The 57,495-nt window shown below is 61.9% G+C and carries 47 protein-coding genes and 3 pseudogenes (2 of these 50 running past the window's edge); 37 read left to right on the forward strand and 13 right to left on the reverse strand.

The annotated features are described in order from the left end of the window. A protein-coding gene (gene gltA / locus K3F44_RS03400) for a citrate synthase (RefSeq protein WP_101318124.1) crosses the window boundary here: on the reverse strand, nt 1-406 show its start. Its footprint begins 884 nt before the window's first position; 406 of the gene's 1,290 nt are visible here — the first part of the coding sequence; its start codon is at nt 404-406; its stop codon lies beyond the left edge, outside the window. A gap of 350 nt (nt 407-756) precedes the next feature. Here gltA and sdhC point away from each other — a divergent pair, with 350 nt between their 5' ends. The 10 genes from sdhC (at nt 757) to brnQ (ending at nt 13,724) form a co-directional block, all read left to right on the forward strand. After that, on the forward strand, nt 757-1,143 hold the full coding sequence (gene sdhC, locus K3F44_RS03405) for a succinate dehydrogenase, cytochrome b556 subunit (RefSeq protein WP_178080755.1): 387 nt from the start codon (nt 757-759) through the stop codon (nt 1,141-1,143). Then, nucleotides 1,137-1,505, forward strand: a complete 369-nt coding sequence (gene sdhD / locus K3F44_RS03410; protein ID WP_101318128.1) for a succinate dehydrogenase, hydrophobic membrane anchor protein — start codon at nt 1,137-1,139, stop codon at nt 1,503-1,505. The genes sdhC and sdhD overlap by 7 nt, the downstream gene beginning before the upstream one ends. Nucleotides 1,506-1,508: 3 nt before the next feature. Next, complete coding sequence (sdhA, locus tag K3F44_RS03415) at nt 1,509-3,281, forward strand: succinate dehydrogenase flavoprotein subunit (RefSeq protein ID WP_101318131.1); 1,773 nt, start codon at nt 1,509-1,511, stop codon at nt 3,279-3,281. A gap of 12 nt (nt 3,282-3,293) precedes the next feature. Next, nucleotides 3,294-3,998: a succinate dehydrogenase iron-sulfur subunit gene (locus K3F44_RS03420; protein WP_101318133.1), complete on the forward strand. Its 705-nt coding sequence runs from the start codon at nt 3,294-3,296 to the stop codon at nt 3,996-3,998. Nucleotides 3,999-4,243: 245 nt separating this feature from the next. Then, complete coding sequence (locus tag K3F44_RS03425; RefSeq protein ID WP_101318135.1) at nt 4,244-7,075, forward strand: 2-oxoglutarate dehydrogenase E1 component; 2,832 nt, start codon at nt 4,244-4,246, stop codon at nt 7,073-7,075. Between the two features lie 42 nt (nt 7,076-7,117). Further along, on the forward strand, nt 7,118-8,347 hold the full coding sequence (odhB, locus tag K3F44_RS03430; protein ID WP_103436750.1) for a 2-oxoglutarate dehydrogenase complex dihydrolipoyllysine-residue succinyltransferase: 1,230 nt from the start codon (nt 7,118-7,120) through the stop codon (nt 8,345-8,347). 92 nt (nt 8,348-8,439) lie between these two features. Further along, the gene (gene lpdA, locus K3F44_RS03435; RefSeq protein ID WP_101318139.1) at nt 8,440-9,876 is read left to right on the forward strand and encodes a dihydrolipoyl dehydrogenase; all 1,437 of its coding nucleotides are present in this window, start codon (nt 8,440-8,442) and stop codon (nt 9,874-9,876) included. A 173-nt stretch (nt 9,877-10,049) separates the two neighbouring features. Continuing rightward, on the forward strand, nt 10,050-11,216 hold the full coding sequence (gene sucC, locus K3F44_RS03440) for an ADP-forming succinate--CoA ligase subunit beta (RefSeq protein ID WP_008091914.1): 1,167 nt from the start codon (nt 10,050-10,052) through the stop codon (nt 11,214-11,216). Then, entirely contained in the window at nt 11,216-12,100 is an 885-nt protein-coding gene (gene sucD, locus K3F44_RS03445; RefSeq protein WP_101318141.1) for a succinate--CoA ligase subunit alpha, read from the forward strand. The genes sucC and sucD overlap by 1 nt, the downstream gene beginning before the upstream one ends. A gap of 310 nt (nt 12,101-12,410) precedes the next feature. Next, nucleotides 12,411-13,724, forward strand: coding sequence for a branched-chain amino acid transport system II carrier protein (brnQ, locus tag K3F44_RS03450; protein WP_220633337.1), 1,314 nt, complete (start codon nt 12,411-12,413; stop codon nt 13,722-13,724). Nucleotides 13,725-13,846: 122 nt separating this feature from the next. Here brnQ and soxR read toward each other — a convergent pair whose 3' ends face one another. Beyond that, complete coding sequence (gene soxR / locus K3F44_RS03455; RefSeq protein ID WP_220633338.1) at nt 13,847-14,311, reverse strand: redox-sensitive transcriptional activator SoxR; 465 nt, start codon at nt 14,309-14,311, stop codon at nt 13,847-13,849. Nucleotides 14,312-14,478: 167 nt separating this feature from the next. On the opposite strand from soxR, the gene K3F44_RS03460 reads away from it, so the two are divergent. The 5 genes from K3F44_RS03460 (at nt 14,479) to K3F44_RS03480 (ending at nt 21,549) form a co-directional block, all read left to right on the forward strand. Next, nucleotides 14,479-14,964, forward strand: coding sequence for a DUF2165 family protein (locus tag K3F44_RS03460; RefSeq protein ID WP_220633339.1), 486 nt, complete (start codon nt 14,479-14,481; stop codon nt 14,962-14,964). Nucleotides 14,965-14,999: 35 nt separating this feature from the next. Beyond that, a complete protein-coding gene (locus K3F44_RS03465) occupies nt 15,000-16,121 on the forward strand; it encodes an efflux RND transporter periplasmic adaptor subunit (protein ID WP_220633340.1) in 1,122 nt (373 codons plus the stop codon). Continuing rightward, a complete protein-coding gene (locus tag K3F44_RS03470) occupies nt 16,118-19,225 on the forward strand; it encodes a MexW/MexI family multidrug efflux RND transporter permease subunit (protein WP_220633341.1) in 3,108 nt (1,035 codons plus the stop codon). Before K3F44_RS03465 ends, K3F44_RS03470 begins: the two co-directional genes overlap by 4 nt. Next, nucleotides 19,222-20,658: an efflux transporter outer membrane subunit gene (locus tag K3F44_RS03475; protein WP_220633342.1), complete on the forward strand. Its 1,437-nt coding sequence runs from the start codon at nt 19,222-19,224 to the stop codon at nt 20,656-20,658. The genes K3F44_RS03470 and K3F44_RS03475 overlap by 4 nt, the downstream gene beginning before the upstream one ends. Nucleotides 20,659-20,784: 126 nt before the next feature. Beyond that, nucleotides 20,785-21,549, forward strand: coding sequence for a DUF599 domain-containing protein (locus K3F44_RS03480; protein WP_150573387.1), 765 nt, complete (start codon nt 20,785-20,787; stop codon nt 21,547-21,549). 51 nt (nt 21,550-21,600) lie between these two features. Here the strand turns inward: K3F44_RS03480 and K3F44_RS03485 are convergent, their stop codons facing one another. Continuing rightward, the gene (locus K3F44_RS03485; RefSeq protein ID WP_101318157.1) at nt 21,601-21,867 is read right to left on the reverse strand and encodes a hypothetical protein; all 267 of its coding nucleotides are present in this window, start codon (nt 21,865-21,867) and stop codon (nt 21,601-21,603) included. A gap of 149 nt (nt 21,868-22,016) precedes the next feature. Between K3F44_RS03485 and K3F44_RS03490 the strand changes: the two genes are divergently transcribed. From K3F44_RS03490 to K3F44_RS03505, 4 genes are all read left to right on the forward strand, one after another. Beyond that, a complete protein-coding gene (locus K3F44_RS03490) occupies nt 22,017-22,493 on the forward strand; it encodes a PaaI family thioesterase (RefSeq protein ID WP_150569693.1) in 477 nt (158 codons plus the stop codon). Then, nucleotides 22,493-22,951 (forward strand): PaaI family thioesterase, encoded by a 459-nt coding sequence (locus tag K3F44_RS03495; protein WP_101318160.1) that lies wholly within the window; start codon nt 22,493-22,495, stop codon nt 22,949-22,951. The genes K3F44_RS03490 and K3F44_RS03495 overlap by 1 nt, the downstream gene beginning before the upstream one ends. 96 nt (nt 22,952-23,047) lie before the next feature. Further along, nucleotides 23,048-24,955, forward strand: a complete 1,908-nt coding sequence (gene htpG / locus K3F44_RS03500) for a molecular chaperone HtpG (RefSeq protein ID WP_101318162.1) — start codon at nt 23,048-23,050, stop codon at nt 24,953-24,955. A gap of 74 nt (nt 24,956-25,029) precedes the next feature. Continuing rightward, nucleotides 25,030-25,776 (forward strand): dienelactone hydrolase family protein, encoded by a 747-nt coding sequence (locus tag K3F44_RS03505; protein WP_101318164.1) that lies wholly within the window; start codon nt 25,030-25,032, stop codon nt 25,774-25,776. Here K3F44_RS03505 and K3F44_RS03510 read toward each other — a convergent pair. Further along, nucleotides 25,765-26,628: a pirin family protein gene (locus K3F44_RS03510; RefSeq protein ID WP_220633343.1), complete on the reverse strand. Its 864-nt coding sequence runs from the start codon at nt 26,626-26,628 to the stop codon at nt 25,765-25,767. The two genes, K3F44_RS03505 and K3F44_RS03510, sit on opposite strands and share 12 nt — an antisense overlap. Before the next feature lie 114 nt (nt 26,629-26,742). Here K3F44_RS03510 and K3F44_RS03515 point away from each other — a divergent pair, with 114 nt between their 5' ends. Next, nucleotides 26,743-27,747 carry an amidohydrolase family protein gene (locus tag K3F44_RS03515; protein ID WP_101318168.1) on the forward strand — a complete coding sequence of 335 codons (1,005 nt, stop codon included), beginning with the start codon at nt 26,743-26,745 and terminating at the stop codon, nt 27,745-27,747. A gap of 78 nt (nt 27,748-27,825) precedes the next feature. Here K3F44_RS03515 and fabB read toward each other — a convergent pair whose 3' ends face one another. The 5 genes and pseudogenes from fabB to K3F44_RS03540 all read right to left on the reverse strand — a co-directional run bounded on the left by fabB (nt 27,826) and on the right by K3F44_RS03540 (nt 34,310). Next, nucleotides 27,826-29,046, reverse strand: a complete 1,221-nt coding sequence (fabB, locus tag K3F44_RS03520) for a beta-ketoacyl-ACP synthase I (protein ID WP_101318171.1) — start codon at nt 29,044-29,046, stop codon at nt 27,826-27,828. 11 nt (nt 29,047-29,057) lie between these two features. Continuing rightward, a complete protein-coding gene (gene fabA, locus K3F44_RS03525; RefSeq protein ID WP_101318173.1) occupies nt 29,058-29,573 on the reverse strand; it encodes a 3-hydroxyacyl-[acyl-carrier-protein] dehydratase FabA in 516 nt (171 codons plus the stop codon). Between the two features lie 227 nt (nt 29,574-29,800). After that, nucleotides 29,801-31,309, reverse strand: a pseudogene (locus tag K3F44_RS03530) (ATP-binding protein); the annotation flags it as partial. After that, the gene (locus K3F44_RS03535; RefSeq protein WP_188035669.1) at nt 31,306-32,196 is read right to left on the reverse strand and encodes an ABC transporter substrate-binding protein; all 891 of its coding nucleotides are present in this window, start codon (nt 32,194-32,196) and stop codon (nt 31,306-31,308) included. The pseudogene K3F44_RS03530 and the gene K3F44_RS03535, both read right to left, overlap by 4 nt. After that, entirely contained in the window at nt 32,196-34,310 is a 2,115-nt protein-coding gene (locus K3F44_RS03540; protein WP_220633344.1) for a TonB-dependent siderophore receptor, read from the reverse strand. The genes K3F44_RS03535 and K3F44_RS03540 overlap by 1 nt, the downstream gene beginning before the upstream one ends. 186 nt (nt 34,311-34,496) lie before the next feature. On the opposite strand from K3F44_RS03540, the gene K3F44_RS03545 reads away from it, so the two are divergent. From K3F44_RS03545 to K3F44_RS03610, 14 genes are all read left to right on the forward strand, one after another. Beyond that, complete coding sequence (locus K3F44_RS03545; RefSeq protein WP_150569687.1) at nt 34,497-35,522, forward strand: NAD(P)H-dependent glycerol-3-phosphate dehydrogenase; 1,026 nt, start codon at nt 34,497-34,499, stop codon at nt 35,520-35,522. Nucleotides 35,523-35,548: 26 nt separating this feature from the next. Further along, nucleotides 35,549-35,896 carry a DUF4389 domain-containing protein gene (locus K3F44_RS03550; RefSeq protein ID WP_220633345.1) on the forward strand — a complete coding sequence of 116 codons (348 nt, stop codon included), beginning with the start codon at nt 35,549-35,551 and terminating at the stop codon, nt 35,894-35,896. Next, nucleotides 35,893-36,351, forward strand: a complete 459-nt coding sequence (gene sixA / locus K3F44_RS03555; protein WP_220633346.1) for a phosphohistidine phosphatase SixA — start codon at nt 35,893-35,895, stop codon at nt 36,349-36,351. Before K3F44_RS03550 ends, sixA begins: the two co-directional genes overlap by 4 nt. A 96-nt stretch (nt 36,352-36,447) precedes the next feature. After that, on the forward strand, nt 36,448-36,789 hold the full coding sequence (locus K3F44_RS03560) for a hypothetical protein (RefSeq protein WP_101318185.1): 342 nt from the start codon (nt 36,448-36,450) through the stop codon (nt 36,787-36,789). 102 nt (nt 36,790-36,891) lie between these two features. Beyond that, nucleotides 36,892-37,680, forward strand: a complete 789-nt coding sequence (locus tag K3F44_RS03565) for an alpha/beta fold hydrolase (RefSeq protein ID WP_220633347.1) — start codon at nt 36,892-36,894, stop codon at nt 37,678-37,680. Continuing rightward, on the forward strand, nt 37,677-38,531 hold the full coding sequence (locus tag K3F44_RS03570; protein ID WP_220633348.1) for an alpha/beta hydrolase: 855 nt from the start codon (nt 37,677-37,679) through the stop codon (nt 38,529-38,531). The genes K3F44_RS03565 and K3F44_RS03570 overlap by 4 nt, the downstream gene beginning before the upstream one ends. A 109-nt stretch (nt 38,532-38,640) precedes the next feature. Further along, complete coding sequence (locus K3F44_RS03575) at nt 38,641-39,423, forward strand: DUF4892 domain-containing protein (protein ID WP_150573395.1); 783 nt, start codon at nt 38,641-38,643, stop codon at nt 39,421-39,423. A 12-nt stretch (nt 39,424-39,435) separates the two neighbouring features. Beyond that, nucleotides 39,436-40,485: an AI-2E family transporter gene (locus K3F44_RS03580; RefSeq protein ID WP_101322976.1), complete on the forward strand. Its 1,050-nt coding sequence runs from the start codon at nt 39,436-39,438 to the stop codon at nt 40,483-40,485. Between the two features lie 114 nt (nt 40,486-40,599). Further along, nucleotides 40,600-40,689 carry a K(+)-transporting ATPase subunit F gene (gene kdpF / locus K3F44_RS03585; RefSeq protein ID WP_101318193.1) on the forward strand — a complete coding sequence of 30 codons (90 nt, stop codon included), beginning with the start codon at nt 40,600-40,602 and terminating at the stop codon, nt 40,687-40,689. Between the two features lie 9 nt (nt 40,690-40,698). Beyond that, nucleotides 40,699-42,393 carry a potassium-transporting ATPase subunit KdpA gene (gene kdpA / locus K3F44_RS03590; protein WP_220633349.1) on the forward strand — a complete coding sequence of 565 codons (1,695 nt, stop codon included), beginning with the start codon at nt 40,699-40,701 and terminating at the stop codon, nt 42,391-42,393. A 9-nt stretch (nt 42,394-42,402) separates the two neighbouring features. Continuing rightward, on the forward strand, nt 42,403-44,457 hold the full coding sequence (gene kdpB, locus K3F44_RS03595; RefSeq protein ID WP_220633350.1) for a potassium-transporting ATPase subunit KdpB: 2,055 nt from the start codon (nt 42,403-42,405) through the stop codon (nt 44,455-44,457). Nucleotides 44,458-44,467: 10 nt separating this feature from the next. After that, entirely contained in the window at nt 44,468-45,046 is a 579-nt protein-coding gene (kdpC, locus tag K3F44_RS03600; protein ID WP_220633351.1) for a potassium-transporting ATPase subunit KdpC, read from the forward strand. A gap of 3 nt (nt 45,047-45,049) precedes the next feature. Further along, entirely contained in the window at nt 45,050-47,704 is a 2,655-nt protein-coding gene (locus K3F44_RS03605; RefSeq protein WP_220633352.1) for a sensor histidine kinase KdpD, read from the forward strand. After that, nucleotides 47,701-48,390, forward strand: a complete 690-nt coding sequence (locus K3F44_RS03610; protein ID WP_188035676.1) for a response regulator — start codon at nt 47,701-47,703, stop codon at nt 48,388-48,390. The genes K3F44_RS03605 and K3F44_RS03610 overlap by 4 nt, the downstream gene beginning before the upstream one ends. 126 nt (nt 48,391-48,516) lie before the next feature. Here K3F44_RS03610 and K3F44_RS03615 read toward each other — a convergent pair whose 3' ends face one another. From K3F44_RS03615 to K3F44_RS03625, 3 genes are all read right to left on the reverse strand, one after another. Then, nucleotides 48,517-50,577, reverse strand: a complete 2,061-nt coding sequence (locus K3F44_RS03615; protein ID WP_150569678.1) for a TonB-dependent receptor — start codon at nt 50,575-50,577, stop codon at nt 48,517-48,519. Nucleotides 50,578-50,656: 79 nt separating this feature from the next. Further along, nucleotides 50,657-51,061 carry a DUF2946 family protein gene (locus tag K3F44_RS03620; RefSeq protein ID WP_220633353.1) on the reverse strand — a complete coding sequence of 135 codons (405 nt, stop codon included), beginning with the start codon at nt 51,059-51,061 and terminating at the stop codon, nt 50,657-50,659. A 265-nt stretch (nt 51,062-51,326) separates the two neighbouring features. After that, entirely contained in the window at nt 51,327-53,279 is a 1,953-nt protein-coding gene (locus K3F44_RS03625; RefSeq protein ID WP_220633354.1) for an ATP-binding protein, read from the reverse strand. 198 nt (nt 53,280-53,477) lie between these two features. Here K3F44_RS03625 and K3F44_RS03630 point away from each other — a divergent pair, with 198 nt between their 5' ends. From K3F44_RS03630 to K3F44_RS25045, 3 genes and pseudogenes are all read left to right on the forward strand, one after another. Beyond that, nucleotides 53,478-55,262 carry a GGDEF and EAL domain-containing protein gene (locus K3F44_RS03630; RefSeq protein WP_259407025.1) on the forward strand — a complete coding sequence of 595 codons (1,785 nt, stop codon included), beginning with the start codon at nt 53,478-53,480 and terminating at the stop codon, nt 55,260-55,262. A 180-nt stretch (nt 55,263-55,442) separates the two neighbouring features. Then, a pseudogene (locus tag K3F44_RS25040) lies at nt 55,443-56,129 on the forward strand (PAS domain-containing protein); the annotation flags it as partial. A gap of 99 nt (nt 56,130-56,228) precedes the next feature. After that, a pseudogene (locus tag K3F44_RS25045) lies at nt 56,229-56,681 on the forward strand (methyl-accepting chemotaxis protein); the annotation flags it as partial. A 28-nt stretch (nt 56,682-56,709) separates the two neighbouring features. On the opposite strand, the gene K3F44_RS03640 reads toward K3F44_RS25045, so the two are convergent. Then, a protein-coding gene (locus tag K3F44_RS03640) for an ABC transporter ATP-binding protein (protein WP_220633356.1) crosses the window boundary here: on the reverse strand, nt 56,710-57,495 show its 3' end. It continues 825 nt past the right edge of the window; the window shows 786 of its 1,611 coding nt (coding positions 826-1,611); its start codon lies off the right edge, out of view — the gene reads right to left on this strand; it ends in the stop codon at nt 56,710-56,712.

Below are 57,495 nucleotides of genomic sequence, written 5' to 3' on the forward strand. Positions count from 1 at the left end.
ACATCACCGCCATCGGGTGAGCGTCGCGGCGGAAACCGTTGAAGAACGACTTCAGCTGCTCGTGAACCATGGTGTGGTTCTTGACGGTGCTGACGAACTGCGCCTTCTGCTCGGCATTCGGCAGTTCGCCGTTGAGCAGCAGGTAGCAGGTTTCGAGGTAGTCCGATTGCTCGGCGAGCTGCTCGATCGGGTAGCCGCGGTGCAGCAGGATGCCCTTGTCGCCGTCAATGTAGGTGATCTTCGACTCGCACGAGGCAGTCGCCATGAAACCTGGGTCGAAGGTGAAGTGACCAGAAGCCCCCAACCCGCGGACGTCGATTACATCGGGACCAACGGTGCCGGTTAAAATGGGCAGCTCGACGGGGGCTGCGCCCTCGATGACCAACTGCGCTTTTTTGTCAGCCATGTGGCCTCCTATTAATGCTTGAAATCATCAGACAGACCCCCCACGCAGGGCCCGCACCACTATAGAGGGATAAATTCAGATGTCAATTTGCCTAAAGGTGGGTTGAATCACCCCCTAAGGCCTGATTTTTCAAGAAATTGGCGCCCGTTTACGCCTTTTGTTCGCTAAAGGCAATGCGCTATTTGGGCTAGCCCATCACGTTGTCATAAGCAGCCTAACTGTCTATACTCGGCAGCCGACCGCCAAGGGCTTGCAAGCCCGATTGCTGGGGGTCGCCGTTCTCTGGGTGGTGGGTACCTGACCAGTACACTTACCAACAACTTTGCCCTGTTAGCTTGGGGCTCTTCAGTGTGAAAAAAGCCGTGAAAAGCCAACGACCTGTAAACCTAGACCTAAGGACCATCAAACTCCCCATTACCGGTATTACGTCATTCCTGCACCGTGTCTCCGGCATCATTCTCTTCCTGGGCTTGGCGATCATGCTTTACGCATTGAGCAAATCCCTGGGTTCGGAGGAAGGTTTCGGCGAGGTGAAGGCGTGCTTGACCAGTCCGCTGGCCAAGTTCGTGGCGTGGGGTCTCCTCTCTGCCTTGCTGTATCACCTGGTTGCCGGTGTGCGCCATTTGATCATGGACATGGGCGTCGGTGAGACACTGGAAGGCGGAAGACTGGGCTCGAAAATCATCATCGCTGTTTCCGTAGTGGTGATCGTGCTGGCAGGAGTTTGGATATGGTAACTAACGTCACGAACCTCTCGCGTTCGGGCCTCTATGACTGGATGGCGCAGCGCGTATCTGCGGTCGTTCTCGCGGCTTACTTCATCTTCCTGATCGGCTACCTCGTCGCCCACCCGGGTATCGAGTTTGCCCAGTGGCACGCTCTGTTCTCCAACAATGCGATGCGAATCTTCAGTCTGTTGGCCCTGGTGGCCCTTGGCGCTCACGCCTGGGTCGGCATGTGGACCATCGCCACTGACTACCTGACGCCAATGGCGCTGGGCAAGTCGGCGACTGCGATTCGTTTCCTGTTCCAGGCGGTATGCGGCGTTGCGATGTTCGCTTACTTCGTCTGGGGTGTGCAGATTCTCTGGGGTATCTGATTCATGGCTATGATTCCAACGATTTCATTCGACGCCATCATTGTTGGTGGTGGCGGTGCCGGCATGCGCGCTGCGCTGCAGCTGGCCCAGGGCGGTCACAAGACTGCCGTGATCACCAAGGTCTTCCCGACCCGTTCGCACACTGTATCCGCCCAGGGCGGCATCACCTGTGCAATCGCCTCGGCTGACCCGAACGACGATTGGCGCTGGCACATGTACGACACCGTCAAGGGGTCGGACTACATTGGTGACCAGGACGCTATCGAATACATGTGTCAGGAAGGCCCGGCTGCGGTGTTCGAGCTGGACCACATGGGTCTGCCGTTCTCGCGTACCGAAACTGGCCGTATCTACCAGCGTCCGTTCGGTGGCCAGTCCAAGGACTTCGGCAAGGGCGGTCAGGCGGCGCGCACCTGCGCAGCTTCCGACCGTACCGGTCACGCGCTGCTGCACACCCTGTACCAGGGCAACCTGAAAGCCGGCACCACCTTCCTCAACGAGTACTACGCAGTCGATCTGGTGAAAAACCAGGACGGCGCATTCGTTGGTGTGATCGCGATCTGTATCGAAACCGGCGAAACCCTGTACATCAAGGCCAAGGCCACTGTACTGGCGACTGGCGGTGCGGGCCGTATCTACGCGTCGACCACCAATGCCCTGATCAACACCGGTGACGGTATCGGCATGGCCCTGCGTGCAGGCGTTCCGGTACAAGACATCGAAATGTGGCAGTTCCACCCGACCGGCATCGCCGGCGCCGGTGTACTGGTCACCGAAGGTTGCCGCGGTGAAGGCGGTTACCTGATCAACAAGCACGGCGAGCGTTTCATGGAGCGCTATGCGCCTAACGCCAAGGACCTTGCCGGTCGTGACGTTGTGGCCCGCTCGATGGTCAAGGAAATCATCGCCGGTAACGGCTGTGGTCCGAATGGCGACCACGTGATGCTCAAGCTCGACCACCTCGGCGAAGAAGTGCTGCACAGCCGTCTGCCAGGTATCTGCGAGCTGTCCAAGACCTTCGCCCACGTCGACCCAGTGGTCGCGCCGGTGCCGGTCGTACCAACCTGCCACTACATGATGGGCGGCGTTGCCACCAACATTCATGGTCAGGCCATGACCCAGGACGCCGACGGCGTCGACCAGATCATCCCGGGCTTGTTCGCCGTGGGTGAAGTGGCTTGCGTATCGGTTCACGGCGCTAACCGCCTGGGCGGCAACTCGCTGCTCGACCTGGTGGTGTTCGGTCGTGCTGCTGGTCTGCACCTGGAAAAAGCGCTGTCCGACGGCATCACCTACACCGACGCCAGCGATACCGACATCGAAGTCGCCCTGAGCCGCTTGAACAAGCTCAATCAGCGCACCGATGGCGAAGACGTGGCTACCCTGCGTCGCGAGCTGCAAAGCTGCATGCAGAACTACTTCGGCGTGTTCCGCACCGGCGAATACATGCAGAAGGGCATCGAGCAGCTGGCTCAGCTGCGCGAGCGTATTGGCAACGTCAAGATCAACGACAAGTCCCAGGCCTTCAACACCGCGCGGATCGAAGCGCTGGAGCTGCAGAACCTGCTGGAAGTTGCCGAAGCAACTGCGATCGCCGCAGAAGTGCGTAAAGAGTCGCGCGGTGCTCACGCCCGTGAAGACTTCGAAGATCGTGACGACGAAAACTGGCTGTGCCACACCCTGTTCTTCCCAGGTGAGAAGCGGGTTGCCAAGCGCGCAGTCAACTTCGCACCGAAGACCGTACCGGCGTTTGAGCCAAAAATCCGGACTTACTAAGGGGTGGCTGCTATGTTGAAAGTCGAAGTATATCGCTACAACCCGGACACCGACTCGGCGCCGAAAACTCAGATTTTCGAAGTCGACACCGGTGGCAAGGACCTGATGGTGCTGGACGTGCTGGCACTGATCAAGGAGCAGGACGAAGGTTTCTCCTATCGTCGCTCCTGCCGTGAAGGTGTCTGTGGTTCCGACGGCATGAACATCAACGGCAAGAACGGTCTGGCGTGCATCACGCCGCTGTCTGCCGTAGTAAAAGGTAACAAATTGGTCGTGCGTCCGCTGCCGGGCCTGCCAGTTATCCGTGACCTGGTCGTCGATATGAGCATCTTCTACAAGCAGTACGAGAAGGTGAAGCCATTCCTGCAGAACGATTCGCCAGCTCCGGCTATCGAACGCCTGCAATCGCCAGAAGAGCGCGAGAAGCTGGACGGTCTGTACGAGTGCATCCTGTGCGCTTGCTGCTCGACTTCCTGCCCGTCGTTCTGGTGGAACCCGGACAAGTTCCTCGGTCCAGCTGCACTGCTGCAGGCCTATCGCTTCCTGGCCGACAGCCGCGACACGAAAACTCAGGAGCGCCTGGCGTCCCTGGATGACCCGTTCAGCGTATTCCGCTGCCGCGGGATCATGAACTGCGTAAACGTTTGCCCTAAAGGTCTGAATCCGACCAAGGCAATCGGTCACGTACGCAACATGCTGCTGCAAAGCGGCACCTGATACACAGCTGTTGCAAGTGCAAGACACTGAAGCGCGGGTGGTGAGCCCGCGCGGAGGTGAAACCCGGGCAGGGGTCGATAAGGCCCACGCCCATTACCTATGAAGATTTGAGACCAGCAGGGGCTTCCGGGCTGGTACCCGGAAAATCTGCAGGATCCTCGGTGGCGTGATTGGTCGCTGTTCTCGGGCTTTCTCATGCGTATTGAGGTACTTGCCGATTCGTCCCCGAACGAGGGTGACCAAGCATGCAAGAAAGCGTGATGCAGCGCATGTGGGAAAGCGCCCACCTTTCAGGTGGTAACGCTGCATATGTGGAAGAGCTCTACGAACTCTACCTGCACGACCCTAACGCTGTGCCAGAAGAGTGGCGCACCTACTTCCAGAAGTTGCCCGCCGACGGCAGCACCGCTACCGATGTATCGCACTCGACAATCCGCGACCATTTCGTACTGCTGGCAAAGAACCAGCGCCGCGCTCAACCGGTTTCCGCCGGGAGCGTGAGCAGTGAACACGAGAAGAAGCAGGTTGAAGTTCTGCGACTGATCCAGGCCTATCGTATGCGCGGCCATCAGGCTGCCAAGCTCGACCCGTTGGGGTTGTGGCAGCGCCCTGCGCCCGTAGACCTGTCGATCAATCACTACGGCTTGACCAATGCCGATCTTGATACGACCTTCCGTGCCGGCGACCTGTTCATCGGCAAAGAGGAAGCGAGCCTACGCGAAATTCACGATGCGCTGGAGAAGACATATTGTCGCACCATCGGCGCCGAGTTCACCCATATCGTCGATTCCGAGCAGCGCAGCTGGTTCCAGCAGCGTCTCGAAAGCGTGCGTGGGCGTCCGGAGTTTTCCGCTGATGTGCAGGCGCATCTGCTTGAGCGTGTCACCGCAGGTGAAGGCCTCGAGAAGTATCTGGGTACCAAGTATCCAGGTACCAAGCGCTTCGGTCTGGAAGGCGGCGAGAGCCTGATCCCGATGCTGGACGAAATGATCCAGCGCTCGGGCTCCTACGGCACCAAGGAAGTCGTGATCGGCATGGCCCACCGTGGCCGTCTGAACGTGCTGGTCAATACCTTCGGCAAGAACCCGCGCGAGCTGTTCGACGAGTTCGAAGGCAAGAAGATGAACGAGCTGGGCTCGGGTGACGTTAAATATCACCAGGGCTTCTCGTCGAACGTGATGACCCCGGGTGGTGAAGTTCACCTGGCCATGGCGTTCAACCCGTCCCACCTGGAAATCGTCTCGCCAGTGGTGGAGGGTTCGGTGCGCGCCCGTCAGGACCGTCGCAACGACAGCGTTGGCGACAAGGTACTGCCGATCTCGATTCACGGTGATGCTGCGTTCGCTGGCCAGGGTGTGGTACTGGAAACCTTCCAGATGTCGCAGACCCGCGGTTTCAAGACCGGCGGCACCGTGCACATCGTGATCAACAACCAGGTTGGTTTCACCATCAGCAACCCGCTCGACTCGCGTTCCACCGAGTACTGCACCGACGTCGCCAAGATGATTCAGGCGCCGATCCTGCACGTCAACGGTGATGATCCGGAAGCAGTGCTGTTCGTGACCCAGCTGGCCATCGATTACCGCATGCAGTTCAAGCGTGACGTGGTGGTTGACCTGGTCTGCTACCGTCGCCGCGGCCACAACGAAGCGGACGAGCCTAACGGCACCCAGCCACTGATGTATCAGCAGATCAGCAAGCAGCGCACCACCCGTGAGCTTTACGCCGAGTCGCTGATCCAGGCCGGTCGTGTCGATGCCGAGCGTGCTCAGGCCAAGATCGACGAGTACCGCAACGCACTGGACAACGGTCTGCATGTGGTCAAGAGCCTGGTCAAGGAGCCGAACCGCGAGCTGTTCGTTGATTGGCGTCCATACCTGGGCCATGCCTGGACCGCGCGTCACGACACCCGTTTCGACCTCAAGACCTTGCAGGACCTGTCGGCCAAACTGCTGGAGATGCCGGAAGGCTTCGTCGTGCAGCGTCAGGTGTCGAAGATCTACGAAGATCGCCAGAAGATGCAGGCCGGTGGCTTGCCGATCAACTGGGGCTATGCCGAAACCATGGCGTACGCCACGTTGGCCTTCGAAGGTCACCCGATCCGCATGACCGGTCAGGATATCGGCCGCGGCACCTTCTCGCACCGCCATGCGGTGTTGCACAACCAGAAGGACGCCAGCACCTATATCCCGCTGCAGAACCTGTACCCGGGCCAGCCACGTTTCGACCTGTACGATTCGTTCCTGTCCGAGGAAGCAGTTCTGGCGTTCGAATACGGTTACTCGACCACTCAGCCAAACGCGCTGGTGATCTGGGAAGCCCAGTTCGGCGACTTCGCCAACGGTGCGCAAGTGGTGATCGACCAGTTCATCACCAGTGGCGAGCACAAGTGGGGCCGTCTGTGCGGTCTGACCATGCTGCTGCCGCACGGCTACGAAGGCCAGGGTCCTGAGCACTCCTCGGCGCGTCTGGAGCGTTACCTGCAGCTGTGCGCCGAGCACAACATCCAGGTGTGCGTACCGACCACCCCGGCACAGATCTACCACCTGCTGCGTCGCCAGGTGATCCGCCCGCTGCGCAAGCCGCTGGTAGTCCTGACGCCGAAGTCGCTGCTGCGCCACAAGCTGGCCGTGTCGACCTTGGAAGACCTGGCAGAAGGCTCGTTCCAGACCGTGATTCCGGAAATCGATACCCTCGATCCGGCCAAGGTCGAGCGCCTGATCCTGTGCAGTGGCAAGGTCTACTACGACCTGCTGGAAAAACGCCGTGCCGAAGGCCGCGAAGATATCGCCATCGTGCGTATCGAGCAGCTGTATCCGTTCCCGGAAGACGACCTGGTCGAAATCCTGGCGCCGTACAGCAACCTCAAGGCCGCCGTCTGGTGCCAGGAAGAGCCAATGAACCAAGGCGCCTGGTACAGCAGCCAGCACCACATGCGCCGTATCCTGGGCCGCCACAACAAGGCACTGGTCCTGGAATACGCCGGCCGCGACGCTTCTGCCGCGCCAGCCTGTGGTTACGCATCGAAGCACGCTGAACAGCAGGAAAAACTGCTGCAAGACGCCTTCACTGTTTAATGCTTTCGCGCACCTGAAACCGAATTTAAGGAAACACTGCTAATGGCTATCGAGATCAAAGCCCCAACCTTCCCGGAATCGGTTGCCGACGGCACCGTTGCCACCTGGCACAAACAGCCGGGCGACGCCGTCAAGCGTGACGAGCTGATCGTTGACATCGAAACCGACAAAGTCGTCCTGGAAGTGCTCGCCACTGCCGACGGCGTACTCGGCCCGATCGTCAAGGGCGAGGGCGACACCGTCCTCTCCGACGAACTGCTGGGCTCGATCGTTGAAGGCGGCGCTGCTGCCGCTGCACCTGCTGCTGCCGCGCCTGCTGCTGGCGGCGCTGCCCCGGCCGCTGCTGCCGACGCTGGCGAAGACGACCCGATCGCTGCACCGGCCGCGCGCAAGCTGGCTGAAGAAGGCGGTATCGATCTGGCTACCGTCGCCGGCACTGGCAAAGGCGGTCGTATCACCAAGGAAGACGTGGTTGCTGCCGTTGCCAACAAGAAGTCCGCGCCTGCCGCGGCTCCTGCTGCCAAGCCAGCCGCTGCTGCTGCCGCTCCAGTACTGACCGCCACTGGCGACCGTACCGAGAAGCGTGTGCCGATGACCCGTCTGCGCGCCAAGATCGCCGAGCGTCTGGTCGAAGCCCAGTCGAACATGGCGATGCTGACCACCTTCAACGAAGTCGACATGACCGAAGTCATGGCTCTGCGTTCGAAGTACAAGGACCTGTTCGAGAAGTCCCACAACGGCGTACGCCTGGGCTTCATGTCGTTCTTCGTCAAGGCCGCTACCGAGGCGCTCAAGCGCTACCCGGCAGTCAACGCCTCGATCGACGGCACCGACATCGTCTACCACGGCTTTGCTGACGTCGGCGTTGCCGTCTCCAGCGACCGTGGCCTGGTGGTTCCAGTACTGCGCAACGCCGAGCAGATGAGCCTGGCGGAAATCGAGAACGGCATCGCCACCTTCGGCAAGAAGGCTCGTGACGGCAAGCTGGGCATCGAAGACATGACCGGCGGTACCTTCACCATCACCAACGGTGGTACATTCGGCTCGATGATGTCGACCCCGATCGTCAACCCGCCGCAGGCGGCTATTCTGGGCATGCACAACATCATCCAGCGTCCGATGGCGGTCAATGGCCAGGTTGCCATTCGCCCGATGATGTACCTGGCGCTGTCCTACGATCACCGTCTGATCGATGGCAAGGAAGCAGTAACCTTCCTGGTCACCATCAAGAACCTGCTGGAAGACCCGGCTCGTCTGCTGCTGGACATCTAACACGCAGCTGCAAGCGGCAACCGGCCGGCTCCCGTGCGAGCCCGTCGCTTGCCGCTTGAGGCTTGCAGCTTGTAGCTGAAAAGGAATCTTTTATGACCCAGAAATTCGACGTGGTAGTGATTGGTGCAGGCCCTGGTGGCTATGTTGCCGCGATCAAGGCCGCTCAGCTTGGCTTGAGCACCGCCTGCATCGAGAAGTACACCGACGCCGAAGGCAAACTGGCTTTGGGCGGTACCTGCCTGAACGTCGGTTGCATTCCTTCCAAGGCGCTGCTGGACAGCTCCTGGAAATACAAGGAAGCCAAAGAGAGCTTCAACGTTCACGGTATCTCCACTGGCGAAGTGAAGATGGACGTTGCTGCCATGGTTGGCCGCAAGGCTGGCATCGTGAAGAACCTGACCAGCGGTGTTGCCACCCTGTTCAAGGCCAACGGCGTTACTTCGATCCAGGGCCACGGCAAACTGCTGGCTGGCAAGAAAGTCGAAGTCACCAAGGCTGACGGCACTACCGAAATCATCGAAGCCGAAAACGTGATCCTGGCCTCCGGCTCGCGTCCGATCGACATTCCGCCGGCTCCGGTCGACCAGAACGTCATCGTCGACTCCACCGGTGCCCTGGAATTCCAGACCGTTCCGCAGCGTCTGGGCGTAATCGGCGCTGGCGTGATCGGCCTGGAACTGGGTTCGGTATGGTCGCGTCTGGGTGCTCAGGTAACTGTCCTGGAAGCTCTGGATACCTTCCTCATGGCTGCCGATACTGCAGTTGCCAAGGAAGCCCAGAAGACCCTGACCAAGCAAGGCCTGGACATCAAGCTGGGCGCTCGCGTGACCGGCTCGCAAGTCAACGGCAACGAAGTCGAAGTGACTTACACCGATGCCAACGGCGAGCAGAAGATCACCTTCGACAAGCTGATCGTTGCGGTCGGCCGTCGTCCAGTGACCACCGAACTGCTGTCTGCCGACAGCGGCGTCGACATCGACGAGCGCGGCTACATCTTCGTCGATGACTACTGCGCAACCAGCGTGCCTGGCGTGTACGCCATCGGTGACGTGGTGCGTGGCATGATGCTGGCGCACAAGGCCTCGGAAGAGGGCATCATGGTTGTCGAGCGCATCAAGGGCCACAAGGCTCAGATGAACTACGACCTGATCCCATCGGTTATCTACACCCACCCGGAAATCGCTTGGGTCGGCAAGACCGAACAAGCCTTGAAGGCTGAAGGCGTAGAGGTTAACGTGGGCACCTTCCCGTTCGCGGCCAGCGGCCGTGCGATGGCTGCCAACGACACCGGTGGTTTCGTCAAGGTCATCGCCGATGCCAAGACCGACCGCGTTCTGGGTGTGCACGTGATTGGCCCATCGGCTGCCGAACTGGTTCAGCAGGGCGCAATCGCAATGGAATTCGGCACCAGCGCCGAAGACATCGGCATGATGGTGTTCAGCCATCCGACCCTGTCCGAAGCGCTGCATGAAGCCGCTCTGGCTGTGAATGGCGGTGCCATTCACGTCGCCAACCGCAAGAAGCGTTAATTATAAGAAACCACGGCGGGTCGCCCGTCGTGAGTCCTGCGTGCATGACTCACCGCGGAACGTCCGCCGGACCGGACCTTCGGGACCACCCGAAGGTTTAACGGTCACAGGTGGTGCGGCGCCATTGTTGGCGCAGCGCCGAAGCGCAGTACCTAACGAAGACGGTATAAAGCATGAATCTTCACGAGTATCAGGGTAAGCAGCTGTTCGCTGAATACGGCCTGCCAGTTTCCAAGGGTTTCGCAGTCGACACCCCTGAAGCAGCAGCAGAAGCCTGCGACAAGATCGGCGGTTCCGAGTGGGTTGTAAAAGCCCAGGTTCACGCAGGTGGTCGCGGTAAAGCGGGCGGCGTCAAGCTGGTTCGCAGCAAAGAAGACGCCAAGGCGTTCGCTGCACAGTGGTTGGGCAAGCGTCTGGTGACTTACCAGACTGACGCCAACGGTCAGCCAGTGACCAAGATCCTGGTCGAGTCCTGCACTGACATCGCCAAAGAGCTGTATCTGGGCGCTGTAGTCGATCGTTCGAGCCGTCGTATCGTGTTCATGGCTTCCACCGAAGGTGGCGTGGACATCGAGAAAGTCGCTCACGAAACTCCTGAGAAGATCATCAAGGCTACTATCGATCCACTGGTTGGCGCTCAGCCATTCCAGGGTCGTGAACTGGCGTTCCAGCTGGGTCTGGAAGGCAAGCAAGTTGCACAGTTCGCCAAGATTTTCGTAGGCCTGGCCAAGCTGTTCAAAGAACACGACCTGGCCCTGCTGGAAGTCAACCCGCTGGTCATCAAGGCCGACGGCGACCTGCATTGCCTCGATGCCAAAATCAACATCGATGCCAACGCAATGTACCGTCAGCCTAAGCTGAAGACCTTCCACGACCCGTCCCAGGACGATCCTCGTGAAGCCCACGCTGCCAGCTTCGAGCTGAACTACGTAGCGCTGGAAGGCAACATCGGTTGCATGGTCAACGGTGCTGGCCTGGCCATGGGTACCATGGACATCGTCAACCTGCACGGCGGCAAGCCAGCCAACTTCCTCGACGTAGGTGGTGGTGCTACCAAAGAGCGCGTGACCGAAGCTTTCAAGATCATCCTGTCCGACAGCAATGTCGCGGCCGTACTGGTCAACATCTTCGGCGGCATCGTTCGCTGCGACATGATTGCCGAAGGCATCATCGGCGCTGTGAAAGAAGTCGGCGTCAAGGTACCGGTTGTCGTCCGTCTGGAAGGCAACAATGCCGAACTCGGCGCTAAAGTACTGGCAGAAAGCGGTTTGAACATCATTGCTGCAACCAGCCTGACCGACGCTGCTCAACAAGTTGTCAAAGCTGCGGAGGGCAAGTAATGAGCGTCCTGATCAATAAAGACACCAAAGTCATCTGCCAGGGCTTCACCGGCTCGCAGGGCACTTTCCACTCCGAACAAGCCATCGCCTACGGCACCAAGATGGTTGGCGGCGTGACTCCGGGCAAGGGCGGCACCACTCACCTGGGCCTGCCAGTGTTCAACACTGTGAAAGAAGCTGTAGAAGCTACCGGCGCTGACGCTTCGGTCATCTACGTTCCAGCTCCTTTCTGCAAGGACTCGATCCTTGAAGCAGCCCTGGGCGGCATCAAGCTGATCGTCTGCATCACCGAAGGCATTCCTACCCTGGACATGCTGGATGCCAAGGTCAAGTGCGACGAACTGGGTGTTACCCTGATCGGCCCTAACTGCCCAGGCGTGATCACTCCGGGCGAGTGCAAGATCGGCATCATGCCAGGTCACATCCACTTGCCAGGCAAGGTCGGTATCGTGTCGCGTTCCGGCACCCTGACCTACGAAGCTGTCAAGCAGACCACCGACGCCGGCTTCGGCCAGTCGACCTGCGTCGGCATCGGCGGTGACCCGATCCCAGGCTCGAACTTCATCGACATCCTGAAGCTGTTCCAGGAAGACCCGCAGACCGAAGCGATCGTCATGATCGGCGAGATCGGCGGTTCGGCTGAAGAAGAAGCCGCTGCCTACATCAAAGCCAACGTGACCAAGCCGGTCGTTTCCTACATCGCTGGTGTTACCGCTCCTGCGGGCAAGCGTATGGGTCACGCTGGTGCAATCATCTCTGGCGGCAAAGGCACTGCAGACGAGAAGTTTGCAGCGCTGCAGGACGCAGGTGTCAAAACCGTGCGTTCGCTGGCCGACATCGGCAAGGCCCTGGCCGAGCTGACTGGCTGGGAAGCCAAGAAGTAATACGCTAGACCCCCCACGCGCACAGAGGCCACCTTCGGGTGGCCTTTGTCGTTTCAGCAGTACCGCAAGTCAGCTCACTGGGGCTGTCGTTCATAACCGCGACAGCCAATTGCCTTGGCGAGACACCTCGTCAGCCAGCCGTGCAGTCGGGGTGCAACTTGGTTACACTGTCGCCCACTTTCGTGTCGGCGCCCCAAAAGGGTGCGGGTATGTCAAAAAGGTCTGTCCCACCCGGACGGTCCCATATTTCCCTCATCCAAGGGGAAATCCCTCTCTAAATCCCGATTTCAGTAGTGTGGTATTTCCTTAAATGAAAGTTCTCAAAGGCCAGGATATTCTGGCGCTTGGCTTTATGACGTTTGCGCTGTTCGTCGGCGCCGGCAACATCATCTTCCCGCCGATCGTTGGCTTGCAGTCAGGCCCGCACGTGTGGATGGCAGCCTTGGGCTTCCTCGTCACTGCAGTAGGCCTGCCGGTCATCACCGTGGTTGCCCTGGCCAAGGTCGGCGGCGGCATGGACGCGTTGAGCAGCCCGATCGGCAAGTTCTTCGGTGGCCTGCTGGCGGCGGTCTGCTACCTGTCGGTCGGCCCGCTGTTCGCTACCCCGCGTACGGCGACGGTGTCGTTCGAAGTGGGCGTAGCGCCGTTGACCGGTGAAAGCCCGCTGGCGTTGTTCATTTATAGCCTGGTCTACTTCATCATCGTGCTGGCAGTGTCCATGTACCCCGGCAAGCTGCTCGATACCGTGGGCCGCTTCCTTGCACCGCTGAAGATCCTCGCCCTGGCGGCCCTGGGTATCGCTGCGTTTGCGCTGCCTGCCGGGACCATCGGCGAAGCACAGCCGGCTTACGTTGCCGCGCCGTTCTCGCAGGGTTTCATCAATGGCTACCTGACCATGGACACCCTCGGGGCGCTGGTCTTCGGTATCGTCATCGTCAACGCGATCCGCTCGCGTGGCGTAGAGTCGCCAAAGCTGATCACCCGCTATGCAGTCATCGCTGGCCTGATCGCCGGGTTAGGGCTGGCACTGGTGTACATCAGCCTGTTCCGCCTCGGTGCCGGCAGCCATGACATCGCCGCTGAAGCTACCAACGGCGCGGCCGTGCTGCATGCCTACGTGCAACACACCTTTGGCTCGCTTGGTAGCGGCTTCCTGGCGGTGTTGATCGCGTTGGCCTGCCTGGTGACTGCGGTTGGCCTGACCTGCGCCTGTGCCGAGTACTTCAGCCAGATTCTGCCGCTGTCGTACCGCACGCTGGTGGTGATCCTGGCCGGCTTCTCGCTGGTGATTTCCAACCTTGGCCTGACCAAGCTGATCATGTTCTCGATCCCGTTGCTGACGGCCATTTACCCACCGTGCATCGTGCTGGTGGCGCTGAGCTTCAGCAAAGGCATCTGGAACTCGCCGGTGCGTATCATGGGCCCAGTGATGGCCGTGTCGTTGCTGTTTGGCATTGTCGACGCGATCAAAGGCACGTCGCTTGCCCATATCCTGCCGGATGTCGTGGCGCACCTGCCGCTGAGCGATCAAGGCCTGGCGTGGTTGGTGCCTTCGGCGCTGACCCTCGGCGCGGCGATGCTTTGCGACTGGATGCTGGGCAAGCCGCGCGAGGTCCTGGCGTGAGGCACTGACAGCTTCTGGCGAGCGCTGGCCACAAGCCGCTTGGGCGTTTGCTGCAGCTGAATGACAAAACCCCGTGTCCGTCAGGATCCGGGGTTTTTTTATGCGTGGCTTACAATGTGCAACTAGGAGCGTTCCAGAATCTGCGGGCCAGGGCCTGCTTCACCGAGTACATCACCTGGGTTGCGCAACGGGCAGTCTTCCAGCGATAGACAGCCGCAACCTATGCAACTGTCCAATTCGTTACGCAATCTCGTCAGCCGTTCAATGCGCTCATCGAGGTTGGCCTTCCACTGCGACGACATCACCTTCCACTGCGCCGCAGTGAGTTTGCTGCCTACCGGGTACTGGCTGAACGCTGCGCGGATGGACTCCAGGGAAATCCCGGTGCGCTGCGCCACTTTGATGATGGCGATATAGCGCAACATGATCGCCGAGTAGCGGCGCTGATTACCTTCGCTGCGCGTGCTCGTGATCAACCCTTTGGACTCATAGAAGTGCAGGGTAGAGACCGCTACGCCGCTGCGCCTGGCCACCTCGCCGACGCTCAATGTCCGGTAGGGGCCGGTCGATTCGAGTTCTTTGTCCATGGTGCTTGACCTCAAGATAACTTGAGGTATTAGAGTGCCTCGCGCTGCATTTGGCAAATCTGCGCGCGCGCCGTGGGATTGGCGCGTGCTCCCCTGCGGGCTGGCTGCAATGGCAGCCGTCTGCAGCGGCAACGGGTAATAGCGCTTCTACGGATAAAGGCACTTCTATGAGTTTGGATAGTTCTGTGTGGCTGTTTCAGTCGCTGTACGCAGTTGGCCTGGCCATTTGGCTGACGATCGCTGTGATCGATAACCTGCGCGGGTTTCGTGAGTTGGTCCACGCGGTGGGGGTGACGATGTCGATGACGTCGCTGCAACGACCTCCCGCCATCCATTCGATCCTGTCGGAGCGTGCGCTGACCTCCGTGCGCTGGCATCGCCTGGCCGTGTCCGTGCTGCTGGTGCTCAAGTGCGTTGCTTTGCTTGCGTGCTGGATCGGGTGTTACCTGTTGCTTATCGGCGGCGGCCTGGAGCAAGCCCGTCCTTGGCTCAACGTTGCCCTGAGCGCTTTCACTGGCTGCCTGTTGGCCATGCATCTGGGCGGCCTTTGGTTCGCTTACTGGATTCGCGAAGACGACCTGCAACGCGGTCACCTGGCGTTACTGATCTGGACGTTGGGCAGCTTTTTCCTGTTCAACGGCCGCTGGGCATGAACCGAACCAAGTCCGAGACCAAGAGCCTCTTCGCCATGCATACAAAAACGACCCGTGCCCTCGCCATCGCAGCGTGTGCCCTCATCCTGTGCGCTGCGCTCTACGCAGCGGGTAATTTCAAAGACACTGCAGACACAGCTGGAGTGACTGCATTGACCAAGGTCGCGCTCGCTACCGTCGAGCACGGCAACGCTTCGAGTAGCATCTCCGCAATCGCCGGGCTGGAAGCCGCTCGCCAGGTGCAGGTGCCGGCGGAGGTCGGTGGTCGAGTGACCAAGATCTCGTTCACCTCGGGGCAGGCGGTGGCCGCAGGTGAGTTACTGCTGCAGCTCAATGACGCACCCGAGCAAGCCGAGCGCATACGCCTTCAGGCACAGCTGCGTAATGCGCAGACAGCGCTCGCACGCACCCGCAGCCTGGTCGCGCAAAACGCCGCGACCCAGGAGCAGCTCGACGACGCACGCGCGGCACATGACATGGCCCTCGGCGCGCTGCGGCAGAATGAGGCGTTGATCGCACAGAAGGCTATTCGTGCGCCATTCTCCGGGGTGGTTGGCATCCGCCGTGTGCATGAAGGCCAGTACCTGAACGCTGGTGATGCGATCGTCAGCCTGGTCGACGCGCGCACGCTTCACGCCAACTTCTCGCTCGCCGAGCAAAGCAGCCCAGGCCTCTACGTCGGGCAGCCGGTCGAGCTACTGGTCGATGCTTATCCTGGTCGCAGTTTCCAGGCAAAGGTAAGCGCGATTGATCCGTTGATCGACCGCTCGCGTACGGTCCAGGTGCAAGCCACGCTGACCAACCCCGACAGCCTGCTCAAGGCCGGTATGTACGCGAGCATCCAGGTGGCGCTCGCCGAGACGCAGCCGGTGCTCACCATTCCGGAAACGGCGGTGACTTACACAGCCTATGGCGACACGGTATTCGTGGCGGAACGCAACGACCAGCAGATGCTGGTGGTCAAGCGTGTCGCCGTCGAGGTCGGCGAGCGGCGCGATGGTCGCGTGGAGATCGACAAGGGCCTGCGCGAAGGAGATCGGGTGGTCACCTCCGGGCAGCTCAAGCTCAGCGATGGCATGGCCGTCGAGGAGGTCAAGCATGACACCTTGGCCGCACCAGATCCGCTTGCCAGCGATATCGCACAGGTGTCGCCATGAAATTTACCGATGTTTTCGTGCGCCGCCCGGTGCTCGCCTTGGTGGTCAGTACGCTGATTCTGCTGCTGGGCTTGCTCGCAGTGGGCAAGCTGCCGATCCGCCAATACCCCATGCTGGAAAGCTCGACCATCACGGTCATGACCGAGTATCCGGGAGCATCGTCGGAGCTGATGCAAGGCTTCGTTACCCAGCCGATTGCGCAAGCGGTGTCGTCCGTCGAGGGCATTGACTATCTATCGTCCTCCTCGGTGCAGGGGCGCAGCCTGGTCACCCTCAGGATGGAGCTCAACCGCGACTCGACCCAGGCGCTGACCGAGGTCATGGCCAAGGTCAATCAGGTTCGCTACAAGCTGCCGGCGCAGGCCTATGACCCGGTGATCGAACGCTCGTCCGGCGACTCCACCGCCGTCGCTTATGTTGGTTTTTCCAGCGCAACGCTCGCTACGCCAGCGATGACCGACTACCTGGCGCGGGTGGTGGAGCCGATGTTCTCCACCATCGAAGGGGTTGCCAAGGTCGAGGTATTCGGCGGGCAACGGCTCGCGATGCGGTTGTGGCTGGACGCCGACCGCTTGGCTGCACGTGGGTTGACCGCTGCCGATGTCGCGCAGGCTGTGCGGCGCAACAACTTTCAGGCCGCACCCGGCAAGGTCAAGGGCCAGTACGTGGTGTCGAGCGTGCGGGTCAATACCGATCTTGCCAGCGTCGCCGAATTTCGCGAGCTGGTAATTCACAACGACGGCAACCGCCTGGTGAAGTTGAAGGACGTCGGCACGGTCGAGCTGGGAGCAGCAGCGTCGGAAACCAGCGGCTTGATGGATGGCACGCCCGCGGTACACCTGGGGCTGTTTCCGACCCCGGCTGGCAACCCGCTGGTGATCGTCGCAGGGATCAGGGAGCTGCTGCCGCAGATCCGCCAGACCCTGCCGCCCGGCGTGCAGGTCGAACTGGCCTTCGAGACTTCGCGGTTCATCGAGGCGTCGATCGATGAGGTCATTCACACCTTGCTCGAAGCCTTGCTCGTGGTCGTGGTGGTGATCTATCTGTGCCTTGGCTCGTTGCGCACCGTGTTGATCCCGGTGGCGACCATTCCGCTGTCGATGCTGGGCGCCGCAGGTTTGATGCTGGCCTTCGGCTTCAGCATCAACTTGCTGACGCTGCTGGCCATGGTGCTGGCCATCGGGCTGGTGGTGGATGATGCCATCGTGGTGGTCGAAAACGTCCATCGGCACATCGCGGCGGGCAAGTCACCGGTCGCCGCTGCGTTGATCGGCGCGCGTGAGGTGGCCGGGCCGGTGATCGCCATGACCATTACCCTCGCGGCGGTGTATGCGCCGATTGGGCTGATGGCCGGCCTGACGGGCGCATTGTTCAAGGAGTTTGCTTTGACCCTGGCCGGCGCGGTGGTGGTGTCGGGCGTGGTTGCCCTGACCCTGTCGCCGGTCATGAGCTCGTTGCTGTTGCCAGCCAGACAGCAGGAAGGGCGCATGGCGCATGCCGCCGAGCAGTTCTTTGCTGGTTTGACGCGACACTATGGCCAGCTGTTGAGTATTTCGCTGAGCCACCGCTGGGCCACTGCCGGGTTCGCGCTGCTGGTGTGCGTGAGCCTGCCGCTGCTGTATCAGTTGCCGCAGCGCGAGCTGGCACCCGCTGAGGATCAGGCCAACGTGCTGACTGCGATCAAGGCGCCGCAGCATGCAAATCTGGACTATGTGGAACGTTTTGCCCATAAACTCGATGCCGTCTACGCAAGCATCCCGGAGACCGTCAGCACCTGGATCATCAACGGCAGCGACGGCGTGGCCTCCAGCATCGGTGGCATCAACCTGTCGACCTGGGGCGAGCGCGAGCGATCAGCCGCGCAGATCCAGGCGCAACTGCAGGGCGCCGTCAATGAAGTCGAAGGCACCAGTATCTTTGCCTTCCAGTTAGCGGCGTTGCCCGGTTCTACCGGCGGCCTGCCGGTGCAGATGGTGCTGCGCAGCCCACAGGGCCATGCGCTGCTTTACCAGACAATGGAGGAGATCAAACAGCGCGCACGAGACAGCGGCCTGTTTGCCGTGGTCGACAGTGACCTCGATTACAACAGTCCGGTGGTGCAGGTGCGCATTGATCGCGCCAAGGCCAACAGCCTTGGTATAAGCATGCAGGACATCGGTGAATCGCTGGCGGTACTGGTCGGTGAGAACTACGTCAACCGTTTCGGCCTGGAGGGCCGCTCCTATGATGTAATTCCGCAGAGCGTGGGCAATCAGCGCCTTACTCCGCAGGGGTTGGCGCGCCAGTTCGTGCGCACACAGGATCAAACGCTGGTGCCGCTGTCGACCGTCGTGCAGGTGGCGATGCAGGTAGAGCCCAACAAGTTGACGCAGTTCAACCAGCAAAATGCCGCTACCTTGCAGGCCATCCCTGCGGCGGGTGTATCACTTGGCGAGGCCGTGGCCTTTCTCGAGGGGGTGGCGAGCAGCCTGCCGGCCGGCTTCAGCCATGACTGGCAATCCGATGCCCGCCAGTACGTGCATGAAGGCAGCGCGCTGGTGTTCGCGTTCCTCGCGGCGCTGGTGATCATTTACCTGGTGCTGGCCGCACAGTACGAAAGCCTGATCGACCCGTTGATCATCCTGATCACCGTGCCGCTATCGCTATGCGGCGCATTGCTGCCGTTGGCGCTGGGCTTTGCCACCTTGAACATCTATACCCAAATCGGCCTGGTGACCCTGATTGGTCTGATCAGCAAGCACGGCATCCTCATGGTCGAGTTCGCCAATGAGCTGCAGGCGCGTGAAGGGCTGAACCGGCACACGGCCATTCTGCGTGCGGCACAGATTCGCCTGCGGCCGGTGCTGATGACCACTGCGGCAATGGTGGTCGGGCTGGTGCCGTTGTTGTTCGCCAGCGGTGCGGGTGCCAACAGCCGCTTCGGGTTGGGTGTGGTGATCGTGTCGGGGATGCTGGTCGGTACGCTCTTCACCTTGTTCGTGTTGCCCACGGTGTACACGCTGCTGGCCCGCAACCACTCGGCCAGCGCCACGACCCTTCGCGCACGACAACTTGCCGAAGTCGATACTTGTGAGGGCGCAGCGGAGCAGGGGAGCGCATCATGAAAAAACTGTACCCATGGGTCTTGATGGCCAGTGTCAGCGCGGTGCTCGGCTGCGCGGTAGGACCGCAATACGTTCAACCTGACACGCCGCCGATTGCAGTGCAGAGCAAGCAGGCGAGCCAGTTCAATGCGGCGCTGAGTCAGGCGCCGTGGTGGACGTTCTTCGATGAACAGCGGCTCACTCAGCTTATCTCCACGGCACTGACGCACAACCATGACATTCGCCAGGCCCAGGCCAACCTGCAGGCTTCTCGCGCGGTGTCCGATGAACGCCGCCTGGATCGACTGCCCACCGTCACCGCGCAAGCTGGCTATCTGCGCAGCATCGCGCAACAAGCCGACGCTGACGGTAAGGTCGAACGCAGGCTGAGCGAAAGCTGGCGGACAGGTTTCGATGCTCAGTGGGAGATCGATTTGTTCGGGCGTCTGAACCGCCTGAGCCAGTCGGCACAAGCTCGTTCGCAGGCAATGCAGGCAGAATTGGACTTGATCCAACTGACCATTGCCGCCGAAGTTGCGCGTGCCTATTACGAGGGTCAAGGCGCGCAGCACAGACTGCAACTGGCTCGAGCGCAGGCACAGAGCTGGCAAGAAACGCTGCAGTTGGTCCAGGCCCGCGTAATGTCGGGCAGCGGCTCCCCGGAGGATCTGGAGAACGCCCGCGCCAACCTGTTGCGCAGCGAGGCCGCCATTCCGCCGCTGGCAGTAATGCTTGAGCAAATGCGCTTACGGCTCGATGTGCTGACGGGTTATCGGCCAGGCCACCATTCAGTCAACTTCGACGCGCCATCATCGCCACCTCTGGTCAGGCAATTACCGCTGGGCGACGTCGATCGCCTGATCCGCGCCAGGCCCGACGTGGTGCGTGCCGAGCGCTTGCTGGCAGCGAGCACTGAAGACGTCGGCGCTGCGACTGCCGAACTGTACCCGCGTGTGGACCTGGGTGGCTTCATCGGGTTCATCGCCCTGGGCGGCAACACCATCGGCAGCGCATCACGCGCATTCGAGGTTGCGCCTGGCGTCAGCTGGCCTGCACTGCGCCTGGGCAGCGCGCGTGCGCGCTTGCGCGGGGCGCAGGCGCTATCGGAGGGCGCCCTGGCAGGCTACGAGCAGTCCTTGCTGCAGGCTCAGGAGGAGGTTGAGCACGCTGTTACCCAGCTCACCCAGCAACAAACGCGTGTGGCCAGGATGCTGCAATCGGCCACTCATGGCCAGGCAGCACTCGACATCGCGATGGCGCGCTATCGCGCGGGCTCGGGCAGCTACGTGGCAGTGCTGGAAAATCAACGCGCCCTGTTCGAGATCCAGCAGGAGCTTGCCCAGGCGGAGACAGCCTCGTATATCCAAGTCATCGCCCTTTACAAGGCACTGGGTTGGGGGGCAGCAGGCCCTGGTCATGCGCCGCAGGCGCTCACTGCAGATGCAGGCGTGTGAGCCGAAGCGTGGCAACCTGGGTGGTTGGCGAGGGGGCGCAGCTTTTGTAGTTCAACGCGTGTCTTTTGCCACATTCGGGCGTCGAAACCGATATCCTTTTGTGCACCTGAACGGTCGAGAACCTGCATGAGCTTTATCCAAAGCAACCTGAGCAACCTGTTGGCAGTCTGCTGGTTTGCCCTGTGCTGGGGTGGTTACACCCGCTACGCAATCTGGAAGGGCCGCGATACGGCCTGCCTGGCCAGCGTTCTGCACCTCTATCGGGAAGACTGGATGCGGCGCATGCTGCTGCGCGACAACCGCATTGCCGATGCCAGTGTGATCGGCAACCTTGAGCGCAATGCATCGTTCTTCGCTTCCAGCACGTTGATCATCCTTGCCGGTATCCTCACGGTGCTGGGGGCGTCGGACCGCGCCGTATCGCTGCTGGCCGACCTGCCGTATGTGCAGGTGGCTTCGCAGGGCATGTCGGAAGTGAAGCTGTTGGGCCTGGCGGCGGTGTTCGTCTACGCCTTCTTCACCTTCAGCTGGTGCATGCGCCAGTACAACTTTGCAGCGGTGCTGGTGGGCTCGGCGCCGATGATCGGCGAGCGCCTGGTCAACGAGCTTGAGCGCAAGGCATTTGCCGCGCGGGCAGCACGGGTGCTGTCACTTGCGGCCAACCAGTTCAACTTGGGCTTGCGCGCCTATTACTTCGGCATGGCCATGTTGACCTGGTTCATCAACCCGTGGCTGTTCATGGTCGTCAGCTTGGGCGTAGTGCTGATTCTTTATCGCCGCGAGTTCCACTCCGATGTATTGGAAGTGATGGTGTTCACCCCGACTGAAAGTGTCCCTGCTGACGCGCCGAAAGAGCCGACCGCGGTGTTGACTGAAACGGTTAATCGTTAAACTTCAGGCATAAAAAAACCCGACAATGTCGGGTTTTTTAATGTGCTGCGATTACGGCTTGACTGGTGCAGTCGGGGCCGGCTCGCCTTTGTCAGCAGCTTCTTCAGCTGCTTTTTGCTGCGCTTCAGCCTGGTCTTTGGCAGCTTCGGCGTTTTCCTTGGCAGCTTCATTCATCTTATCCTGAGCTTCGCCCGCTTTTTCCTGGGCTTGCTCAGCGTGTTCCTGTGCATCTTGAGCCTTGTTTTCGCTTGCCTTGTCGCAAGCAGCCAGGCCCATGGCAGCAGCCAGCATCAGAGCAAAAGCAAAAGGTTTACGCATGGGGTGTCTCTCCTTGGGTGGAATAACTTACTTGAACCTTCGAGTTCAAGTGCGCGAAATTAGTTCCACAGAGATTACAGATATATAAGTGCGCGTCCACTCTGGAATTTTCAACGCGCTTGTGCTGTCACGCCAACGAGGGCTTAACGGTGATCGATTCGTCTCTGACGGCCATGGCTGAACGCTTTCTGTCGGCACTCCGGCATTGCCAGTTATTGAACATGCGCGTGCATCAAGCTGATGCTGGCGGCATGACCCTGGTGCTGCCTTGGTCGCCGCTGCTGGTTGGCAATCCACAGACCGGTGCGGTCCATGGCGGCGCGCTGACCACGTTGATGGACACCACCTGCGGCATGGCCACTCTGTGTTCGTTGGCGCAGTTCGAAGTGTGCCCGACCCTGGACCTGCGCATCGACTATATGCACCCCGCCGAGGCCGGCAAGGATATCTACGGCCACGCGCACTGTTATCGTGTAACCCGCGATGTGATTTTCACCCGTGGCATGGCCTATCAGGATGACCCCGAGCAGCCTATCTGCCAGGTGGTGGGGACTTTCATGCGCCTGGGTCAGCAGGCCAGGGGTGGTATCCGCTTTGCTGGCAAGCTTGATGGAGGGCAGGGCTGATGATTCCGGCAGACGTTCGCCAGCGCCTCAATCAGGCCCACGCTGTGGGTGATTACGCACCACTGCTGTCATTGATTCCTTATGCAGGGCTCATCGGTATCGAGTGCGAGCGCCAGGGCGAGCAGCTGTTGTTCCGCTTGCCAGCCAGTGCCGACAATGTCGGCAATCCGCTGTTGCCGGCCATTCATGGTGGTGTCATCGCAGGTTTCATGGAGCTCTCGGCAGCGCTCTACCTGCTGGTCTATAGCGAAAGCGCGAGCATTCCGAAAATCATCGATTTCTCCATCGACTACCTGCGTGCCGGCTATCTGCGCGACACCTACGCCAGCTGCCAGCTCTGGCGTCAGGGGCGGCGGGTGACCAATGTCGCGATCAGTGCCTGGCAGGACGATCGCAACCTGCCGATCGCCATGGCCCGTGCTCATTTCAAGATCGAACCGGAAAAGCCCTTGAAATAGTCCGCCATGCCCCCATCTGTTGGACATCCCGCCGTAAACGCCGGCCACCGCGGCCTGCCAGGCGACCATTGCCATCAGATCGGAGTTTTGAAGACCATGAGTGTGGAGACACAAAAAGAAACCCTGGGCTTCCAGACCGAGGTAAAGCAACTGCTGCACCTCATGATCCACTCGCTGTACTCGAACAAGGAAATTTTCCTTCGCGAGCTGATTTCCAACGCCTCCGACGCCGCTGACAAGCTGCGTTTCGAAGCCCTGGCCAAGCCAGAGCTGCTCGAGGGCGACGCCGACCTGAAAATCCGCGTCAGCTTCGATGCCGAGGCCGGCACCGTGACCCTGGAAGACAACGGCATCGGCATGAGCCGTGAAGATGTCATTGCGCACCTGGGCACCATTGCCAAGTCCGGCACTGCCGATTTCATGAAAAACCTCAGCGGCGACCAGAAAAAGGATTCGCACCTGATCGGTCAGTTCGGCGTGGGCTTCTATTCGGCGTTCATCGTCGCCGACCAGGTCGACGTCTACAGCCGTCGTGCTGGTCAGCCAGCTGCTGAAGGCGTGCACTGGTCGTCGAAAGGCGAGGGCGAGTTCGAAGTTGCCACCATCGACAAGCCACAACGCGGCACGCGCATCGTTCTGCACCTGAAGAAGGAAGAACAGGAGTTTGCTGACGGCTGGCGCCTGCGCAACGTCGTGAAGAAGTACTCCGACCACATTGCCCTGCCAATCCAGCTGCCTAAAGAGCAGGCCGAAGCCGCTGAAGGCGAAGCCGCACCGGCGCAGGAATGGGAAACCGTCAACCGCGCCAGCGCCCTGTGGACCCGTCCGCGTACCGAGGTCAAGGACGAGGAATACCAGGAGTTCTACAAGCACATCGGCCATGACTTCGAAAACCCGCTGGCCTGGAGCCACAACAAGGTCGAAGGCAAGCTCGAATACAACTCGCTGCTGTACGTCCCGGCCCGCGCGCCGTTCGACCTGTACCAGCGCGAAGCGCCGCGTGGCCTGAAGCTGTACGTGCAGCGTGTGTTCATCATGGACCAGGCCGAGTCGTTCCTGCCGTTGTACCTGCGTTTCATCAAGGGCGTGGTTGACTCCAATGACCTGTCGCTGAACGTTTCGCGCGAGATCCTGCAGAAAGACCCGATCATCGACTCGATGAAAACCGCGCTGACCAAGCGTGTGCTGGACATGCTCGAGAAGCTGGCGAAGAACGAACCCGAGCAATACAAGGGCTTCTGGAAGAACTTCGGCCAGGTCCTCAAGGAAGGCCCGGCAGAAGATTTCGCCAACAAAGAGAAGATCGCCGGCCTGCTGCGCTTTGCTTCAACCCACGACGACAGCGGCGAGCAAAGTGTGTCGCTGGCTGACTACCTGGCCCGTGCCAAAGAAGGCCAGGACAAGATCTACTACCTCACCGGCGAAACCTACGCGCAGGTCAAGAACAGCCCGCACCTTGAGGTCTTCCGCAAGAAAGGCATCGAAGTGCTGCTGCTGACCGATCGTATCGACGAGTGGCTGATGAGCTACCTGAGCGACTTCGACGGCAAGAGCTTTGTCGATGTTGCCCGCGGTGACCTTGACCTGGGCAAGCTGGATTCGGAAGAAGACAAGAAAGCCCAGGAAGAAGTCGCCAAGGAAAAAGAAGGTCTGGTCGAGCGTCTGAAAGCCGCGCTGGGTGACAGTGTTGCTGAAGTGCGTGTTTCCCATCGCCTGACCGACTCGCCAGCCATCCTGGCCATCGGTGAGCAGGACCTGGGCCTGCAGATGCGTCAGATTCTCGAGGCCAGCGGGCAGAAAGTGCCGGATTCGAAGCCTATCTTCGAATTCAACCCGGCTCACCCGCTGATCGAGAAACTCGATCACGAGCAGAGCGAGGATCGTTTCGGCGAGCTTTCGCACATCCTCTTCGATCAGGCTGCCTTGGCCGCTGGCGACAGCCTCAAGGACCCGGCGGCGTATGTGCGTCGCCTGAACAAGCTGCTGGTCGAGCTGTCTGCTTGAGATAAGCGCTGAATAAGCCCGCTTCGGCGGGCTTTTTTATTACGGTCTTTTGTACCAGGACAAGGAGAAGCTTGATGAGCAAAGCAATCGTCGAATCGTTGGTCTATCACCACGCCGGCAAGGCTTACGAGAGCCGCTTGGTATACGCCCCAGGCGCAGAAGCAAAACCTGCTCTGCTGATGGCGCCGAACTGGATGGGCATCGGCGAAGGTGCCGAGCGCATTGCCAGGGAAGTCGCCGAGAAGGGCTATGTGGTGCTGATCGCCGACCTCTATGGGCAGTCGGTGCGGCCGACCAATGCAGATGAAGCGGGCGCCGCCATGATGCCGCTGAAAAACGATCGTGGTGAGCTGCGCAAGCGCATGCATGCCGCCCTGGCCCAGTTGCTGGGGCAGTCCAGGGCGCTGCTGGCGCCGGGCAAGGTGGCGGCGTTCGGCTTCTGTTTTGGTGGTTGCTGTGCACTGGAGCTGGCCCGCAGTGGCGCTGATCTGAAAGCCACTGTCTCCTTCCACGGCACCCTCGACACACCTGATAGCGCCGATGCCGGCAACATCAAAGGTTCGGTACTGGTGCTGCACGGCGCCAGCGATCCACTGGTACCCCGCGAGCAGCTACCTGCCTTCGAGCAGGAAATGAACGCGGCCAAGGTCGATTGGCAACTGGTCAGCTACGGCGGTGCGGTGCATTCGTTCACCGACCCGGCGGCAAACGTACCGGGCAAGATGCAGTTTGACTGGCGCACCTCGCAGCGCGCGTTCAAGGCTATGCACAATCTGCTCGAAGAAGTGTTCAAACCGGATCCTGCTTCGCTAGCGGGGTAACTCGATCCGCTGGGTTTCTCCGGTTACCACTGGCCATTGCCCGGCTGCCCAGTTGGCCCGCGCCTGTTCGATCAGTGCCGGGTCGCTGGCAACAAAGTTCCAGTTCATCCGCCGCGGCCCATCCAGCGGCGCGCCGCCGATCAGTGCCAGTTGGCATTCACCTTGCGCGTACAGCGTCAGTTCCTCGCCTTCTGGCAGCACCAGCAAGCTGTGCGGCTCGACCGGCTCATCATCGAGCAACACCTCGCCCTCCAGCAGATACAGCGCACGCTGGGTATGTTCAGTGGGGATCAGCAGGCTGGTTGCCGGTTGCATGCCGATGTGCGCGTACAGGGTAGGGGAGAGCACCGGTACCGGCGATTCAAGGCAAAAGCCTTGACCGGCAATCAGACAGATACGCACCCCCAGGGTGTCGCTGACCGGCAAGCTCGCTGCGCAGTGATGGCTGTAACTGGGCAGTGCCTGCTCGTGTTCACGCGGCGCCGCCAGCCACACCTGCAGCCCATGCAGGCGTGAGCCGCTTGCGACCAGCTCGGCCGGCGTGCGCTCGACATGGGCCACGCCACGACCGGCGCTCATCCAGCTGACCTCGCCAGGCCGCACACGTTGATCAGAGCCAATGCTGTCCTTGTGCAGCAGTTCGCCTTCGAACAGATAGGTCAGGGTCGCCAGGCCGATGTGTGGGTGTTGGTGGATATCCATGCCACTGCCCGCAGCGTAGTCGGTTGCCAGCATGTGGTCGAAGAACACGAACGGGCCGACGCTGCGGCACTGCGGCGAGGGTAGCGGCCGCAGAATGGGCTGGCCTGCGATGGTTTCGGCGCGTGGGCGGATGATCAACGGGCGGCTCATGCATGGCTCCAGGCACAGGGCTGAGGCTGCAAGCATAGCGGTTTGCCAGCCATTGCTGAACCGTGGCCACCAGGCGCGGGTCTACTCTGTTCGAATCAGCTCAAGGAAACTGCCATGATCGCCAGAGCACTGGCTGCGGTGCTGGTCTCGGGCCTGCTGTGCCACGCGGCGCAGGCGCGCGACTACCGCTACAGCGATGCCCATCTGCATTACGTCGACTTTTTCCAGGAATCCGAGGGCATGCCGGCCCTGCTTGCGGCGATGGACAATGCCGGTATCGATCAGTCGATGATTTCCGGGGTGTCAGTGGCGAAGAAGTGGCACGAGGACGAACCCAAGCGCCCGCGCTACTACGCCGGTGATGATGCCGATGCCTACTGGTACAGCGCCACTGACGTCTATGTGGCGGCCGCATTGGAAAAGCTGCCGGCCGAACAGCGCAAGCGCTTCCATCCATTCCTGACCGGCTTCAATCCGGTCGACAAGAATGCAGCCAGCCACATCGAGCGTATGCTCGAGCTGTACCCGGGAATGTGGCAGGGCATCGGCGAGGTGTTCACCCGCCATGACGACCTTACTGCGCTGACCAGCGGCGATACGCCGAGGGCCAACAACGAGGCCATGACACGGATTTATCACCTGGCCGCAGAACGTGACCTGCCCGTGCTGATCCACTCCAACATCACCTCCAAGCGCGAGCGCAACCCACTGTACCTGGCCGAGCTGGAAGAGCCCCTGCGCAATCATCCGCACACACGATTCATCTGGGCGCATGCCGGTACCAGCATGGAGATTCATCGCCATCAGACGCAGATGGACTTTCTCTTGCCGGTAGTAACGCGATTATTGAAGGACTATCCGAACCTGTACATCGACTTGTCCTGGAGTGTGCTCGAGCCGTATCTGCTCGACGAGGCAGGCAAGCCGCGCAAAGCCTGGGTCGAGTTGGTCGAGCAGTACCCTGACCGGTTCATGTTGGGTTCGGATGTGGTTGGTCGGTTCGACAGCCTGGGCAAGGAGCTGCATGGCTTCGATCCATTCCTGGATGCCTTGAGCGAAGAGGTGGCGCACAAGGTGGCGCGGGACAACTTCCTGGCGGTGCTGCCCAAGGGGCACTGAGCCGCGCCAGGCAACGCGAACGCCGAAAACAAAAACGCCCCGAACCAGTCGGGGCGTTTTCAGTGCAGCAGTCAGGCCTTACTTGCCTTCCCAGCGCTTGAGCACCAGGGTGGCGTTGGTGCCGCCGAAGCCGAAGCTGTTGCTCATGACGGTGTCGATCTTCGCATTTTCGATGGTTTCACGCTGGATCGGCAGGTCAGCAACTTCCGGGTCCAGCTCATCGATGTTGGCGGAGCCGGCGATGAAGTTGTTTTCCATCATCAGCAGGCAGTAGATCGCCTCGTGCACACCAGCGGCGCCCAGCGAGTGGCCGGACAGGCTCTTGGTCGAGCTGATCTTCGGTGCCTTGTCCTTGAACACTTCACGTACACCTTTCATCTCGGCAACGTCGCCGACCGGAGTCGAGGTGCCGTGAGTGTTGAGGTAGTCGATTGGTGTATCAACGGTCGACAGCGCCTGCTGCATGCAACGGATCGCGCCTTCGCCGCTCGGCGCGACCATGTCGTAACCGTCGGAAGTTGCACCGTAGCCGACGATTTCAGCGTAGATCTTGGCACCGCGGGCGAGGGCGTGTTCCAGCTCTTCGACCACGACCATGCCGCCGCCGCCAGCGATGACGAAACCGTCACGGTCAGCGTCGTAGGCGCGCGAAGCCAGCTCAGGCGTTTCGTTGCGCTTGGTCGACAGGGCGCCCATGGCATCGAACAGGAACGACTGGCTCCAGTGCTCTTCTTCACCGCCACCGGCAAAGACGATGTCCTGCTTGCCCCACTGGATCTGCTCCAGAGCGGTACCGATGCAGTGTGCACTGGTGGCGCAGGCCGACGAGATCGAGTAGTTGATACCCTTGATCTTGAACGGCGTGGCCAGGCACGCGGAAACGGTGCTGCCCATGGTGCGGGTAACCCGGTACGGACCGACGCGCTTGACGCCTTTCTCGCGCAGGGTGTCCAGCGCTTCCATCTGGTTCAGGGTCGATGCGCCGCCGGAGCCTGCTACCAGGCCGGTGCGTGGGTTGGAAACCTGCTCTTCGCTCAACCCCGAATCCTTGATCGCGTCCTGCATCGCCAGGTAGGCGTAGGCAGCGGCGTGACCGACGAAGCGGAACACCTTGCGGTCGATCAGTTCTTCGAGGTTCAGGTCGATGGAACCGGAAACCTGGCTGCGCAGCCCCATTTCCTTGTATTCCGGGTTGAAACGAATGCCCGGACGGCTCTTGCGCAGGTTTTCGGTGACGGTCTCTTTGTCATTGCCCAGGCACGATACGATGCCCAGACCAGTGATAACGACGCGGCGCATGCGAATAACCCTTAGAAATTGTCAGTGGAGGTGAACACGCCGACCCGGAGGGCTTCGGCCGTGTAGATCTCGCGGCCGTCAACACTGACCGAGCCATCGGCGATGGCCATGTTCAGCTTGCCTTTCAGGACGCGCTTGATATGAATGTTGTAGGTGACTTTCTTCGCAGTAGGCAACACCTGGCCGAAGAATTTCACTTCGCCAGAGCCCAGTGCGCGACCGCGACCCGGCAAGCCCTGCCAGCCGAGGAAGAAGCCGACCAGCTGCCACATGGCATCGAGGCCCAGGCAGCCCGGCATGACCGGATCACCTTCGAAGTGGCAGGCAAAGAACCACAGGTCTGGAGTGATATCCAGCTCAGCGACCAATTCACCTTTGCCGAACTTGCCGCCTTCCTCGCTGATATGCGTGATGCGATCAACCATCAACATGTTGGGGGCGGGCAGTTGCGCGTTACCTGGGCCGAACAGCTCACCGCGACTGCAGCGCAGCAGGTCTTCCCGAGTAAAGGCGTTTTGTTTGGTCATGCGAGCTCCTCAATAATCCCCATGCGGCAGGGGATGAATCTTCCCGGCCATCCCTGAGCACCAAAGGGCTCAAGGCGGCAGCCTACAGATAGACTATTGCGTTGTGGTGAAAGTCACAGTGATCCTGGTAAATGAGTACAGGTGTTCACTGAAACCGGTATTTTCAGGCCCAGCGGCGCGCCTGTCCAGCATTAAGACTGCCGCACTTTAACATTTATCGCCAGTCACGGCTGTCTGGCCGGGTGGCTCGCGGCCGCAAGCGTCAGCGGTATTTCCAGGGTGAACGTCGAGCCCCGCCCCGCGCGGCTCTGTGCGTGCAGGCGGCCGCCCATGCGCTCTGCCAGGGTTCGCGCGATGGCCAACCCCAACCCGGTGCCGCCGTAGCGGCGCGAGATCGAACTGTCGGCCTGCTGGAAGGCAACGAACATGCTTTCCAGATGCTGGTCGTCGATGCCGATGCCGGTGTCGCGAACCGCGCAGGTGAACCATAGTCCACCCGTATCGGCCAATTGCCAGCGCGGCTCGATTTCTACCCTGCCTTGCTCGGTAAATTTCAATGCATTGCCAATCAGGTTGAGCAGGATTTGGCGAATCCGCGTCGGGTCGCCATAGACGCGCATGTGCTCGGCGTCAGCGGGCAACTGCAGGTGCAAGCCCAGGCCACGCTGCTGGGCGCTGTGCTGGAAGGCTTGCACACTGCTGGTGATCAGTTCGCCAAGGCTGAATTCGATGTGTTCCAGCTCAAGCTGGGTGCGCTCGATACGCGAGAAATCGAGGATGTCGTTGATGACTTTGAGCAGATGCCCGGTCGATTCACTGGCGACAGAGGTGTACTCGGCCTGCTCGACGGTCATCTGGGTGGTTTCCAGTAACTGCAACATGCCGAGCACGCCGTTCATCGGTGTGCGCAACTCGTGGCTCATCATCGCTAGAAAGTCCGACTTGGCGCGGTTGGCCTGTTCGGCTTCCTCGCGCGCCTGGGTCAGTTGCGCGATTGCCTGACGCTGCTCCTGGCTGGCCTGCTCAAGGGCGCTGGCGAGGTTGTTGATGTGCCGCGCCAGGTTGCCCAGTTCGTTGTCATCGACCACCGGCACCGGGGTATTGAAGGTGCCTTGCTGAATCGCCTTGACGGCAAGCCCCATGTCGCTGATCGGCTCGGCCAGGCTGCGTGCCAGGCGCCGCGCCACAAGGAACGTGAAGAGCAGGGCAAACAGGGCGAAGATGCCGGCCTTGATCACAATCTCCTGCTGGCGCTGGTTGAAGGCATCGTCGGACATGCCGACGATGACCCGGCCCAGGTAATCATCGGTGATGCCCGGCAAGGTGGTCTTGGTGGGTGGCAGGAAGTCACTGTCCAGGCGGATCTGCTGCAGACGGATCGGCGCCTGGAACACCTCGACCCGCTGTGCGCGGTTGGCGCTCTCATCGGCCTGCTCGACATACACCAGAATATTGTTGCGGCCATCCTGAACCTCGAGGAAGCGCACATGGGGGATGCTCAAAGTGGCGCGCATCAGGCTGTCGAGCACTTCATTGTTGCCTGAGATAACCCCGTATTCGGAAGCCGGGGCCAGCTGATTGGCGATCAGTTGCCCGGTGTGATTGAGCTCCTGACGCAAATCCTGAATGCGCACGAAGGTGAAGAAGCTGATCAGCAGCAGCGTCAGCAGCAGGGCCGGCCCCAGGCTGATGATCTGGGTGCGGGTATGGATATCCCAGCTCAGGCGTTTACTCATGGGGTGGACTCTCCTGCGGCCAGGGCCAGTGCGGCGGCCTGCGGGTCGATCGGTTCGAGGCCCAGCGCGCGCGCCACCTGTTGGTTGCCGCTGACGCCGAAATGGACAGGGTACAAGCTGCGTGGCCAGCGAGCTGGCGGCTGATCGAGCAATTGGTCGAGCACTGCCAGCCAGTCGTCCTGGTCGCTATAGGTGCTGGCCAAGGCGCCGGCACGGACAAAACCGGCGTTGGGGCCGATCAGCGCCATTTGCCGGCCGTAGCTACTGAGCAAGACGTTTTTCGCGGTCTTGGCGTTATACAGATCAGGGTCATCCAGGCCGAGCAGTACGTCGCTGTCAGCCAGCACTTGCTGTAGCGGGCGGCTGTCGCGCAGGTCTGGCCAGGGCTGGGCAACGATCTCAAGCCCCAGTGGCCGTGCGGCCTGGCGCAACTCATTGAGCAAAAAGTGGCTGTGCTGGCCATAGAGCACGCCGATTCGTCGTGCCTGCGGCATCAGCAAGCGGGTCAGGCGCAACTGCCGGGCCAACGGCGGATCGTTCCAGAGCAGGCTCAGGTAGCCCGGGCGATCTGCCCCCAGCAGATGTTCGGCCTCGACGCGGCTGACCCGCATGAGCAATGCGCGCGGCCCGGCGGATTCGCTCATGCGCCATTGCAGCGCGGCGCGGTCGAGCAGGATCAGGCGCAGGTCACGCGGCAGTTGGCTGGGTGGCGGCAAGCTTGAGACGGGTTGGAAGTGCACCTGATCATTGCCACGGCGAACTTGCAGTGCCTGGGCGAAGCTGCGCATTCCAGCCTGGTCGCTGGCGCCGACTACCAGCACCTCATTGGCCGACAGTGTCGCCAGTGGCCACAGGCAGATCAGCAGCAGACCGAGCAAGCGCGCCATCAGAACTCCAGCTCCGCGCTGACGCTCAGGCGCTGACGACTGTCGTAGCGGTTCTGCGCGAGGGTGATCGGTTCATCGTCCAGACGCTGCTGCCACAGTGCGGCCAGCTCAAGGTTGCTGCGTCGAATGCGCAAGCGCTTGGCCAGGCGCAGGTCAACCCGCTCATAGCGATACTGGTTAAGCGCGTCATCGCCGTAGTAGAACAGCGCACTCGACCAGCCATCGCCCCAGTCGCGCAACCAGCCGGCAGAGCCGCTATTGCGCGCACTGGCTTCGCTGTCGTTGCGGTTGCTGGCCCAGGCGTCGACATAAGCGTAGGTCAGGCGCAGCCGGTCACGCTGGCCAAGGTGCCAATCGAGTTGCAGCTCACTGCCGCTGAAACGGGCCTTGTTGCTGTTGCTGGCGATGTACTGGTTGTTGCGCAGCGGCTCGCTGATCATGCCGCTGATTTCGTCGGAGAAGACCTTCAGGTCAAGGTTCAGACCGATTTCGCTGAAGCTGCCGTTGTAGCCCAGTTCACGCGAGCGCATCCGCTCCTGATCGAGATCGCCCGGGCCGCGGGTCTTGACGAAGTACTCGCCCCTGCCCAGGCCAGGCTGATAGGGGCTGAGGTTATTGACCGTATAGCTCCAGTTGACGTTGTTCTCGAACATGTCGGGTGAGCGCACTGCTTCGGAATACACCGCGCGCAGGCCATGACGCGGGGTGATCAGGTAGTTGACCGCCAGGCGCGGCGTCAGCGAGCTGCCGGACAGGCGGCTGTCCTCGAACATGGTTCCGCCCTGGATGATCCAGTGCTCGTCGGCGCGCCATTCCAGCTGGCCGAACAGGCGCCAGGTGTGGTCGCTCAGGGTGCCATTGAAATAGGTCTGCGAGTCAGCCTGGTCATAGCGAAAGTTGGCGCCGCTGAGCAGGCGCAGGTTGTCGGTCAGGCTCAGGGTGTCCTGGATTTCCAGGTCGTAGCGGGTTTCCCGGGTGCTTTGGTCGACATCACCGCACACGACCTGGCTGCCGCCCTGGCTGTCCCACTGGGTCTTGACCTGATCGCGCAGTGCCTGCAGCGCAGGATTGTTGTTGGCCGGCGGGTTGACGATGTTGCGGGCGACCTGCTCGGCGTAGTTCGAGTCGAGCTGCCACAGTCGAGTCAGGGCTGGGCTGAACGACAATGCCGCATCGCAGGCACGCCACACTTGCTGGCGGTCGAAGTGCTGCGCCGAGCCCTGTACATAGAGACTGTGCTGGTCATTGAAATCAATGTTCCAGCGCAGCGAGCCAGCGTAGTCCTTGGCCTTGACGTCTGCGTTGTTGCCACGGGCGGTGACGTAGGGAAACACCGGCTGATAGGTGTAGGGGCGCTGATTGCTGCCTTCCTTGGCCGCCAGTTGCCACTCCAGCGTCTGGTTGCTCGCCAACTGCTGCAGCACGCTCAGGTTGATCCGGTTGAGCCGGCGGCTGTCGCGGTAGTCAGCGCCCGACTGGTCGTGATCGAAGCCGTCATCCTCCTGGCCGGACATTGACAGACGCAGGTCGCCGCCCTCCCAGCCCAAGCCCTGGCTGGCGTAAAAATCGTTGACGCCATCCGCCCCGCGGCTCAGCTTGAGGCGCGTGCCCTGGCTGTCGGCAGGGCTTCGGGTGAGGATGTTGACCACCGCCATCAGGGCATTGGCGCCATAACTGACCGTGTTTGGCCCGCGAAACACCTCGATCCGCTCAATATCCTCAAGTGCTACCGGGATATCGCTCCAGTCGACGGTGGCCAGGCCTGCGCGGTACACCGAGCGGCCGTCGATCAGCACCTGCATGCGCCGCGCCTCGCTGACGTTGCTGCCATGGTAGTTGACCGTCGGCTGGTTGCTGGCGCCGTAGCCGATCATCATGCCCGGCACCAGCCGCAACAGCTCGGGGATGTCGCGGGCGCCGCTGGCGCGGATCAACTGGCTGTCGAGCACAGTCATGCTGCCCGGTACGCCGGCTGCAGATTGTTTAAGTCGGGTGGCAGTGAGAACTTGCGGCAGGTCCTGGTTGTCAATAAACAGGTCGTCGGCCACAGCTGGCCCGCCAAGCAGGGCAGTCAGTAATAGCAGGCGAGGGAAGGGCGGCGTGCCAGACAACACGTTACAGCCTTGTTTCAGCAGGAAACGCGCATGTTAACCGACCGTAGAGGTTTTTCCAGCAGCCCCATCCATGCTGGCTACACCGTCGAGCGGGTAATAGGCTGACACCGCGTGCCTCTGGTTATGCCGCATCTGGCCCGTATAATGCGCCCGTCGCCACTCAACTTTGGCTTTAACGGACTGGATATGACTGAACAGCAACCTGTTGCAGTTCTTGGAGGCGGCAGCTTCGGCACCGCCGTGGCCAACCTGCTGGCCGAAAACGGCAACCCTGTGCGCCAGTGGATGCGCGATCCGGACCAGGCGCAGGCGATGCGCGTCAACCGCGAAAACCCGCGCTACCTCAAAGGTATCCGCTTGCAGGACGGCGTCGAGCCGGTCAATGACCTGCTGGCCACCCTGCAAGCTGCACAACTGATTTTTGTTGCGCTGCCATCCAGCGCCTTGCGCAGCGTCCTGGCGCCGCATGCCGAGCTGCTGCGCGGCAAGTGCCTGGTGAGCCTGACCAAGGGCATCGAGGCGCAGAGCTTCAAGCTGATGAGCCAGATTCTCGAAGAAATCGCCCCCGAGGCGCGTATTGGGGTGCTCTCCGGGCCCAACCTTGCGCGCGAAATCGCCGAACACGCACTGACCGCCACGGTGGTCGCCAGCGAAGACGAAGCGCTGTGCCTGAGCGTGCAAGAGGTACTGCACGGGCGCACCTTCCGCGTCTATGCCAGTGCCGACCGCTTCGGTGTCGAACTGGGCGGCGCACTGAAAAACGTCTATGCGATCATTGCCGGTATGGCCGTGGCGCTGGGCATGGGTGAAAACACCAAAAGCATGCTGATCACCCGCGCGCTGGCCGAAATGACTCGGTTCGCCGTCAGCCTGGGGGCCAACCCGATGACCTTCCTCGGCCTTGCCGGGGTCGGTGACCTGATCGTCACCTGCTCGTCGCCGAAAAGCCGTAACTACCAGGTCGGCTATGCGCTGGGCCAGGGTTTGTCGCTGGAAGAAGCGGTGAGCCGGCTGGGCGAAGTGGCCGAGGGCGTGAACACCATCAAGGTGCTCAAGGCCAAGGCCGATGACGCCCAGGTGTACATGCCACTGGTAGCCGGGCTGCATGCGATCCTGTTCGAAGGGCGCACCTTGAATCAGGTCATCGAACACCTGATGCGCGCGGAACCGAAAACCGACGTCGACTTCATTTCCACCAGCGGCTTCAACTAAACGCTGAGCACAGCAAGGAGCAATACATGAGCGATACCCCCGAGCGCGTGGAGCGCGAATCGATCATCCTGCGGGTGCTGTGGATGCTCGTGTTCCTGGTGGTCTGGCAGTTGGCCGAATTGCTGCTGGCCGGCCTGGTGCTGGTGCAGCTGATCTACCGTCTGGTCTACGGCGCGCCGAGTGCCAGCCTGATGAACTTCGGCGACAGCCTGAGCCAGTTTCTGGCGCAGATCGGCCGCTTTGGCACCTTTCACAGCGATCGCAAGCCGTGGCCGTTTTCCGATTGGCCAACCCCACGCGCACCCGAGGGTGAGGCGCCACACGTTGTAGCGGCCGCGGCCCATCCGGTGCGTGATGAGGACCCCAAGCTGTGAAACTGTGGATCCTGCGTCACGGCGAAGCCGAGCCACGTGCTAATAGCGATGCCGAACGGCGCCTGACCAGCCACGGCCGCGAGCAGGTCCTGTACAGCGCAGCGCGGCTGCTGGGGCAACCACTGCAGGCGATTCTGGTGAGCCCTTACGTGCGTGCTCAGCAAACCGCTGCATTGGTGCAGGAAACCCTCGATTTTCCTCAGCCGCTGCGTACGGTGGCCTGGCTCACCCCAGAAAGCAGCGTGCGTGAAGCCATCACCGAGCTTGAACAATTGGGCTTTGAGCACGTCTTGCTGGTCAGCCACCAGCCGCTGGTAGGCGCATTGGTCGGCATGCTTGAGCACGGCCATTTGCAACAGCCGGCAGCTATGAGCACCGCCAGCCTGGCCGAGCTGGAAGGGGACTGGCCGTTGCCTGGATTGATGTCACTGAAAGCCTTGAGTCATCCCGGCTAGCCTGCGGCAACTGGCATTTTTGCCAGTTGCCTGGGCGTTCGGCTGATTACTAGCGTTGATCGCGTGAGAGTCGAACCGTGTAACAGGGAGTAGTGGATGAGTAGTCGACGTCTTGAATTGGTGAGCTCGGTGAGCCCACAGCGTGTGCTGGACAAACTGAACGAGCATGGCGTGCCGGACTTTGCCGAGCACCGTTTGCTGCAGGATTGCGCGGATGCCAGCTTCAATCGCCTGCTGGGCAAGTGCGAAGGCCAATATGAGCTTGAGCAACTGCGCCAGGCGAGCATTCGTATGGCGCATCTGCTGCAGACCAGCTGCCTTGCGCTGCGCCGCTCCAAGCTGGAAGAAGCGGACAAGGCCCAGGCTCGCGAGGCACTCGAGTATCAATTGGCCTACATGCAGGCGTGCCTGCGCCGGTCGATGGCCAGCTTCGATTGAACCGGCGATGACCTGAACGCCCTTGGCGATGACCTATCCGGACGTTGCCGCCGCCGCTGCGCTTGCCGACAATGGGCACTCTTTTCGTGAGAGCAGGCGGCCATGTCGCAGCAAATCTTCTTCGCCCATGCCAATGGCTTCCCCTCGGCCACCTACGGCAAGCTGTTTGCTGCGCTCGCGCCGGACTATCAGGTTCAGCATCTGCTCCAGCACGGCCATGATCCGCGCTTCCCGGTCGATGACAACTGGCTCAACCTGGTCGATGAACTGCTCCACCACCTGGCCCAGCAGCCAGGGCCGGTGTGGGGCGTTGGCCATTCTCTGGGCGGGGTATTGCACCTGCACGCGGCGCTGCGCTGCCCGCACTATTACCGCGGCGTGGTCATGCTCGATTCGCCAGTGTTGACCCGCGCCGATCAGTGGCTGCTGCGCACGGCCAAACGTTTTGGCTTCATCGACCGCATTACCCCGGCCGGGCGTACCCTGAACCGCCGCGCTGTGTTTGCTGATCGGGACAGTGCGCGGGGCTACTTCACTGGCAAGACGCTGTTCCGTCATTTTGACCCAGACTGCCTCGAGGCCTATCTGGAGCATGGCTTGGAAGCAGCTGAGGGCGGCCTGCGCCTGCGCTTCGATCCCGCCACCGAGATCAGCATCTATCGCAGTATCCCGCACTTGAGCCCGGCACCGGCGCGCCAACTGCAGGTGCCGCTGGCGATGGTTCGCGGCGATCGCAGCCGGGTGATCCGCCGCCATCACGCCTTTGCCGTGCGCACCATGCCGCTGGGCGAATACCACAGCGTGCCGGGCGGGCATATGTTCCCGCTGGAGCGCCCCGCTGATACCGCCAGCTTGATCAAAGGACTGTTTGATCGTTGGGGGCAGCCATGAGCGCGCAGGTCGAGGAAATCCGGCTCAATCTGGGCCACATCGAATTGGCAGCTCATCTGTTTGGCCCGGAGGATGGCGAGCCGGTGATCGCGCTGCATGGCTGGCTGGACAATGCCAACAGCTTCGCCCGGCTGGCGCCGCTGCTGCGCGGGTTGCGTATCGTCGCGCTGGATCTGGCTGGCCATGGCTATTCAGAGCATCGCCCGGCGGGTGCCAGCTATGCGCTGGCCGATTATGCCCACGATGTCGTTCGGGTTGCCGAGCAGCTCGGCTGGCAGCGCTTTGGCCTGCTTGGCCATTCGCTGGGCGCAATCATTTCGGCGCAGCTGGCCGGAGCGCTGCCAGAGCGGATCAGTCGCTTGCTGCTGATCGACGGCGTGCTGCCGCCTACCGGCGCCGAGCAGGATGCTGCGCAGCGGCTGGGCATGGCCCTGCAGGCGCAGTTACGCCTGGACAGCAAACGCAAGTCGATCTATCCGAGCCTCGAACAAGGCATCGAGGCGCGTATGAAGGGTATGGTCGCGGTCAGCCGTGAAGCTGCCGAACTGCTCGCTCAACGCGGCCTGATGCCGGTGCCGGGCGGCTATAGCTGGCGCAGCGACAGTCGTCTGACCCTGCCGTCGCCAGCGCGCTTGAGTGAGGCGCAGGCCATGGCCTTTGTTCAGCGCATCGAATGCCCGACCTGCCTGGTGGTTGCGGCGGATGGCATGCTCGCGCGCCACACGGCGCTGCTGGAGCAGCTACCCTTCGAGCAGGTGCGCCTGCCTGGCGGTCATCACTTGCACCTGAACGACGAGCAGGGCGCGACCCTTGTCGCAGACTGTATCAATCGCTTCTGCGGGTTTTCTTGACTTGCTCCGGACAAGTGCCGAGGCTTGGCAGGTTGAACAGGGAGACAACCATGGACATGCCTGACATTTACCCCCTCGCCACCCACGCCGCCAGCGGCAAGGGAGGCCGATGAGTATTCGAATTCTGGTTGCCGGCTGCCTGGGTCTTGCCAGCCCGCTGCTGTGGGCCGGCAGCCTGCCAGTGCCGCTGGACGCCAAGATAGTCGATCAGCGCCCGGCGCTGGAGCAGGAGCGGGTTTACCCCCTCGGCCCGTTGCGCAAGATCAGCGGCCGGCTGCGGGTTGACGACAAGGTCGAGAGCCGCGGCCAGGTCAGCTCCGTGACCTACCAGCTGCCCGCCGAACGCACCGCACGCGAAGCCTTTACCAGCGCCCGCGAAGCACTGCAGGAGGAGGGCGGTTATCCGCTGTTCTGGTGTGAAAAACGCGACTGCGGCGAAGCCAGTCTGTGGGCCAACGAGGTGTTCAAGAACGCCAGGCTCAACGGTGGCGATGAGCAGCAGGCGTTTATCCTGCTGCGCCGCTCGGCTGAGGAAGCCGATACGCTGGTTGCCTTGTACAGCGTCACTGCGGGTAACAAGCGGGTTTACCTGCATGTTGAGGAATTTATTGCCGAGTCGCCGCTGGGCGAGCTGCTGCCGACCTCGGCCACGGTCATGCGTGAGCTGCGCGACACCGGCAAACTTGACTATCCTGACCTGACGGCACCGTTGCCGGCCTGGGTGACCCTGCTCGGTCGCAGCCTGAATCTGGACAGTACTTTGCGCGTCAGCCTGAGTGGCAAGCAGGCTGAAGATTGGCGCGAGCAGTTGGTCAAGATGGGCGTACGCGCTGCACGGCTGGAGGTCGGCACTGCCGAGACCGAGGGGTTGCATTTGGAATTGATTCGTTAAATGAGTGCACCTGTGGCCAACAATGATCGCCTGCTGGTACAGATTCTGCTGTTGGCGCTGCTGGGCGCCGGCTTGTGGGTAATGGCGCCGTTCATCTCGGCACTGCTGTGGGGCGCAATCCTGGCGTTTGCCAGCTGGCCGCTGATGCGCCTGCTCACCCGTTGGCTGGGCGGACGTGAAACCCTGGCTGCGGCGGTGCTGACCACCCTGTGGATTCTGATCGTGGCGCTGCCGCTGGTGTGGCTCGGCTTCAACCTGGCTGACCATATTCGCGATGCCACGGCGTTTATCCGCGATGTGCAGGTCGATGGCCTGCCCGAGGCACCGGCCTGGCTGGGCAGTATTCCGCTGGTCGGTGAGCGCCTGCTGACCTGGTGGAACTCCCTTGACCAGCAGGGTGCGGCGCTGCTGGCATCGGCCAAACCTTACTTCGGCCAGGTTGGCAACTGGCTGCTGGCGCGCAGCGCGCAAATTGGCGGCGGCGTGCTCGAGCTGTCGTTGAGCCTGGTCTTTGTATTCTTCTTCTACCGCGACGGCCCGCGGCTGGCGGCATTTGTCCTGCGCCTGCTGCAGCGGCTGATCGGCGAGCGCGCCGAGTACTACCTGGAACTGGTCGCCGGCACCGTGCAGCGCGTAGTCAACGGCGTGATCGGCACGGCGGCGGCGCAAGGCCTGCTGGCGATGATCGGTTTCCTCATCGCTGGCGTGCCGGGGGCGATTGTGCTCGGTCTGGTGACCTTCATGCTCAGCCTGATTCCGATGGGGCCGCCGCTGGCGTGGCTGCCCGCCACCGCGTGGCTGGTGTGGCAGGGGCACTACGGCATGGCAGTGTTTCTCGGTATCTGGGGCACCTTCGTCATCAGCGGCGTGGACAACGTGCTCAAACCGTACCTGATCAGCCGTGGCGGCAATCTGCCGCTGGTGATCGTGCTGCTCGGGGTATTCGGCGGCCTGATCGCGTTTGGCTTCATCGGTCTGTTCATCGGCCCGACCCTGCTCGCCGTGGCCTACAGCCTGTTGCTGGACTGGAGCCGCAGCACTCAGCCGAGCGTGCAACCCTAGCAGGCTTTACGCTTTCTTTATGCGCTGAACCAGCGCTCGCTCTCGTTCCTTTACGGCCATCCCCCGGACAATCCTCGCAAAGCGGCCCACGCCGCATTCCGGGGAGATTGGCTCATGTACATGCTTGAAGGCGTGTCACTGCTCTTGGCAGTGGCGTTGGCGGTTTACCTGCTGGTTGCGCTGTTGCGCGCCGACCACAGCTAGGGAGCGGCCATGCACAGTTATGACTTTGCCTTGCTGCTGGCGTTTTTTGCCATCGTGCTGCTGCCCGCGCCCTGGCTCGGGCGCTTCTACTACAAGGTCATGGAAGGCCAGCGCACCTGGTTGTCGCCGGCGCTCGGCCCGCTGGAGCGCGGCTGCTACCGGCTGGCGGGCGTCCAGACCGAGCAGGAGCAGAGCTGGAAGCAGTACGCGCTGGCCCTGCTGACGTTTAACCTGGCCGGGTTTGTCCTGCTGTTCGCCGTGTTGATGCTGCAGGGTTACCTGCCACTCAATCCGCAACGGTTGCCGGGCCAGGACTGGTCGTTGGCATTGAACACGGCGGTGAGCTTTGTCACCAACACCAACTGGCAGGCCTACAGTGGCGAAGCGTCGCTTAGTTATCTGAGCCAGATGCTCGGCCTGACCGTGCAGAACTTCGTCAGCGCCGCGACCGGCCTGGCCGTGCTGGTCGCGCTGTGCCGCGGGATTGCCCGGCGTTCGGCGACAACGGTCGGCAACTTCTGGGTCGACATGACCCGCGCCACCCTCTACGGCCTGTTGCCGCTGTGCCTGCTGCTGGCGCTGTTGCTGGTGTGGCAGGGCGTGCCACAGACCTTTGCCGATTACGCCCATGCCGTGACCCTGCAAGGCGCTGACCAGACTATCCCGCTCGGGCCGGCCGCAAGCCAGATCGCAATCAAGCAACTGGGCACCAATGGCGGCGGCTTCTTTGGTGTCAACTCGGCCCATCCGTTCGAAAACCCCACGGCCTGGAGCAACCTGTTCGAGCTGGGGTCGATCATCCTGATCCCGGTGGCGCTGGTGTTCACCTTCGGCCACTACGTCAAGGACCTGCGCCAGAGCCGGGCGATTCTCGCCTGCATGCTGGCGCTGTTCCTGATCGGCGGGGCTACTGCGCTGTGGGCCGAGTACCAGCCCAATCCAGCGCTGATCAGTGAGCAGGTGCAGCAGTCGGCACCGATGGAGGGCAAGGAAAGCCGCTTCGGCACCACCGGCTCGGTGCTCTGGACAGTCACCACTACCGCCGCTTCCAACGGCTCGGTGAACGCCATGCACGACAGCCTCAACCCGCTGACCGGGATGGTCGCGATGCTCAACATGATGGTCGGCGAGGTAATCTTCGGCGGCGTGGGTGCGGGCCTCTACGGCATGCTTCTGTTCGTCTTGATTGCAGTGTTTCTGGCGGGGCTGATGATCGGTCGCACGCCTGAATATCTGGGCAAGAAGCTGCAAGCGCGGGAAGTCCAACTGCTGGTGGCGACCTTGCTGGTGATGCCGCTTGGTGTGCTGGTGCTCGGCGCCCTCGCAGCCAGCCTGCCAGGCCCTGCCGGTGCGGTCAGCAACCCCGGCGCGCACGGCTTCAGCCAACTGCTCTACGCCTACACCTCTGGCACCGCCAACAACGGCTCGGCCTTCGCCGGCTTTGGCGCCAACACGGTGTACCACAACGTCATGATCGCTTTGGCCATGCTCATTGGCCGCTTCGGCTACATCCTGCCGGTGCTGGCCCTGGCCGGCAGCCTGGCGGCGAAGAACCGCGCACCGCAAGGGCAGAACAGCTTCCCCACCCACGGCCCGCTGTTCACCGGTTTGCTGCTGGTGATCATCCTGCTGATGGGCGGCCTGACCTTCCTGCCAAGCCTGGCCCTGGGGCCGATTGCCGAACAACTGAGCCTGGGTTTCTGAGGAATCAACATGAACATGCCTATTGCTCAAGTCCAGGCGCCACGCCCTGGCACTGATCAGACCCGCTTCGCCGCACTGTGGCGGCCCGCCCTGATACAGGCGCTGGTCAAGCTCGACCCGCGTCAGCTCAAGCGTTCCCCGGTGATGCTGGTGGTGGCGCTGACGGCGCTGCTGACTACGCTGCTGTGTTTTGCGCCAGAGAGCGGTGTCAGCACTGCGGTGGCGATCCAGATCGCGCTGTGGCTGTGGTTCACCGTGCTGTTCGCCAACTTTGCCGAAGCGCTGGCCGAGGGTCGCGGCAAGGCACGCGCCGACAGCCTCAAGGCCGGCAGCCAGGGCTTGAATGCGCAGCGCCGGCGTGCCGATGGCAGCTTCGAAACGGTTGCCGCCAGCGCGCTACGCAAAGACGATGTGGTCAAGGTGGTGGCCGGCGAGCTGATTCCTGGCGACGGCGAGGTGCTCGAAGGCATCGCGGCGGTCAATGAGGCGGCCATCACTGGCGAATCGGCGCCGGTCATCCGCGAGTCCGGTGGGGACCGCTCCGCCGTCACCGGCAACACCCGGCTGGTCTCCGACTGGCTGCTCATCCGCATCACCAGCAACCCGGGCGAATCGACCCTGGACCGCATGATCGCCCTGGTCGAAGGCGCCAAGCGACAGAAGACCCCGAACGAGATTGCCCTCGACATCCTGCTGATCGGCCTGACCCTGATCTTCTTGATCGTAGTGGTGACCTTGCAGCCCTTCGCCCGCTTTGCCGGCGGCAGCCTGCCGTTGATTTTCCTCGCCGCGCTGCTGGTGACGCTGATCCCGACCACCATTGGTGGCCTGCTTTCGGCTATCGGCATCGCCGGCATGGACCGGCTGGTGCGGCTCAACGTGATTGCCCGCTCCGGGCGAGCAGTGGAGGCGGCCGGTGACGTGCATACGCTGATGCTCGACAAGACCGGCACCATCACCTTCGGCAACCGGCGCTGCAGCGCGCTGCACACAGCGCCGGCGGTGACGGCCAAGGAGCTGGGCGAGGGCGCCTTGCTGGCGTCGCTTGCCGACGACACCGCCGAGGGCAAGTCGATTGTCGAATACCTGCGCCAGTTGCACGACTTCAACGAGCCGGGCGCCGATCAATTCAGCCCGGTGGCGTTCAGCGCCGAGACACGGCTGTCGGGCGTCGACTTCGAGCAGCGCCGCTACCGCAAGGGCGCCGTCGATGCGGTGCTGGGCTTTGTCGGTATCGAGCGCTTGCAGATGCCATCGGCGCTGGCCAAGGAAGTCGAGCGCATTGCCCAGAGTGGCGGCACGCCGCTACTGGTGTGCGTCGACCAGCGCCTGCTCGGCGTGATCCACCTCAAGGACGTGGTCAAGCCAGGCATCCGCGAGCGCTTCGCCGAACTGCGCAAGCTTGGCATCCGCACGGTGATGGTGACCGGCGACAACCCGCTGACCGCTGCTGCCATCGCCGCCGAGGCCGGCGTCGATGATGTACTGGCCGAAGCCACCCCGGAGAAAAAGCTGGCGCGCATTCGCCAAGAGCAAAACGACGGCCGCTTGGTCGCCATGTGCGGCGACGGTGCCAACGATGCGCCGGCGCTGGCCCAGGCCGATGTCGGCATGGCCATGAACGACGGCACCCAGGCCGCGCGTGAGGCGGCCAACATGGTCGACCTCGACAGCGACCCGACCAAGCTGCTCGACGTGGTCCAGGTCGGCAAGGAGTTGCTGGTCACCCGCGGTGCGTTGACCACCTTCTCGATCGCCAACGACGTGGCCAAGTACTTCGCCATCCTGCCGGCGCTGTTTGCCGCGATTTACCCGCAACTGGGCGTGCTCAACCTGATGCAGCTGGCCAGCCCGCAGAGCGCGATCCTCTCGGCGATCGTGTTCAACGCGCTGATCATTGTCGCGCTGATCCCCTTGGCACTGCGTGGGGTGAGGGTGCAGGCAGCGAGTGCCGCCCATCTGCTACGGCGCAATTTGCTGATCTACGGTGTCGGCGGCCTGATCGTGCCGTTTGCCGGGATCAAGCTGATCGACATGCTGCTCAATGCCCTGCACCTGGTCTGAGGAGGCCGTTATGACTACTTACCTTCGCCCGGCCCTGAGCCTGGTTGTATTGATGACAGTGATCACCGGCGCGCTTTATCCGCTGGCGGTGACGGCGGTTGCGCAAGTGGCCTTCCCCACGCAGGCCAACGGCAGCCTGGTGCACGACGAGCAGGGCCAGGTGCGCGGCTCGGCGCTGATCGCCCAACCGTTCACTGGCGATGGCTGGTTCCACCCACGTCCGTCTGCGGCGGCGTATGCCACCGTGGCCAGTGGCGCGAGCAATCTGGCGCCGAGCAATCCGGCTCTGGCCGAGCGGGTCAAGGCAGACGCAGGCACGCTGTATCGCGCCGAGTTGGGGCCGGTACCGCAAGCCCTGCTGACCACCTCGGCCAGCGGTCTCGACCCGCATCTGTCGCCGCAAGCGCTGGCGTATCAGATCCCCAGAGTGGCGGCGGCGCGCAAAGTGCCGGTAGAGCGCTTGCAAGGGCTGATCGAAGAGGCCACCCTGCAGCCATTGATCGGCCCACCGGTGGTCAACGTGCTGGCGCTGAATCAGGCGCTGGAGCAATTGACCCGCTGTGCTGATCACCGCAACTGTGAAGGATGAAACATGAGTGACTCTGCCCGCGCCGACGCGCTGTTGGCCAACCTGCCGCGCGCCGGGCGTGGCCGGCTCAAGGTATTTCTCGGTGCAGCGCCCGGCGTGGGCAAGACCTACGCCATGCTCCAGGCCGCCCACGCCCAGCAGCGCCAAGGCGTGCAGGTGGTGGCCGGGGTGGTCGAAACCCACGGCCGGGCCGAGACCGAGGCGCTGCTCGGCGGCTTGCTCCAGCAGCCGCTGCTGCGCAGCCAATACCGGGGAGTCACTCTTGAGGAAATGGACCTCGACGGCTTGCTGCGCGCCAGTCCCGAGCTGGCTCTGGTCGACGAACTGGCCCACAGCAACGCCCCCAACAGCCGCCATGCCAAGCGCTGGCAGGATGTGCAGGAGCTGCTCGCGGCCGGCATCGATGTCTACACCACGGTCAACGTGCAGCATCTTGAAAGCCTTAACGACAAGGTTCGCGACATCACCGGTGTGCAGGTCCGCGAAACCCTGCCCGACTGGGTGCTGCAGGAAGCCTTCGAACTGGTGCTGATCGACCTGCCACCGCGCGAACTGCTGCAGCGCCTGCGCGAAGGTAAGGTCTACGTGCCCGAGCAGGCCCGCGCCGCCATCGATGCGTTCTTCTCGCAGACCAACCTCAGTGCCCTGCGGGAGCTGGCCATGCACACCGCCGCGGCGCAGGTGGATGCCGACCTGGCCCACGGCTATCGCCAGCTTGGCCAGGAAGCGCCGGCCCTGCGTGGTCGCTTGCTGGTCGGCGTCGACGGCGATCAGCAAGCCGAGCGGCTGGTCCGCCACGCCTGCCGCGTGGCCCAGCGCCGGCATTTGCCGTGGAGCCTGGTGCATGTCGACAACGGCAAGCTGCGCGACGAAAGCGCCCGCCAGCGTCTGCAAAGCGCGCAGCAACTGGCTGAGCGGCTGGGCGGCGAGGTAGTGCTGTTGCGCGCCGGCGAAGTCGCGAGGACCTTGCTCCAGCATGCCGCCGAGCGCCGTGCCAGCCTGGTGCTGGTGGGGCAGTCGCGTGATCGTCTGCGCCGGCGCCTGTTCGGTGCCGGTGTCGCTGCGCGGCTGCTGCGCGAAAACCACGGCCTGGAAATCAACGTGCTCGACCGCGAGGCGCAGCCACCCGCACCGCGCACGGCAGCGAAGCGGGTGTGGATCTGGCGGCACTATCTGCTGGCGCTACTCGCCACTGCGCTTGCCGCAGGCCTGGCCTGGGCGGTGTCCAGCGTGCTGGCGTTGCCGAATATCTCGCTGGTATTCCTCGCCGCCGTGCTGCTGGTGGCGGTGCGCAGCAGCCTCGGCCCGGCGCTGGCGTGCGCGGTGCTGTCGTTTGTCAGCTATGACTTTCTGTTCATCCCGCCCAACTTCTCTCTGAGCATTCAGCGCGAAGAGGATGTGCTGACGCTGGTGTTCTTCCTGCTGATGGCCGCGCTCACCGGCAACCTCGCCGCGCGCCAGCGGCGCCAGTTGCAGGCCTTGCGCGAGACCCAGGCGCAGACCAGTCAACTGCTCGACCTGTCACGCAAGCTCACCGTCGCCACCGACCGCCAGGCAGTATTCAGCGCCGCCAGCCAGCACCTCGACGGGTGGCAGGATCTGCACGTATGCCTGCTCGAGCGAGGTAGCGAAGGCCTGCTGCAAGCTGCCAACGGCCAGTTGCCCGGCTTGAGCGACACCGAGCGCGCTGCCGCTGACTGGGCCTGGCAGCACGGCCAGGCCGCTGGCCACGGTAGCGACACCTTGCCCAATGGTCGCTGGTGGTGGTGGCCGCTGTTGGTCGATGAGCAACCGCTGGCCCTGCTCGGCGTACGTCCACGTGACAACGCGGCCCTCACAGCCCAGCGCCGACGCCTGCTGATGGCGCTGGCCCAGCCGCTGGCGCAGGCCCTGGCCCGTGCGCGCCTCGGCGAACAACTCGAAGCTGCGCGGCTGCACGGCGAAACCGAACAGCTGCGCAGCGCCTTGCTGGCCTCGGTGTCACACGACCTGCGCACACCGCTGACCGCTATGCGCGGCGGCATCGATAGCCTGCTTGCGCTCGGCGATGCGATCCCGCCCGACGACCGCCGCGAATTGCTCGAAAGCACCCGCGATGAAGCCGAGCGCCTCGACCGCTACATCCAGAATCTGCTCGACATGACCCGCCTCGGTCACGGCAGTCTCAAGCTCGCGCGTGACTGGGTGGCCCCGGCCGATATCGTCGCCAGCGCCCTGCAGCGTCTGCGCGCGGTGCTGGCGCCGCTGCGGGTCAGCACCGATGTGCCGAGCGAGCTGCCGCTGCTGTTCGTGCACGCTGCCTTGATCGAACAGGCGCTGGTCAACGTGCTGGAAAACGCCGCGCGCTTTTCACCCCCAGATGGCCGCCTGCAATTGCAGGTCGACGTGCGTGATGAGCAACTGTGCCTGGCCGTCAGCGATCAAGGCCCCGGCATCCCCGAAGCTGAACGCGAAAAGATCTTCGACATGTTCTACACCGCCGCCCGCGGCGACCGCGGCGGGCAGGGCACAGGCCTCGGCCTGGCCATCTGCCAGGGCATGATCGGCGCCCACGGCGGCAGCATCCAGGTGGCTGACGGCATCGATGGCCACGGCACCTGCATCACTCTATGCTTGCCATTGCCCCCACAGCCCACCGCCGAAAGCCAGGACTCATGAGCCAAACTGCCACCTTGCTGGTCATCGACGACGAACCGCAGATTCGCAAGTTCCTGCGCATCAGCCTGAGCTCGCAAGGCTACAAGGTCATCGAAGCCGCCACCGGCGGCGAAGGCCTGGCCCAGGCGGCCTTGGCCAAACCCGACCTGATCGTGCTCGACCTCGGCCTGCCAGACATGGACGGCCAGCAGGTGCTGCGCGAATTGCGTGAGTGGAGCTCGGTGCCAGTGATGGTGCTGTCGGTGCGTGCCAGCGAGCTGCAAAAGGTCGATGCCCTGGATGGCGGCGCCAACGACTACGTCACCAAACCGTTCGGCATTCAGGAGTTTCTCGCCCGCATTCGCGCCCTGTTGCGCCAGGTGCCACAGGGTAGCGCCGCGCTGGCCAGTGCCAGCTTCGGGCCGCTGCTGGTGGACTTCGCCTACCGCCGCGTGACCCTCGATGGCAGCGAAATAGCGCTGACCCGCAAGGAGTACGCACTGTTGGCGCAACTGGCCGGGCACCCCGGGCGAGTGATCACCCAGCAGCAACTGCTCAAGGATATCTGGGGGCCGAGCCACGTCGACGATACGCACTACCTGCGGATCGTGGTTGCGCACGTGCGGCAGAAGCTGGGCGATGACCCTACTGCGCCACGGTTTATCGTGACTGAGCCTGGGGTGGGGTATCGGTTGTTGGTGCCGTAAGCCCGTACTTTGCAACACCGCTTCGGCGCTTGATCGCGATTGAGTAATACGAGTTGTGGATACTCGTGAACCGCATTTGCATGCGGTCCCGAGCATTCCGATTCAATTGTGACGAAGATGTGCAGCCTAGAAGTCGACCGTCAACCCCGCATACAACGCTCGCCCATCACCAGGCGAGTGCAGTGAGTCTTTAGCCCCATCCGGGTCATACCAGGCATATTCGTAATAACGGTCGGTGAGGTTCTTGAGCTGCAGGTCAACGCTCAACGTCTCGGTGAACGTATAAGTCGCTCCGATATTCATCAACACATAACCGCCATAAGTACCTTGAGTGTTTTCCCGCTCAAGATAGTAGTTGGTCTGCCCATTCATCCACGCAGTCAACTGCAACGCTTGCGTCGCCTGGTAACTGATACCGGTATTCCACAAATGATGCGGAACATGGTCAATTTCCTTGCCTTTACTCTGTGGCAAGGCGCTACTCGGCTCGAGGATTTTCGAGTATTGCCATGAATACGAAGCCCACACTTCGGTACGTTCGTCCGGGTGCAGGTTGACCTGCAGGTCGTAACCCCAGCGGCGGGTTTCACCGACGTTGTCGGACTCCCCGCTGGGGTCGTTGAGGCGGCGGCTGACTTCGCCGGTGGCGTCCTGGCGCCAGTAGGCAACGCGGCCATCAACCCAGCTGGCGGGGGTGAACTTTATGCCGGTTTCCCAGCCTTCGTTGATCGACGGTTGCAGGTCTTCATTGCGCGGCGGCACCTTGTAGGCTGCAGCGCCGCTGCCGACCTGGAACGTGCGGCCCCAGTTGGCGTAGACGCTGGCATACTGCCAGGGCGAATAGACCACACTGAGCTTGGGTTGCTTGATCAGCCCGTAGTCGTTGATGTCGGAGGTTTGCCCGGTGAGTTGGTTGGTGAAGTCGCCGCTGATCTTGTCGACGCGATAGGCCGGCACGATCTTCAGCGACTCGATCGGTTCGATCTCGGCCTGTACGTAAGCGCCGACCGTGTTGAAATCGAAGGCCTGGTCGCGGGTCTGTGCCTGGCGTACGCGCTGGACGGTGCGATAGCGCTCGCTGCGGTTGTCCTGCTTCTGCACGTCGCTGCCGCCTTCCAGGGCAAAGCCGTGCAGCCAATCTACTTCTGGCCGCCAGGTCAGCGAGGTGAGGGCGCCGTACTGGGTTTCATAGGCATCACGCTCTTGCTGCGCGCTGGTGCGCCAGTACTGGGTCCAGCGCCGATCATCGAAGGTATTCAGGTAGGTCTTGGCCGACCAGGCGAGGGTCTCGGCCAGGTCGGTGTCGAAGTGCACGCTGAGCTGGTTCATGCGCCGGGTGCCTTTGTCGCTGGCGTTGAAGTCGTTGCTCATGCGCGGGTGCTGGCGGGCATCGGCTTCGCTCAAGTAACCCGCTTCCTGTGCGTCGGCTTCGTAATGGCGGGCGCTAAGGCCGAGACGGTAGCTGCCGTCGTCGGGGGTATAGAACCACTTGCCGCTGAAGCTGTAGCGCTCGGTATCTGCATGCTCGCGATAGCCGTCGACCTGCTGGCGGGCGAAGAAGTAGTTCTGCGTCCAGTTGCTGGTTTCGATGCCCTTGGCCAGTTGCACTTCACGGGTGTTGAAGCTGCCGTAGCGCAGGCGTGCCTTGTTGTAGTTGCCGCCACTGCGGGTATTGATATTGACGTTGCCGGCGATGTTGTTGAGGCCATAGCGCGGATCGCTGGTACCGCGCACGACCTCGACGCTGTCGATGTCCAGCGGGAACACCGAGTCGATGAAGGGCATGTTGCCGTCATTGGTATTACTCGGGATGCCGTCGATCAGCAGCTTTACGGCGTTGACTTCGCCTTCCCCATTGAAGCCGCGAAACGACAACTTGCCCGAGGTGGTGCCTTGGTTGAAGCCGGTGAGCATCACGCCCGGTGCACGGTTGAACAGCTCCCAGCTGTAGGCAACGGGCATCTTCTCGAGAATGTCGCCGCCAAGAATATCTACTGAACTGAGCACACTGCTGGTCGCCAGCGGCCCGCTACCGGTGCCGGAGACGGTAACGGCGCCGAGGGTCAGGGTGGAATTGTCGGCAGGCACAGCCTGAGCAATGGCTTGGGACAGTGGGCAGAGCGTGGCGGCACAGGTAATGGCAAGCACGGGCACGACGCTACGTGCAGTACGAAGGTACGCAGGCATGAATAAAGGTTCCTGACAGAAAAGCCGGAGACGACCGTGCTGCGCAGTTCGCGCGCACGATCATTTGCTTGGCGACGATTCAGGTCAGCGGCGGGGCGCGTGGGGTGAGGTTCGGCCACTGCTGGCGCGGCAGCGGCAACTCCGGGCGCTGGCCGAGCAACAGGGCGTCTGGCCAGAAGCGCGGCAACAGGTGTTTGAAGTAGGCGCCTGGCAGCGCCGCTTGGCCGGTATGGCCACAGCAGCAATCACCGGCCTGGGGCTTGATCTCGCCGTGCCCGGAGAAGTCTGGCAACTCCAGCTTGAGTTGCGCCAGCACCGATTTGGGCAAACTCTGCCCGCCATGCAGGCTGCAGAAGCTGCCGAAGATCAGCGATTCATCCAGTGCGGGCTCACGCAGGGCACGGTCGAGCGGCATCGCCAGCAGGTTGAACAACACTGCGCAACAGGTGAGTAGCAGGAGGTAAGGGTGCAGGCGTGACCGCATCGGCGTTACCAGAAAAGTAGGCGCGCATTAAGCCGCATTTGGCTGGGCCTGTAAAAGTGTCTTGATGCGCTATGTTGTCACGGGTGAGCGCGATTGGTGCCGGCTGCTCCAGGCAAAGCCAGGCGTCGAGCGCTCGACACAGGCGACCACTGCGCAGACAATCACGCCTGCCGGCATCGGCTGTGCCCTGCAAACGCCAGGTGCCCAAAGCGGCCGTCAACCACGCCTCTCGCAAGGTTTCGCTAGCTCGACAGCTGCGAACAGGCTAAGCGCCAGCCGTTGAGTTGAGCAAATGCTCAACGCTGGCCCTAAGCTGCTCGATGGTGAACGGTTTGGCCAGCAACTGCGACTGATCCTGCCGCTCAGGGCTGCCGTTCGCGGTATCGACGCAGCCTGAGATGAACAGCACCTTGAGTGTTGGCCGTACTGCCCAGGCGGCTTCGGCGATTTTGTGACCACTGCTGCCGCCGGGCAAGATCAGGTCAGTAACGATCAGCTTCAGATCAGGCAACTCGGCGATACGCTGCACGACCTGATCAGCGCTGGGCATTTCAGCCACTTCAAAACCTGCCTCGTGAAGCGTTTCGGCAACCAGCTCACGAATAGCGGCTTCGTCGTCGATAACTATTGCCGATCCGCGGCTGCTGCCAGGCGTTGCTTGCAGCAGGTCTGCCTGCTGCGTTTGCGCTACAGGGGCGCTGCCTTGGTAGACCGGCAGGAACAGGCACACCGCGGTGCCTTTGCCCAGCTCTGACTCAATACGAACAGCCCCGCCGGCCTGGCGTGCGAAGTCCTCGACCATCGACAGCCCCAGCCCGGTCCCGGAGCCCAGCGGTTTGGTGGTGAAAAACGGCTCCAGCGCGCGCTCGACAATGCTCGCCGGCATGCCCATACCGGTGTCCGCCACGCAGATCCGTACATAGTCACCCGCTTGCACATGCAGAGTGCCCGGGTCGGTCACCGCCAGCGTACTGACCTCGATTCGCAGCCTGCCGCCTTGAGGCATTGCGTCACGCGCGTTGATGCACAGGTTGAGCAGGGCGTTCTCGAGTTGGTGGGCATCGCAGTGGCACAGCGTGGGTGCGCCAGGGGCGAGCAGTTCGATGTTGATCAGCGGCGTCAGCGTGCGTGCAATCAACTCTTCCATGTTCTTTATCAACACCGCCGGATCGACGCTAGCTGCAACCAAAGGCTGTTTTCTGGCATACGCCAGCAGCCGATGGGTCAGTGAACTGGCTCGTTGCGTGGCGTTTCGGGCGAGGGTGACATAGCGCTCGATCCCTGCCAGGCGGCCTTGGGCGATGCGTTGTTCGATCATGTCCTGGCTGCCGCTGATGATCGTCAACAGGTTGTTGAAGTCATGGGCTAAGCCTCCGGTCAGTTGCCCCAGCGACTCCATTTTCTGACTCTGCTGCAGCTGCGAACGGACTTGATCGAAGGCCAGCTGGCGCTCGCGGTACAATGTGACATCGCGGGCCACGGCAAAAAACCGACCCTGGCGGCCGGTGATACGCCAGTTCAGCAGCAGAGGCTGGCCGTTGTTGCGTACGCTTTGCGTGTCGAGCTCGGCAATCTGCCGATCATGCAGGTTACGCACGGAGTCGGATAATTGCGCAGGCGAAATATAGCTGTAGAACGCGCCATCTTTGAGCTGCTGCTCGGTCCAGCCGGTCTCGGCCTGCCAGGCCGGGTTCATCGCCAGCACTTCACCCTGTGCCGACAAGGTGCAGATCAGGTCGGGTGATAGTTTCCAGATGTCATCGCGCTCATCGGTACGCCGCTCGACTTCGTCCTCAAGGTTTTGATTGAGCCGGTCCAGTGCCCTGATGCTGCGCCGAAACAGCGCGCACACCACTGCCATTGCCAACGTCACCAGGCCAAAACTCAGGCTGTTGATCCAGTCGGTCCAGTCGGCGCCAAAGCCGACCGGCCCGATGAAGAAATATTGTGCCGTCAGCACCGCCATGATGCATCCCAGTACCGCTGGCCCCGCGCCGAACCAGAAGCCGATGAACATCAGCCCCGGAATGAAGAACAGGTAGGGCAAGGCTGTAGCGGGCAGTTGCGCTCGCGCGAAAGCGCACGCCACGACCACCACTACGGTGCCCAGATAGCGCAATGCAGGCGAGAGCTGCTTGCGCTCCAGGCGCAGCATGGCAGCGGCGGTCAATCTAGGCAAACGGGTCAAAAAACACTCCGAACAGTGGTAGCCAGGCATGCAGGTACAGGGCGTATATAGCGCTAAAGCACTGCTTTAGGCGCCTTCCCGGACTGATAGGCTAGTTACGCCTGGTCGTCCAATAGTTTTTTTTACGGTCGGCCGTTGCGAGGTTTGATTGTCCTCGCGCGCTCGGGCTGACTAAGCTGGCAATGTGCCTCATAGGTAAGTCTTTTGGATAGTGCTACAGGAGTTACGGTGGGTAATTCGTCAATTATGCACGATGAGCGGTTGCGTCTGGCCGAGGTCGATCGGCTGACGTCCGACCTGGTCAGTGGCTCGGACCCGGTGCTGAACAGTGTCGTGGCGATGCTCTGTGCCCATTTTCAAGTGCCTACCGCGCTGGTCAGCATCATCGACCGCAACTATCAAGTGTTCAAGGCGCGGGTAGGCATGGTCGCCGAGCGCACGCCCAGAGAGATGTCGTTCTGCGCCCTTGAACTTGAGCAGGATACTGTACTGGAAATCTGCGACGCCTTGACCGATGCGCGCACTGTCGATAACCCGCTGGTGCAGGGTGACCCCTACATTCGCTACTACGCTGGCGCACCGCTGGTGATCAAGCCAGGACTGAACCTGGGGCGGCTGTGCATCATCGACCAGGCGGCACGTCCGTCGTTGTCCGAGCGCGACCAGGCGCTGTTGCGCAGCGCGGCGCAGATTGTTGTATCGCGGTTGCAGTCGATCCATGATCAATATTTCTACGACAGTATGACCGGCTTGCCCAACCGGCGCCGTTTCGAAGCCGACTTCGCCGACTGCGCCAGCGTCGCTGGCCAGGTCGCAGTGTTCATCGAGCCTATTTCAGCAGCCGGCATGGACCGCCTGGTGAAGGCACTGGGCATCGAGTTTTTCGCAAGCTTCATGCTGGCCGTGAAAGAGGCCTTGCTGGCAGCCCTGCCGCCGGGGTCGCGCCTGTACCGCCCGAGCACGCTGGGTTTTCTGACCCTGATCGAATGCAATGACGTGGCCTCATCGCCGGCCAGGCTTGACGCTATCGTTGCGGCGCTGAGTGGGCCGTTGCACAGCGGCAATGTGCCGGTGTTCGCCGATGTCGGCATGAGCGTGCTCGAGCCGGATGCAGACACCGATGCATCGCTGGATACCCTGCGTTTGATGGCGAGCATGACCGATGCGGCGCGCCGCAGCGAGCGACGCTGGCTGGTCTATGACCCGCTGGTCGATACCAGCCAGCGCCGCAGTACGGCCTTGCTCATCGCTCTGGAACCGGCGCTGGTAGCTGCCGACCAACTTCGTCTGGTCTATCAGCCAAGGGTTGATCTCAACAGCAAACGCTGCGTGGCAGTAGAAGCGCTGTTGCGCTGGAAGCATCCGACCATGGGCGAAATCAGCCCGGCTGAATTCATCCCATTGGCTGAAACCACTGCTTCGATTCGCGGCATCACCCGGTGGGTGATCTGGCATGTCTGTCAGCAAATGCGCAGGTGGCGGGCGCAGGGGCTGCAGATGACCGTGTCGCTGAACATCTCCGCGCTGGATCTCGCCGATGGGCACCTGTTCGAGTACCTGAGCCGTACGCTCGGCGAGTTCGGCGTGGACCCGCGGCGCATCGAGCTTGAGTTTACCGAAAGCGCTCTGGTCACTGACTTCGACCAGGTGCAGCAACAGCTTCAGCGTTTTCGCACACTCGGGGTGGCGATTGGCATCGATGACTTCGGCAGCGGCTACAGCAACTGGGTCTACCTGCGCATCATCCCGGCCACCAGCGTCAAGCTTGATCGCTCGCTGCTGGCCAACCTGCAGCCGGGCAACAACGATTGGCACATCATTCGCGGGCTGGTCAGCCTGCTGCGCGACCTGCGCCTGACGGTGGTGGCCGAAGGTATCGAGACCGACCTGCACCACCATCTGTTGAGTGGCTGGGGCTGTGAGCAGGGCCAGGGCTATTTTTACGCGAAGCCGATGCCGCCCGCAGAACTTGAAACCTGGCTGCAGAAGGACTGCTGCGTGCCGATGACCTGACAAGGACGATGTTCAATCTCACAGCTGCACCTGCAAGATCTTCGACAACCCCCTGCCATTTCGGCCGCGTCGCTAACCACCGAGAACACCATGTTCAACTCAAAGCTAAAAAACCAGCTACAGCGACTGCAGGACGAAATAGACGCGCTGCAGCGCGCGCAGGCCGCAAGAACTCACGAGATGCTGGAAATAACGGTTGATCGGAACCTGCTGATCACCGCGGTCAATCGCAACTTTGCTCGATGGGTTGGGCGTGAACAGTCGCAATTGCTTGGGCAATCACTGGCTAGCATCGCGCCCAGCTATGTCAAAGAGTTGCCATGCTTCAAGGATTTTCAGCAGGCCATGAGCACTGGCACCGGGGTCAGCGACGAGTATCGCTATATCACCGCCGACGGCAGGATGGTCTGGATGAGAGCGGCCTGGTGCCCGGTCAAGTCAGCAGCGGGTGCAGTCACCCATATGTCGGCCTACGGCACCGATGTCACCGCGAGCATCGATAAAGCGCGTGAAAACGACGAGTTCATCAAGGCGCTGTACCGCTCGACCGCGGTCATCGAGTTTGAGCTGGACGGTACTATCGTTGCTGCCAACGACAACTTCTTGAGGACGGTGAACTATTCGCTGGCAGAGATCGTGGGCAAACATCACCGTATTTTCTGTGACCCCAACTATGTCAATTCGCCTGCCTACGAGCAGCTATGGCGTAGCCTCAACGAGGGGCAGTTCGTCGCCGAGCGCTTCCTGCGCTTTGACAAGTCAGGGCGCGAGCTCTGGCTGGAAGCATCCTACAACCCGGTGCGCGACACCCGTGGCCAGCTCTACAAGATCGTCAAATTCGCGGTCGATATCAGCGAGCAGGTCAAGCATGAGCAGGAAGTCAGCGCGGCCGCCGGGATTGCCTATGACGTTTCTCGCAAAACCGATGACTCGGCGAGAAGGGGGGCGGTCGCCGTAAAGGATACCGTCGAGACGATGAACCGTATCGTCTCGCAGGTCTCCACGGCCTCCGCCGGGGTCGAGGCGCTGGGGCAGCAGTCGCAGTTGATCACATCGATTGTTTCCACCATCGGCGGCATTGCCCAGCAGACCAACCTGCTCGCCCTCAACGCGGCTATCGAAGCCGCGCGCGCAGGCGAGCAAGGTCGGGGCTTTGCCGTGGTGGCCGATGAGGTGAGGAAGCTGGCCGGCCGCACCAGTGCCGCCACTCAGGAAATCGTAGAAGTGGTGCAGAAGAACAACACTCTTGTAGAGGCCGCAGTGGTCAGCATGGGTGAAAGCACGCATCAGGCTGAAATCGGCTTGGCGCTGGCCAGCCAGGCCGGCCATGTCATCACTGAAATTCAGTCGGGTGCGCAGGAAGTGGTAACAGCGGTCGGCCGATTCTCATCGCAGATTGCCGGTCAGTCACACCCGTGAAAGTGTGACCGGTAGCGCCGGCACGCCATCAGGCAGCCGGCTCGACCTCCAGAAACGCCGCTTCCAGCAGCTGCCGGGTGTAGGGATGCTGCGGCGCATGGAAGATTTCCCGCGCGTCACCTTGTTCCACCACCTGCCCCTGTTTGATCACCATCAGCTGATGACTCAGCGCTTTGACCACCGCTAGGTCGTGACTGATGAACAGGTAGGTCAGGTTGTATTTGAGCTGCAACGAACGCAACAGCTCCACTACCTGCCGCTGCACGGTGCGGTCAAGCGCCGAGGTTGGCTCGTCGAGCAGAATCAACGCCGGTTTGAGCACCAGCGCGCGAGCGATGGCGATGCGCTGACGCTGGCCCCCGGAGAACTCATGGGGATAGCGGTGGCGGGTGGCCGGATCGAGGCCTACTTCCTGCAGCGCGGCAATGATCGCCGCCTCTTGCTCTTGGGCGGTGCCGATGCGATGAATGCGCAGGCCTTCGCCGACGATATCGGCGACACTCATGCGCGGGCTGAGGCTGCCGAACGGGTCCTGAAACACCACCTGCATTTCTCGCCGCAGCGGCCGTACCTCCTGCTGGTTCATGCCCTGCAGGTTTTGCCCGTGAAAACGGATGTCGCCCTGGCTCGAGATCAGCCGCAGGATCGCCAGGCCCAAGGTCGATTTGCCCGAGCCGCTTTCGCCAACGATGCCCAGGGTCTGCCCTTGGGGCAGGCTGAAATTGATCCCGTCGACTGCCTTGACGTGGTCTACCGTACGCCGCAGCAGGCCTTTCTTGATCGGGAACCAGACGCGCAGATCATCCACCTCCAG

The sequence above is a fragment of the Pseudomonas sp. S07E 245 genome, assembly GCF_019599025.1.
In the GTDB taxonomy this organism is placed as follows: domain Bacteria; phylum Pseudomonadota; class Gammaproteobacteria; order Pseudomonadales; family Pseudomonadaceae; genus Aquipseudomonas; species Aquipseudomonas shirazensis.

What these genes read in the sequence shown, in the direction of transcription:
- sdhD (WP_101318128.1), top strand. Translation starts at nt 1,137, where the DNA reads ATGGTAACTAACGTCACGAACCTCTCGCGTTCGGGCCTCTATGACTGG.
- sdhA (WP_101318131.1), top strand. Translation starts at nt 1,509, where the DNA reads ATGGCTATGATTCCAACGATTTCATTCGACGCCATCATTGTTGGTGGT.
- K3F44_RS03420 (WP_101318133.1), top strand. Translation starts at nt 3,294, where the DNA reads ATGTTGAAAGTCGAAGTATATCGCTACAACCCGGACACCGACTCGGCG.
- K3F44_RS03425 (WP_101318135.1), top strand. Translation starts at nt 4,244, where the DNA reads ATGCAAGAAAGCGTGATGCAGCGCATGTGGGAAAGCGCCCACCTTTCA.
- odhB (WP_103436750.1), top strand. Translation starts at nt 7,118, where the DNA reads ATGGCTATCGAGATCAAAGCCCCAACCTTCCCGGAATCGGTTGCCGAC.
- lpdA (WP_101318139.1), top strand. Translation starts at nt 8,440, where the DNA reads ATGACCCAGAAATTCGACGTGGTAGTGATTGGTGCAGGCCCTGGTGGC.
- sucC (WP_008091914.1), top strand. Translation starts at nt 10,050, where the DNA reads ATGAATCTTCACGAGTATCAGGGTAAGCAGCTGTTCGCTGAATACGGC.
- sucD (WP_101318141.1), top strand. Translation starts at nt 11,216, where the DNA reads ATGAGCGTCCTGATCAATAAAGACACCAAAGTCATCTGCCAGGGCTTC.
- brnQ (WP_220633337.1), top strand. Translation starts at nt 12,411, where the DNA reads ATGAAAGTTCTCAAAGGCCAGGATATTCTGGCGCTTGGCTTTATGACG.
- soxR (WP_220633338.1), bottom strand. Translation starts at nt 14,311, where the DNA reads ATGGACAAAGAACTCGAATCGACCGGCCCCTACCGGACATTGAGCGTC.
- K3F44_RS03460 (WP_220633339.1), top strand. Translation starts at nt 14,479, where the DNA reads ATGAGTTTGGATAGTTCTGTGTGGCTGTTTCAGTCGCTGTACGCAGTT.
- K3F44_RS03465 (WP_220633340.1), top strand. Translation starts at nt 15,000, where the DNA reads ATGCATACAAAAACGACCCGTGCCCTCGCCATCGCAGCGTGTGCCCTC.
- K3F44_RS03470 (WP_220633341.1), top strand. Translation starts at nt 16,118, where the DNA reads ATGAAATTTACCGATGTTTTCGTGCGCCGCCCGGTGCTCGCCTTGGTG.
- K3F44_RS03475 (WP_220633342.1), top strand. Translation starts at nt 19,222, where the DNA reads ATGAAAAAACTGTACCCATGGGTCTTGATGGCCAGTGTCAGCGCGGTG.
- K3F44_RS03480 (WP_150573387.1), top strand. Translation starts at nt 20,785, where the DNA reads ATGAGCTTTATCCAAAGCAACCTGAGCAACCTGTTGGCAGTCTGCTGG.
- K3F44_RS03485 (WP_101318157.1), bottom strand. Translation starts at nt 21,867, where the DNA reads ATGCGTAAACCTTTTGCTTTTGCTCTGATGCTGGCTGCTGCCATGGGC.
- K3F44_RS03495 (WP_101318160.1), top strand. Translation starts at nt 22,493, where the DNA reads ATGATTCCGGCAGACGTTCGCCAGCGCCTCAATCAGGCCCACGCTGTG.
- htpG (WP_101318162.1), top strand. Translation starts at nt 23,048, where the DNA reads ATGAGTGTGGAGACACAAAAAGAAACCCTGGGCTTCCAGACCGAGGTA.
- K3F44_RS03505 (WP_101318164.1), top strand. Translation starts at nt 25,030, where the DNA reads ATGAGCAAAGCAATCGTCGAATCGTTGGTCTATCACCACGCCGGCAAG.
- K3F44_RS03510 (WP_220633343.1), bottom strand. Translation starts at nt 26,628, where the DNA reads ATGAGCCGCCCGTTGATCATCCGCCCACGCGCCGAAACCATCGCAGGC.
- K3F44_RS03515 (WP_101318168.1), top strand. Translation starts at nt 26,743, where the DNA reads ATGATCGCCAGAGCACTGGCTGCGGTGCTGGTCTCGGGCCTGCTGTGC.
- fabB (WP_101318171.1), bottom strand. Translation starts at nt 29,046, where the DNA reads ATGCGCCGCGTCGTTATCACTGGTCTGGGCATCGTATCGTGCCTGGGC.
- fabA (WP_101318173.1), bottom strand. Translation starts at nt 29,573, where the DNA reads ATGACCAAACAAAACGCCTTTACTCGGGAAGACCTGCTGCGCTGCAGT.
- K3F44_RS03535 (WP_188035669.1), bottom strand. Translation starts at nt 32,196, where the DNA reads ATGGCGCGCTTGCTCGGTCTGCTGCTGATCTGCCTGTGGCCACTGGCG.
- K3F44_RS03545 (WP_150569687.1), top strand. Translation starts at nt 34,497, where the DNA reads ATGACTGAACAGCAACCTGTTGCAGTTCTTGGAGGCGGCAGCTTCGGC.
- K3F44_RS03550 (WP_220633345.1), top strand. Translation starts at nt 35,549, where the DNA reads ATGAGCGATACCCCCGAGCGCGTGGAGCGCGAATCGATCATCCTGCGG.
- K3F44_RS03560 (WP_101318185.1), top strand. Translation starts at nt 36,448, where the DNA reads ATGAGTAGTCGACGTCTTGAATTGGTGAGCTCGGTGAGCCCACAGCGT.
- K3F44_RS03565 (WP_220633347.1), top strand. Translation starts at nt 36,892, where the DNA reads ATGTCGCAGCAAATCTTCTTCGCCCATGCCAATGGCTTCCCCTCGGCC.
- K3F44_RS03570 (WP_220633348.1), top strand. Translation starts at nt 37,677, where the DNA reads ATGAGCGCGCAGGTCGAGGAAATCCGGCTCAATCTGGGCCACATCGAA.
- K3F44_RS03575 (WP_150573395.1), top strand. Translation starts at nt 38,641, where the DNA reads ATGAGTATTCGAATTCTGGTTGCCGGCTGCCTGGGTCTTGCCAGCCCG.
- kdpF (WP_101318193.1), top strand. Translation starts at nt 40,600, where the DNA reads ATGTACATGCTTGAAGGCGTGTCACTGCTCTTGGCAGTGGCGTTGGCG.
- kdpA (WP_220633349.1), top strand. Translation starts at nt 40,699, where the DNA reads ATGCACAGTTATGACTTTGCCTTGCTGCTGGCGTTTTTTGCCATCGTG.
- kdpB (WP_220633350.1), top strand. Translation starts at nt 42,403, where the DNA reads ATGAACATGCCTATTGCTCAAGTCCAGGCGCCACGCCCTGGCACTGAT.
- kdpC (WP_220633351.1), top strand. Translation starts at nt 44,468, where the DNA reads ATGACTACTTACCTTCGCCCGGCCCTGAGCCTGGTTGTATTGATGACA.
- K3F44_RS03605 (WP_220633352.1), top strand. Translation starts at nt 45,050, where the DNA reads ATGAGTGACTCTGCCCGCGCCGACGCGCTGTTGGCCAACCTGCCGCGC.
- K3F44_RS03610 (WP_188035676.1), top strand. Translation starts at nt 47,701, where the DNA reads ATGAGCCAAACTGCCACCTTGCTGGTCATCGACGACGAACCGCAGATT.
- K3F44_RS03615 (WP_150569678.1), bottom strand. Translation starts at nt 50,577, where the DNA reads ATGCCTGCGTACCTTCGTACTGCACGTAGCGTCGTGCCCGTGCTTGCC.
- K3F44_RS03620 (WP_220633353.1), bottom strand. Translation starts at nt 51,061, where the DNA reads ATGCGGTCACGCCTGCACCCTTACCTCCTGCTACTCACCTGTTGCGCA.
- K3F44_RS03625 (WP_220633354.1), bottom strand. Translation starts at nt 53,279, where the DNA reads ATGCCTGGCTACCACTGTTCGGAGTGTTTTTTGACCCGTTTGCCTAGA.